At 64.0% G+C, this 57352-nt stretch carries 56 protein-coding genes and 1 tRNA gene (1 of these 57 cut by a window edge); 40 read left to right on the top strand and 17 right to left on the bottom strand.

Annotation, left to right across the window (positions count from 1 at the left end; translation table 11 throughout):
• The 27 genes from J2S96_RS09400 to J2S96_RS09270 form a co-directional block, all read left to right on the top strand.
• Nucleotides 1-439: the end of an amidohydrolase gene (locus J2S96_RS09400; protein ID WP_306862196.1), read on the top strand. It extends 761 nt beyond the left edge of the window; 439 of the gene's 1200 nt are visible here — the last part of the coding sequence; its start codon lies beyond the left edge, outside the window; the stop codon is at nt 437-439.
• A 451-nt stretch (nt 440-890) separates the two neighbouring features.
• Nucleotides 891-1325, top strand: coding sequence for a MarR family winged helix-turn-helix transcriptional regulator (locus J2S96_RS09395; RefSeq protein ID WP_306862194.1), 435 nt, complete (start codon nt 891-893; stop codon nt 1323-1325).
• Between the two features lie 32 nt (nt 1326-1357).
• Nucleotides 1358-1789, top strand: coding sequence for an organic hydroperoxide resistance protein (locus J2S96_RS09390; protein ID WP_306862193.1), 432 nt, complete (start codon nt 1358-1360; stop codon nt 1787-1789).
• Nucleotides 1786-2805: an NADP-dependent oxidoreductase gene (locus J2S96_RS09385; protein ID WP_306862192.1), complete on the top strand. Its 1020-nt coding sequence runs from the start codon at nt 1786-1788 to the stop codon at nt 2803-2805. Before J2S96_RS09390 ends, J2S96_RS09385 begins: the two co-directional genes overlap by 4 nt.
• A gap of 279 nt (nt 2806-3084) precedes the next feature.
• Nucleotides 3085-4191, top strand: a complete 1107-nt coding sequence (locus J2S96_RS09380; RefSeq protein WP_306862190.1) for a BMP family lipoprotein — start codon at nt 3085-3087, stop codon at nt 4189-4191.
• 164 nt (nt 4192-4355) lie between these two features.
• Nucleotides 4356-5906: an ABC transporter ATP-binding protein gene (locus J2S96_RS09375; RefSeq protein WP_306862187.1), complete on the top strand. Its 1551-nt coding sequence runs from the start codon at nt 4356-4358 to the stop codon at nt 5904-5906.
• Nucleotides 5899-7272: an ABC transporter permease gene (locus J2S96_RS09370; RefSeq protein ID WP_370873060.1), complete on the top strand. Its 1374-nt coding sequence runs from the start codon at nt 5899-5901 to the stop codon at nt 7270-7272. The genes J2S96_RS09375 and J2S96_RS09370 overlap by 8 nt, the downstream gene beginning before the upstream one ends.
• Nucleotides 7269-8780, top strand: coding sequence for an ABC transporter permease (locus tag J2S96_RS09365; protein ID WP_306862185.1), 1512 nt, complete (start codon nt 7269-7271; stop codon nt 8778-8780). Before J2S96_RS09370 ends, J2S96_RS09365 begins: the two co-directional genes overlap by 4 nt.
• Nucleotides 8781-8782: 2 nt before the next feature.
• Nucleotides 8783-9193 carry a cytidine deaminase gene (locus J2S96_RS09360; RefSeq protein WP_306862183.1) on the top strand — a complete coding sequence of 137 codons (411 nt, stop codon included), beginning with the start codon at nt 8783-8785 and terminating at the stop codon, nt 9191-9193.
• Nucleotides 9190-10500: a thymidine phosphorylase gene (locus J2S96_RS09355; RefSeq protein WP_306862180.1), complete on the top strand. Its 1311-nt coding sequence runs from the start codon at nt 9190-9192 to the stop codon at nt 10498-10500. The genes J2S96_RS09360 and J2S96_RS09355 overlap by 4 nt, the downstream gene beginning before the upstream one ends.
• Nucleotides 10501-10566: 66 nt before the next feature.
• Nucleotides 10567-11226: a DedA family protein gene (locus tag J2S96_RS09350; RefSeq protein WP_306862178.1), complete on the top strand. Its 660-nt coding sequence runs from the start codon at nt 10567-10569 to the stop codon at nt 11224-11226.
• Between the two features lie 227 nt (nt 11227-11453).
• Nucleotides 11454-12143, top strand: coding sequence for a DedA family protein (locus J2S96_RS09345; RefSeq protein WP_306862302.1), 690 nt, complete (start codon nt 11454-11456; stop codon nt 12141-12143).
• A 28-nt stretch (nt 12144-12171) separates the two neighbouring features.
• Nucleotides 12172-13326: an adenosine deaminase gene (locus J2S96_RS09340; RefSeq protein WP_306862175.1), complete on the top strand. Its 1155-nt coding sequence runs from the start codon at nt 12172-12174 to the stop codon at nt 13324-13326.
• A gap of 88 nt (nt 13327-13414) precedes the next feature.
• On the top strand, nt 13415-14053 hold the full coding sequence (locus J2S96_RS09335; RefSeq protein WP_306862172.1) for a MazG nucleotide pyrophosphohydrolase domain-containing protein: 639 nt from the start codon (nt 13415-13417) through the stop codon (nt 14051-14053).
• Nucleotides 14054-14146: 93 nt separating this feature from the next.
• Nucleotides 14147-15427 (top strand): phosphopyruvate hydratase, encoded by a 1281-nt coding sequence (eno, locus tag J2S96_RS09330; protein ID WP_306862169.1) that lies wholly within the window; start codon nt 14147-14149, stop codon nt 15425-15427.
• A 156-nt stretch (nt 15428-15583) separates the two neighbouring features.
• Nucleotides 15584-16321 (top strand): FtsB family cell division protein, encoded by a 738-nt coding sequence (locus J2S96_RS09325; RefSeq protein WP_306862166.1) that lies wholly within the window; start codon nt 15584-15586, stop codon nt 16319-16321.
• A gap of 56 nt (nt 16322-16377) precedes the next feature.
• Nucleotides 16378-17094 (top strand): DUF501 domain-containing protein, encoded by a 717-nt coding sequence (locus J2S96_RS09320; protein ID WP_306862163.1) that lies wholly within the window; start codon nt 16378-16380, stop codon nt 17092-17094.
• Nucleotides 17091-18038, top strand: a complete 948-nt coding sequence (locus J2S96_RS09315) for a Ppx/GppA phosphatase family protein (RefSeq protein ID WP_306862160.1) — start codon at nt 17091-17093, stop codon at nt 18036-18038. The genes J2S96_RS09320 and J2S96_RS09315 overlap by 4 nt, the downstream gene beginning before the upstream one ends.
• A 34-nt stretch (nt 18039-18072) precedes the next feature.
• On the top strand, nt 18073-19452 hold the full coding sequence (locus J2S96_RS09310) for a S8 family serine peptidase (protein ID WP_306862157.1): 1380 nt from the start codon (nt 18073-18075) through the stop codon (nt 19450-19452).
• A 72-nt stretch (nt 19453-19524) separates the two neighbouring features.
• Nucleotides 19525-20961 (top strand): NAD(P)/FAD-dependent oxidoreductase, encoded by a 1437-nt coding sequence (locus J2S96_RS09305; RefSeq protein WP_306862154.1) that lies wholly within the window; start codon nt 19525-19527, stop codon nt 20959-20961.
• A 162-nt stretch (nt 20962-21123) separates the two neighbouring features.
• Nucleotides 21124-21197, top strand: a tRNA-Leu gene (locus J2S96_RS09300).
• Nucleotides 21198-21439: 242 nt separating this feature from the next.
• Nucleotides 21440-22672, top strand: coding sequence for a branched-chain amino acid ABC transporter substrate-binding protein (locus tag J2S96_RS09295; RefSeq protein ID WP_306862152.1), 1233 nt, complete (start codon nt 21440-21442; stop codon nt 22670-22672).
• A 79-nt stretch (nt 22673-22751) separates the two neighbouring features.
• On the top strand, nt 22752-23771 hold the full coding sequence (locus J2S96_RS09290; RefSeq protein WP_306862150.1) for a branched-chain amino acid ABC transporter permease: 1020 nt from the start codon (nt 22752-22754) through the stop codon (nt 23769-23771).
• Nucleotides 23768-24967 carry a branched-chain amino acid ABC transporter permease gene (locus tag J2S96_RS09285; protein WP_306862149.1) on the top strand — a complete coding sequence of 400 codons (1200 nt, stop codon included), beginning with the start codon at nt 23768-23770 and terminating at the stop codon, nt 24965-24967. Before J2S96_RS09290 ends, J2S96_RS09285 begins: the two co-directional genes overlap by 4 nt.
• On the top strand, nt 24964-25851 hold the full coding sequence (locus J2S96_RS09280; RefSeq protein WP_306862146.1) for an ABC transporter ATP-binding protein: 888 nt from the start codon (nt 24964-24966) through the stop codon (nt 25849-25851). Before J2S96_RS09285 ends, J2S96_RS09280 begins: the two co-directional genes overlap by 4 nt.
• On the top strand, nt 25838-26551 hold the full coding sequence (locus tag J2S96_RS09275) for an ABC transporter ATP-binding protein (protein ID WP_306862143.1): 714 nt from the start codon (nt 25838-25840) through the stop codon (nt 26549-26551). The genes J2S96_RS09280 and J2S96_RS09275 overlap by 14 nt, the downstream gene beginning before the upstream one ends.
• 132 nt (nt 26552-26683) lie before the next feature.
• On the top strand, nt 26684-27571 hold the full coding sequence (locus J2S96_RS09270) for a Bax inhibitor-1/YccA family protein (RefSeq protein WP_306862141.1): 888 nt from the start codon (nt 26684-26686) through the stop codon (nt 27569-27571).
• Between the two features lie 17 nt (nt 27572-27588).
• Here the strand turns inward: J2S96_RS09270 and J2S96_RS09265 are convergent, their stop codons facing one another.
• Genes J2S96_RS09265 through galT form a run of 3 tightly spaced genes read right to left on the bottom strand, consistent with a single transcriptional unit; the run spans nt 27589 to nt 31178 of the window.
• Complete coding sequence (locus tag J2S96_RS09265; protein ID WP_306862139.1) at nt 27589-28827, bottom strand: acetyl-CoA C-acetyltransferase; 1239 nt, start codon at nt 28825-28827, stop codon at nt 27589-27591.
• Between the two features lie 51 nt (nt 28828-28878).
• Nucleotides 28879-30048, bottom strand: a complete 1170-nt coding sequence (gene galK, locus J2S96_RS09260) for a galactokinase (RefSeq protein ID WP_306862138.1) — start codon at nt 30046-30048, stop codon at nt 28879-28881.
• Nucleotides 30045-31178 (bottom strand): galactose-1-phosphate uridylyltransferase, encoded by a 1134-nt coding sequence (galT, locus tag J2S96_RS09255; RefSeq protein ID WP_306862135.1) that lies wholly within the window; start codon nt 31176-31178, stop codon nt 30045-30047. The genes galK and galT overlap by 4 nt, the downstream gene beginning before the upstream one ends.
• A 104-nt stretch (nt 31179-31282) precedes the next feature.
• Here galT and J2S96_RS09250 point away from each other — a divergent pair, with 104 nt between their 5' ends.
• From J2S96_RS09250 to ilvA, 3 genes are read left to right on the top strand one after another with little or no spacing between them, the layout of a single operon-like run.
• The gene (locus J2S96_RS09250) at nt 31283-32233 is read left to right on the top strand and encodes an aldose 1-epimerase family protein (protein ID WP_306862132.1); all 951 of its coding nucleotides are present in this window, start codon (nt 31283-31285) and stop codon (nt 32231-32233) included.
• Between the two features lie 40 nt (nt 32234-32273).
• Nucleotides 32274-33599 (top strand): AI-2E family transporter, encoded by a 1326-nt coding sequence (locus J2S96_RS09245; RefSeq protein ID WP_306862129.1) that lies wholly within the window; start codon nt 32274-32276, stop codon nt 33597-33599.
• 3 nt (nt 33600-33602) lie between these two features.
• Nucleotides 33603-34841, top strand: a complete 1239-nt coding sequence (gene ilvA, locus J2S96_RS09240) for a threonine ammonia-lyase (protein WP_306862127.1) — start codon at nt 33603-33605, stop codon at nt 34839-34841.
• Nucleotides 34842-34919: 78 nt separating this feature from the next.
• Here ilvA and greA read toward each other — a convergent pair whose 3' ends face one another.
• Nucleotides 34920-35414, bottom strand: a complete 495-nt coding sequence (gene greA, locus J2S96_RS09235; RefSeq protein WP_306862125.1) for a transcription elongation factor GreA — start codon at nt 35412-35414, stop codon at nt 34920-34922.
• Between the two features lie 153 nt (nt 35415-35567).
• Nucleotides 35568-36026, bottom strand: coding sequence for a DUF4307 domain-containing protein (locus tag J2S96_RS09230; protein WP_306862122.1), 459 nt, complete (start codon nt 36024-36026; stop codon nt 35568-35570).
• Nucleotides 36027-36153: 127 nt separating this feature from the next.
• On the opposite strand from J2S96_RS09230, the gene mca reads away from it, so the two are divergent.
• From mca to J2S96_RS09215, 3 genes are all read left to right on the top strand, one after another.
• Nucleotides 36154-37059, top strand: coding sequence for a mycothiol conjugate amidase Mca (gene mca / locus J2S96_RS09225; protein ID WP_306862119.1), 906 nt, complete (start codon nt 36154-36156; stop codon nt 37057-37059).
• A 71-nt stretch (nt 37060-37130) separates the two neighbouring features.
• Nucleotides 37131-37478, top strand: a complete 348-nt coding sequence (locus tag J2S96_RS09220) for a hypothetical protein (protein ID WP_306862117.1) — start codon at nt 37131-37133, stop codon at nt 37476-37478.
• Nucleotides 37456-39705, top strand: a complete 2250-nt coding sequence (locus J2S96_RS09215) for a thioredoxin domain-containing protein (protein ID WP_306862114.1) — start codon at nt 37456-37458, stop codon at nt 39703-39705. The genes J2S96_RS09220 and J2S96_RS09215 overlap by 23 nt, the downstream gene beginning before the upstream one ends.
• On the opposite strand, the gene trhA is transcribed toward J2S96_RS09215, so the two are convergent.
• Complete coding sequence (gene trhA, locus J2S96_RS09210) at nt 39702-40343, bottom strand: PAQR family membrane homeostasis protein TrhA (protein WP_306862112.1); 642 nt, start codon at nt 40341-40343, stop codon at nt 39702-39704. The genes J2S96_RS09215 and trhA overlap by 4 nt on opposite strands.
• 244 nt (nt 40344-40587) lie before the next feature.
• Between trhA and J2S96_RS09205 the strand changes: the two genes are divergently transcribed.
• On the top strand, nt 40588-41349 hold the full coding sequence (locus J2S96_RS09205; RefSeq protein ID WP_306862300.1) for an isoprenyl transferase: 762 nt from the start codon (nt 40588-40590) through the stop codon (nt 41347-41349).
• A 368-nt stretch (nt 41350-41717) separates the two neighbouring features.
• Nucleotides 41718-42992 carry a PhoH family protein gene (locus tag J2S96_RS09200; RefSeq protein ID WP_370873056.1) on the top strand — a complete coding sequence of 425 codons (1275 nt, stop codon included), beginning with the start codon at nt 41718-41720 and terminating at the stop codon, nt 42990-42992.
• Nucleotides 42993-43422: 430 nt separating this feature from the next.
• Here J2S96_RS09200 and J2S96_RS09195 read toward each other — a convergent pair whose 3' ends face one another.
• Together J2S96_RS09195 and J2S96_RS09190 are read right to left on the bottom strand one after the other, a co-directional pair.
• Nucleotides 43423-44067 carry a GNAT family N-acetyltransferase gene (locus J2S96_RS09195; protein WP_306862107.1) on the bottom strand — a complete coding sequence of 215 codons (645 nt, stop codon included), beginning with the start codon at nt 44065-44067 and terminating at the stop codon, nt 43423-43425.
• Nucleotides 44068-44224: 157 nt separating this feature from the next.
• On the bottom strand, nt 44225-44995 hold the full coding sequence (locus J2S96_RS09190) for a hypothetical protein (RefSeq protein ID WP_306862103.1): 771 nt from the start codon (nt 44993-44995) through the stop codon (nt 44225-44227).
• A gap of 59 nt (nt 44996-45054) precedes the next feature.
• Here J2S96_RS09190 and J2S96_RS09185 point away from each other — a divergent pair, with 59 nt between their 5' ends.
• Together J2S96_RS09185 and J2S96_RS09180 are read left to right on the top strand one after the other, a co-directional pair.
• Entirely contained in the window at nt 45055-45636 is a 582-nt protein-coding gene (locus tag J2S96_RS09185; protein WP_306862101.1) for a prepilin peptidase, read from the top strand.
• A gap of 163 nt (nt 45637-45799) precedes the next feature.
• Nucleotides 45800-46273 (top strand): NUDIX hydrolase, encoded by a 474-nt coding sequence (locus J2S96_RS09180; RefSeq protein WP_306862098.1) that lies wholly within the window; start codon nt 45800-45802, stop codon nt 46271-46273.
• On the opposite strand, the gene J2S96_RS09175 is transcribed toward J2S96_RS09180, so the two are convergent.
• The 4 genes from J2S96_RS09175 to J2S96_RS09160 all read right to left on the bottom strand — a co-directional run bounded on the left by J2S96_RS09175 (nt 46261) and on the right by J2S96_RS09160 (nt 49477).
• Complete coding sequence (locus J2S96_RS09175; RefSeq protein ID WP_306862095.1) at nt 46261-46461, bottom strand: hypothetical protein; 201 nt, start codon at nt 46459-46461, stop codon at nt 46261-46263. The genes J2S96_RS09180 and J2S96_RS09175 overlap by 13 nt on opposite strands.
• Before the next feature lie 129 nt (nt 46462-46590).
• On the bottom strand, nt 46591-48027 hold the full coding sequence (locus J2S96_RS09170; protein WP_306862089.1) for a class II fumarate hydratase: 1437 nt from the start codon (nt 48025-48027) through the stop codon (nt 46591-46593).
• A gap of 97 nt (nt 48028-48124) precedes the next feature.
• On the bottom strand, nt 48125-48739 hold the full coding sequence (locus J2S96_RS09165) for a carbonic anhydrase (RefSeq protein WP_306862086.1): 615 nt from the start codon (nt 48737-48739) through the stop codon (nt 48125-48127).
• Between the two features lie 9 nt (nt 48740-48748).
• Nucleotides 48749-49477, bottom strand: a complete 729-nt coding sequence (locus J2S96_RS09160) for a DUF4245 domain-containing protein (RefSeq protein WP_306862083.1) — start codon at nt 49475-49477, stop codon at nt 48749-48751.
• Between the two features lie 189 nt (nt 49478-49666).
• Between J2S96_RS09160 and glpX the strand changes: the two genes are divergently transcribed.
• Entirely contained in the window at nt 49667-50701 is a 1035-nt protein-coding gene (glpX, locus tag J2S96_RS09155; RefSeq protein WP_306862081.1) for a class II fructose-bisphosphatase, read from the top strand.
• 141 nt (nt 50702-50842) lie between these two features.
• Complete coding sequence (locus J2S96_RS09150) at nt 50843-51796, top strand: endonuclease domain-containing protein (RefSeq protein WP_306862079.1); 954 nt, start codon at nt 50843-50845, stop codon at nt 51794-51796.
• Between the two features lie 32 nt (nt 51797-51828).
• On the opposite strand, the gene J2S96_RS09145 is transcribed toward J2S96_RS09150, so the two are convergent.
• From J2S96_RS09145 to J2S96_RS09130, 4 genes are read right to left on the bottom strand one after another with little or no spacing between them, the layout of a single operon-like run.
• Nucleotides 51829-52764: a lipid II:glycine glycyltransferase FemX gene (locus tag J2S96_RS09145; protein ID WP_306862077.1), complete on the bottom strand. Its 936-nt coding sequence runs from the start codon at nt 52762-52764 to the stop codon at nt 51829-51831.
• Nucleotides 52765-52767: 3 nt separating this feature from the next.
• On the bottom strand, nt 52768-54018 hold the full coding sequence (gene manA / locus J2S96_RS09140) for a mannose-6-phosphate isomerase, class I (RefSeq protein ID WP_306862074.1): 1251 nt from the start codon (nt 54016-54018) through the stop codon (nt 52768-52770).
• A gap of 57 nt (nt 54019-54075) precedes the next feature.
• Nucleotides 54076-54669, bottom strand: a complete 594-nt coding sequence (purE, locus tag J2S96_RS09135) for a 5-(carboxyamino)imidazole ribonucleotide mutase (protein ID WP_306862072.1) — start codon at nt 54667-54669, stop codon at nt 54076-54078.
• Nucleotides 54666-55853, bottom strand: coding sequence for a 5-(carboxyamino)imidazole ribonucleotide synthase (locus tag J2S96_RS09130; protein WP_306862069.1), 1188 nt, complete (start codon nt 55851-55853; stop codon nt 54666-54668). Before J2S96_RS09130 ends, purE begins: the two co-directional genes overlap by 4 nt.
• Before the next feature lie 172 nt (nt 55854-56025).
• Between J2S96_RS09130 and J2S96_RS09125 the strand changes: the two genes are divergently transcribed.
• A complete protein-coding gene (locus J2S96_RS09125; protein ID WP_306862066.1) occupies nt 56026-56598 on the top strand; it encodes a GtrA family protein in 573 nt (190 codons plus the stop codon).
• Here the strand turns inward: J2S96_RS09125 and J2S96_RS09120 are convergent.
• A complete protein-coding gene (locus J2S96_RS09120; RefSeq protein ID WP_306862063.1) occupies nt 56585-57283 on the bottom strand; it encodes a TIGR03089 family protein in 699 nt (232 codons plus the stop codon). The genes J2S96_RS09125 and J2S96_RS09120 overlap by 14 nt on opposite strands.
• Nucleotides 57284-57352 lie beyond the last annotated feature (69 nt).

Here is a 57352-nt window from a genome sequence, read left to right as displayed (position 1 = left end):
CAACGCGATCCCCGCCAGTGGTTACATGGCCGGCACCATGCGTTGCCTGGACCGTGACGCCTGGCACAGCGCAGGGGAGTTGCTCGACGACGTCGTGCAGCAGGTTGCCGCGCCGTACGGGGTGGACGTACACCTCGAGCACACCCGCGGCGTCCCTCCCGTCGTCAACTCGGAACACGAGACCGCCCTCATCGAGGCCGCGGCCCGTGCGGAACTTGGCGAGCACGCCGTCGTCCTGACGCCCCAGTCCATGGGCGGCGAGGACTTTGCCTGGTTCCTGGCCGACTTGCCGGGTGCCATGATGCGGCTCGGAACCCACACGCCCGGGGGCGAGGAATACGATCTCCACCGGGGTGACTTCGTGGTGGACGAGCGTGCCCTCGGCTTCGCGATCCAGGTCCTGGCCGCTGCCGCGTTGCGAACCATCCGGGATCTCTAAGCCCCCGTCGCTTCGCGGACGCCCGGTCACTTCCGGGGGTTGAATCGCGGACGCCCGGTCACATATGCGGGTCGCTTGGCGGACGCCCGGTCACTTCCGGGGGTTGAATCGCGGACGCCCGGTCACATATGTGGGTCGCTTGGCGGACGCTCGCTCACTTCCGGGGGTTGAATCGCGGACGCCCGGTCACGTCTGTGGGTTGCTTGGCGGACGCTCGCTCACTTCCGGGGGTTGAATCGCGGACGCCCGGTCACATCATCTGCAGGGGGATCCCCTTGATTGGGGTTGTTTGTGAGTGGGCGTTCGGGTTGGGCCGGTGGGATGTGAGTGGGCGTTCGGGTTGGGCCGGTGGGATGTGACCGAGCGTTGCCTCCGGTGGGCTTGTTTGTGAGCGAGCGTTGCGGGCTTATTTGAGTTGTGCACAATCTAATTGTGAGCTATCGTTATCAACGTGAATGAAGCTCCCCGCCTTGACCGCCAGGTCTGTTTCGCCCTCTACTCCGCCTCGAAGGCTGCCACGGCGGTCTACAGGCCCGTGCTGGAAGAGCTTGGGCTGACGTATCCGCAGTACCTCGTGATGCTGGTTCTTTGGGAAAACGAGCCTCGAAGCGTCCGCGAACTGGGCGCGGAGCTGGGTCTTGACTCGGGCACGCTCTCACCGCTCCTCAAGAGGCTTGAAGCCATGGGCCTCGTGGAGCGCCGGCGTTCGGCCGAGGACGAGCGTCGGGTCGAGGTCCACCTGAGCGATGCCGGGCGGGTCCTGAGTGCACGGGCCGGGGCCGTGCCGCAGCGCCTCGCCGACGCCGCGGGCTTGAGCGCAACCGAGCTCGCGCAGCTTCACGACACTCTGGGCCGGCTTACCGCCGCCCTCCATTCAGCCATCTGATCGTCCATCCCATCGAAGGAAAAGGAACCACAGTGAAGACTTTGTACACAGCCGAGGCGCTTGCCTCCGGTGAAGGGCGCGAAGGCAACGCGCGTACCAATGACGGCAAGCTGGACGTGGCACTCGCCAGCCCGGTGGAGCTGGGCGGTAACGGCCAGGGCACCAACCCCGAGCAGCTTTTCGCCGCCGGATACGCGGCATGCTTCCACTCCGCGCTCAGGCTGGTGGGACGCAAGGCCCGGGTGGATGTCACTGATTCCGCGGTCGCCGCCAAGATCCACTTCGGTGCCTTGGAAGGCAGCGAGGGATATGGACTCGCCGCCGAACTCGAGATCGCCTTGCCTGCCCTCGACCGGGAAACCGCCGAGCAGCTCGTGGCCAAGGCCCACCAGATCTGCCCCTACTCCAACGCGACCCGCGGGAACATCGCCGTCGACATCAAGCTTGTGGAGGTGGCCGCATGAGCGCCGCACTTCCCAGCAGCACCCGGGAAATCCAGCTGGCATCCCGCCCGCAGGGGCGCCCTGTCCAGGAGAACTTCCGGCTGGCCGAGAGCGATCTGCCGGAACTTCAGGACGGCCAGGTCCTCGTCCGCAACGAGTTCATGTCGGTCGATCCCTACATGCGCGGCCGCATGAATGACGTGAAGTCCTATTCGGCGCCCTTCCGCCTCGACGCAGCGCTCGACGGCGGCGCGGTAGGTGAGGTTATCGCGTCCCGTGCCGAGTCGCTCAAGGTGGGTGACGTCGTCGTGCACCAGCTCGGCTGGCGCGAATATTCCGTGGTGGACGCGGCAAGCGCGACGCCGGTTCCGGGCGGCCTGGCGCCGACGTCGGCATTCCTCGGAGCCCTTGGCATGACGGGCCTGACGGCGTATGCCGGGCTGCTCAAGGTGGCCGAGTTCAAAGCGGGCGACGTCGTCTTCGTTTCCGGTGCCGCAGGCGCGGTAGGTTCGATTGTCGGCCAGGTCGCCAAGGCCATGGGCGCCTCCAAGGTAATCGGCAGTGCCGGTTCCCCGGAGAAGGTGGCCCGCTTGCTGGAACTCGGCTTCGACGCGGCCTTTGACTACCACGACGGTCCGGTGGCGAAGCAACTTCGCGAAGCTGCGGGGGAGCGTGGCATCGATGTCTACTTTGACAACGTGGGCGGCGAACACCTCGAAGCTGCCCTCGCGGCCCTCACGGTGGGTGGCCGCGTGGCAATGTGCGGTGCCATTTCGCAGTACAACTCCACCGAGCCCACGCCGGCACCCCGCAATCTGGCTGTGGCCATCGGGAAGCAACTGACCATCCGCGGTTTCCTCGTAGGCGGCCAGCGCCAGCACGCCGCCGAGTTCGCCGAGAGGATGGCCGGATGGCTGGCGGACGGAACAGTCCGCTATGACGAGACGATCGTTGAGGGGCTCGAAAACGCGCCGCAGGCCTTTATCGACCTGCTGGACGGAGCCAACACCGGCAAGATGCTGGTCCGGCTGCGCTAAGTAGCTGCTGCACTGAGTACTGGCTGCAACGGCAGGCATACTAGGACGGTTGGCTGGGAAATCCGGCTACCGCTTGGTAACAAAAGCTCAACAATCCTCGGGTTGTTGGGCTTTTGTGTTACTCGGGTGTGTTCCATCCCACTAAAGTTGAGCCGTCAGTGCGCCCCAGGCGCAGTGCTGCGAAGCATCAGTGAAAACAGAATTTCAAACTCGAGTTTTCGAAACGGACACTCATTGACCGACTGTCGTAGCATCAATAACTTTCTTCCTGGAGGAAAATTGAAGCAATCACTGCGTGCCACCCTAAAGCGCGGTTCATTTGCAGGCGTCGCAACTGCGGGCGCCGCTGCACTTTTGCTGGCAGGCTGCGGTAGCGCACCGTCTGCGTCAAGCTCGGGCAGCGCCACCAAGTCCGACTACACCGCATGCATGGTGTCCGACTCGGGCGGCTTCGATGACAAGTCGTTCAACCAGTCAGGTTACGAAGGCCTCCAGGCGGCAGCCAAGGACCTGAACATCCAGGAGAAGCACGTCCAGTCCAAGGCTGACACGGACTACGACCCCAACCTTCGTTCCATGGTCCAGCAAGGCTGCAAGCTGACGGTTACGGTCGGCTTCCTCCTGGGCGACGCCACGAAGAACATCGCAACGGCGAACCCGAACAGCCACTTCGCCATCATCGACTACTCGGACCCCACCTTCCCGAAGAACGTCAAGCCGATTGTCTATGACACGGCCCAGGCATCCTTCCTGGCCGGGTACCTCGCAGCCGGCACGTCCAAGACGGGCAAGGTTGCCACCTTCGGTGGCCTCAACATCCCCACGGTGAGCATCTTCATGGATGGATTCGCCGACGGCGTGAAGTACTACAACCAGAAGAAGGGCAAGTCCGTCCAGCTGCTCGGCTGGGACAAGGACAAGCAGGACGGAACCTTCGTCGGTGACTTCAAGCAGGTCGACAAGGGCAAGGTCCTCACCCAGGGGTTCCTGGACCAAGGGGCGGACGTCATCCTGCCGGTCGCTGGTCCGGTGGGAGCGGGTGCCGGAAGTGCCATCCTTGACGCCAAGGCGAAGGGCACGGACGCAAAGTTGATCTGGGTCGACTCGGACGGCTACTTGACCGCACCCGCCTACAAGTCGGTCATCCTGACCTCGGTCCAGAAGACCATGGCAACGGCCGTCGAAACCGTCATCAAGTCTGACAAGGACGGCAAGTTCGACCCCAGCCCCTACGTTGGCACGCTGGACAACGGCGGCGTTGCACTCGCCCCGTTCCACGATCTTGACTCCGCTGTTCCCGCTGACATGAAGAGCGATCTTGACCAGCTGAAGAAGGACATCATCTCCGGCGCAGTCAAGGTCGAATCGAAGTCCAGCCCCAAGTAGAAATTCCGGGCAAAACCGCATCGCGCTGCCCTTCAGCCGAGTTTTGGCAGAAGGGCAGCGCGTTCTGCGTTGCCTTCAATTTGCTCTTCGACACTCTTTGGCCGAGCACTATGCTGGGAGCACGGTGATGACGAGGAGCCATCCTTTATAGATGGGTTGGAGTTTTGAAACTCGAACTGAAAGGGATCACGAAGCGCTTCGGATCCCTCGTAGCCAATGACCACATCGATCTCGTGGTTGAACCCGGCCAAGTCCACTGCCTCTTGGGCGAAAACGGCGCCGGCAAATCCACCCTGATGAATGTCCTTTATGGGCTCTATGACCCCAGCGACGGCGAAATCCTGGTCGACGGCAAGCCCGTCGTTTTCAAGGGTCCCGGCGATGCCATGGCGGCAGGAATCGGAATGGTCCACCAGCACTTCATGCTGATTCCGGTATTCACCGTGGCCGAAAATGTCGCCCTGGGAAACGAATCCACCAAGGCGGCGGGCTTCCTGAACCTGGATGAAACCCGCCGCAGGATTTCCGAGATTTCCGAGCAGTACGGATTCCATGTCGACCCCGACGCGCTCGTGGAAGACCTGCCCGTGGGCGTGCAGCAACGCGTCGAGATCATCAAGGCCCTGGTGCGCGACGCCGAAGTCCTGATCCTCGATGAACCGACTGCCGTTCTCACTCCGCAGGAAACGGATGAGCTCCTGGACATCATCCGCCAGCTCAAGGCCGCCGGTAAATCAATCGTCTTCATCTCGCACAAGCTGCGCGAGGTCAAGGAAATTTCGGACATCATCACCGTGATCCGGCGGGGGAAAGTGGTCGGCTCCGCTGATCCTTCGGCTTCCCCGACGGAACTCGCGTCGGCGATGGTGGGCCGGGCGGTCAGCCTGACCCTGGAAAAGAAGCCCGCCCAACCGGGTGACGCCACCTTCAAGGTCCGGGACCTGACCGTTGTCGACCACAATGGCCAGCACGTCGTGGACGGCCTGAGTTTCGACATCGCCAAGGGTGAAGTGCTTGCCATCGCCGGTGTCCAGGGCAACGGCCAGACCGAGCTCACGGAAGCCATCCTCGGCGTCCAGCCCCACGTCACCGGATCCATCGTCCTCGACGACGTCGAACTGCTCGGCAAGAGCGTCAAGCAGGTACTTTCCGCCGGCGTCGGGTTCGTCCCTGAGGACCGCAAGATCGACGGTCTGGTAGGTACGTTCTCCATTTCCGAGAACATGATCCTGGACCTATACGACAAGGAGCCGTTTGCCAAAGGCATCGGCATGAAGCCGGCCTTGATCGCTTCCCACGCGGAGAAGAAGGTCGAAGAGTTCGATGTGCGGACGCCGTCGATCGACGTCGCCGTCGGTACGCTCTCCGGAGGAAACCAGCAAAAGGTGGTCCTGGCCAGGGAGCTGTCCAGGCCATTGAGGCTCTTCATCGCCTCCCAGCCCACCCGGGGCCTCGACGTAGGTTCCATCGAATTCGTGCACAAAAGAGTCATTGCCGAACGGGACAACGGAACTCCCGTGATGATTGTGTCCACGGAGCTCGATGAGGTGCTCGAGCTCGCTGACAGGATCGCCGTTCTCTACCGGGGAAAGCTGGTGGGAATTGTTCCCGCCGGTACCTCCCGCGACGTATTGGGCTTGATGATGGCAGGCGTTCCGGAACATGAGGCAGAACTGACTGCGCACAAGACCCTCGAGGGAGGAACCCATGTCTGAGTCCAACACCCCTCGGCAAGCAAACGAGGTCGAATCCGAGCGCCCGGAGACATTGGACGACGAGGTCGTCCTGGATGTCGCACTGGACACGGCAGACGGTGCAATGGCTCCGTCAGTCATTCCGGCTACGAGCCAAGGCGGACAAATTCCCCACGCGGCCAGTGGTTCGGTTTTCCGGCAGATCGTGACCGGAAACGCCATGGTCTCGGTGTTGTCCGTGCTCCTCGCGATTGTTCTCGGTGGAATCCTGATGGCCGTGACCAACCCCAAAGTGGCAGAAACGGCGGGCTATTTCTTCGCACAGCCGGGGGACATGCTCACCGAGGTCTTCAGGCCCTACGTGGCACTCGTCCAGGGATCGATATTCAACTGGGCGGCAGCCGACACCGCGGGCCAGCTGTACCCGATCACTGAAACCCTCACCGTGTCAACGCCCCTGATCCTGGCAGGACTCGGCGTAGCCCTGGCCTTCCGTGCGGGACTGTTCAACATCGGTGCGCAGGGCCAAATCATCTTTGGCGCTTTGTTCGGCGCCTATGTGGGATTCACCTGGCACTTGCCATTCCTGGTGCACCTGCTGGTTGTCGTGATCGCCGGATTGGTCGGCGGCGCGGTGTGGGGCGGCGTCGTAGGCCTCCTCAAGGCCCGGACAGGTGCGCATGAGGTCATCGTGACCATCATGCTGAACTACATTGCCAACTTCCTCCTTCTGTTCCTCCTGACAACTCCGGCTTTCCAACGCAAGGGTTCGACCAACCCGATCTCACCCTTCCTGGACCAGTCGGCACTGTTCCCGGAGTTGCTCGGTCCCCAGTTCAGGCTCCACGCGGGGTTCCTCCTGGCCGTCCTGGCGACCGTCCTCGTCTGGTGGCTCCTGAAACGCTCCACGCTCGGCTTTGAATTCCGTGCCGTGGGCGCGAACCAGAGCGCGGCACGCACCGCTGGAATCAATGTGCCCCGGGCCGTGATCCTGGTGATGGCGATTGCGGGCGCGCTTGCAGGCCTGGCCGGCATCGCACAAGTATCCGGAACGGAGAAATACCTCTCCGGAGGCGTCGCGGCCTCCATCGGATTCGACGCCATCACGGTCGCATTGCTCGGCCGCTCCACGCCGTGGGGAACCTTCTTCGCCGGGCTTCTGTTCGGCGCGTTCCGTGCGGGAGGCGTTGCGATGCAGGCTCAAACCCAGACCCCCATCGACATCGTTTTGGTCATTCAGTCCTTGATCGTCCTGTTCATTGCGGCACCGCCACTGGTCCGCGCGATCTTCGGACTGAACCCGCGGAAAAAGACGAAGGCCACTGGCGGCCCCGGCTCCGGAACCATGCCCTCCGGAAAAATCGAGAGCGGAGCTGCAACAGCATGAGCACCACAACAACTCAGTCCGGCAGTGGCACACCCGCCGGCAACGCCCCTTCACGCCCCGGGAAAACGGGTGCCACAGAGCTGGTGAGCTGGAAAGCGGGAATAGGGCTGTCCTTGCTCGCAATCCTGGGAACTGTGCTGTTCGGATTCATGTCCAACTCGAAGTCGGCGGGTTTCGGCATCGCCGAAGCAGCCAATGAAGCCGCTTCCAGTGTTGCTGCTTTGGTCACGTTCGTCCTGGCCCTGCTGCTTTCCGTGTGGTTTGTCTACCTGTGGTTCACCCGCCGTCGTTCCGGCCTCGCATCGGGTTCAGGCACAGTGCCAGGGTGGTTGCCCGCATCCACCGTCGCCGCCGTGGTGGTCCTCGGCCTTGCCGCGCTGGGAGTGGCGAAGGTTTCCAAGATCACGCTTCCTTCCGCGGCCGTCGGCTGGATCGCTTCGGTGATCCTCCTGGGCCTGGCCGGCTACACGGTGTACCGCACGCAGGCGAAGAAGACCACACCCCGCTGGGTAGGCGGCACCTTTGCCGCTGTGTTCCTTATCGGGTTCATGGTCTGGATCGTGGCGGGCGGAAATGGGGATGAGCCGTCAATCTCGCTCGCCGGACTCATCGCAGGATCCGTAACTTTGGCCGTGCCGCTGGTCTTCGGATCCCTTTCCGGCGTCCTGTGCGAACGCGTCGGCGTGGTCAACATCGCCATCGAAGGTCAGCTCCTGCTGGGAGCGTTTTCCGCGGCCGTGGTTGCCACGGTGACGCACAATGTCTACGCCGGCCTGGTCGCTGCGGCCGTCGCCGGAGCCCTGGTCTCCTTGGTCCTGGCCGTGGTCAGCATCAAGTACCTCGTCAACCAGATCATCGTCGGCGTCGTGCTCAACGTCCTCATCAGTGGACTGACGAGCTTCCTCTTTTCCACGTTGCTGACGGCCGACCCGGATGGGCTCAACAAGCCGGGGCGCCTGCCCCCGGTGGACATTCCCTTCCTGTCGGATATCCCCATCATCGGCCCCATCCTGTTCCACCAGTCCCTCGTGGGCTATCTGATGTACATCGCCGTGATCGTGGTTTACCTCGGCCTGTTCCACACGAAGTGGGGACTGCGCGTGAGGGCCGTCGGCGAGCACCCGCAGGCGGCTGACACCGTGGGCATCAACGTCAACCGGACCCGTTTCTGGAACGTGCTCATGGGCGGTGCGATCGCGGGGATCGGCGGATCGTTCTTCACGCTGGTATCCGTGGATGCGTTCAGCAAGGACATGTCCGGAGGCCGCGGGTATATCGCCTTGGCGGCGTTGATCTTCGGGCGCTGGAATCCGATCGGCGCCTTCCTGGCCGCCTTGCTGTTCGGCTTCGCGGACAACCTCCAGAGCGTCATCACCATCATCGGGTCGCCGGTGCCGAGCCAGTTCATGGCCATGCTGCCTTACGCCCTGACGGTCTTCGCCGTCGCCGGATTGGTGGGTAGGTCCCGGCCGCCGGCGGCAAGCGGCATACCTTACGTCAAGGGTTGACCGTGGGGGTCACGGATACCGAAGTGGACTGGGCGGCCCTGGAGGCCGCCGCGATCGCCGCGATGGCGAAGGCCTACGCTCCGTATTCGAAGTTCCCGGTGGGGGCCGCTGCCCTCACCGAGGACGGGCGGATCGTCAGCGGCTGCAATGTCGAGAACGCGAGCTATGGACTCACGTTGTGCGCCGAGTGCGCCCTCGTAGGAGAGCTCCATATGGGTGGCGGCGGCAGATTGCGGGCGTTCTATTGCGTCGACGCTAAGGGCAATGTCCTCATGCCGTGTGGCCGTTGCAGGCAATTGCTTTATGAATTCCGGGCACCCGGCATGCAACTCATGACAACGCAAGGCATCAAGACCATGGACCAAGTGCTCCCAGACGCCTTCGGTCCCGACAACCTGGAGGAGAACCGGTGACACAGACTGAAGCGTACGACGCCGTCCAGATCATCAGCATCAAGCGGGACAAGGGCACCTTGAGCCCGGAACAGATTGCGTGGACGATCGATGCCTACACCCGCGGCGTCATTGCCGATGAGCAGATGGCGGCACTGAACATGGCCATCTTGCTCAACGGGATGGACCGAGCCGAGATCTCGCACTGGACCGAGGCGATGATCGCCTCGGGCGAGCGGATGGACTTCTCCAGCCTCCGGCGTCCCGACGGCGGCGTGAAAGCCACCACCGACAAACATTCCACCGGGGGCGTAGGCGATAAAATTACCCTTCCGCTGGCGCCGCTGGTGGCGGTCTTCGGAGTGGCGGTTCCCCAGCTTTCCGGCAGGGGACTGGGGCACACGGGCGGTACTCTCGACAAGCTCGAGGCAATTCCCGGGTGGCGGGCGAACTTGAGCAATGAGGAAATCCTTGCCCAGCTCCAAGACGTGGGTGCTGTCATCTGCGCCGCCGGCGCGGGTTTGGCTCCGGCGGACAAGAAGCTCTATGCCCTGCGCGACGTGACGGGCACGGTCGAAGCGATTCCCCTGATCGCCTCGTCCATCATGAGCAAAAAGATCGCCGAAGGCACGGGCTCGCTGGTGCTTGACGTGAAGGTGGGCTCCGGGGCGTTCATGAAGGACGAAGCCCGTGCCCGTGAACTGGCCGAAACCATGGTGGCCCTGGGCAAGGATGCGGGCGTCAATACGGTGGCTCTCCTGACCAACATGAGCACGCCCTTGGGCCTGACCGCGGGAAACGCCATCGAGGTGGAGGAATCGGTGGAGGTGCTGGCGGGCGGCGGTCCGGAAGACGTCGTCGAGTTGACCGTCAGGCTCGCCGAGGAAATGCTCGCTTGCGCAGGAGTGCACGACGCCGACCCCGCCGCCGCACTCAAGGACGGCCGCGCAATGGACGTCTGGAACCGCATGATCGAAGCACAGGGCGGCGACCCGCGCGCCGCCCTTCCCGTGGCCAAGGAATCCGAGGTGATCCCGGCTCCGGCCGACGGCGTCCTGATGGAGCTCGACGCTTTTTCCGTGGGCGTGGCTGCCTGGCGCCTCGGCGCCGGACGGGCACGGAAGGAAGACGCCGTGCAGGCCGGAGCAGGAGTACGGATGCATGCCAAGCCGGGTGCCCTGGTCCGGGCGGGGGAGCCACTCATGACCCTTCTGAGCGACACCCCCGAGAAGTTCGAAAGGGCAAAGGAAGCCTTGGAAGGGGCCGTGCTCATCGCGCCGGAAGGCTCACGGCCGGCTCAACAACTCATCATCGACCGGATCTCCTAGCTTGCCGTTCTCCCGGGCACGGGGGTGCCCGGGAGAGAATCCCACCGGCCATTCGTTAGGAAGACCGTGCAGGCCGTCAACGAATTCATCCTCGCCGCAGCCGGGCAGCCTTGGGTCTTGCTTCTGGTGTTTGCCTGCTGCGTGATTGATGGTTTCTTCCCGCCGATTCCCAGCGAATCGGTGGTGGTAGGACTCGCGGCCATCTCAGCGACCGCGGGGACTCCTCACGCGTGGCTCCTGTTCCTGGTGGGCGCGCTCGGAGCCTTCACGGGCGACAACATCGCCTACATGATCGGCCGCAGGATAGGTGTTCGCCGCTGGCGGTGGATGCGTTCGCACCGGATGCAGGCTGCCTTCGCTTGGGCCGGGCGGGAACTACGACGGCGGGCAGCGTCGTTGATCATGGTGGCCCGGTTCATCCCGATAGGCCGCGTGGCGGTCAACCTCACGGCGGGTGCGACCCGTTTCCCGCAGGGTGTGTTTGTGGCGCTGACCGCCATGTCTGCCATTCTGTGGGCCGGTTACTCGGTGGCCATCGGATTGTTCTTCGGCCAATGGTTCGAGCACAACCACCTGCTGGGAGCGATCATCGCTATCGTCGCGGCCGTCATCCTGGGAATCATCGTGGACCGGATCATCAGTAAGGTCCGCGGGACCACACCCGCCACCGCTGCCATCCAAGAGGAGGAGGAATCCGGGGAGCCTGAAGAGGAAGCCGTCCTGTAGCAGGGTGGCGCTGCCTTCCTCCCTCGGAATGACCCGATCGGATCCGGAAGATCCCCCCACGGGAAGACGCCCCGGGTGTGACTTGCGGGTTAGCCTTAACTTATGTACATCCCGTAGCCGGGCGTAGCGGACGATGCCCCGGCCGTGGGACACTGGTTAGCGATCTGTGTCACGCAACCGCGTGACTTTCCTTGAGGAGCAATGCCTGCGTGGAATTCATGAACCACATGCTCGAGCATGCTGCCGGGCAGCCGTGGATCTACCCGGTGCTCCTGGTTTTCTTTTTCATCGATGGCTTTGCCACGATCCTTCCCAGTGAGACCGCAATCGTAGGTCTCTCGGCCCTGGCGATGCACCGGGGCGAGCCCAACTTGTGGCTCCTCGGCGTTACTGCGCTGGTCGGGGCCATGGCCGGCGACAACATGGCCTACATGCTGGGCCGCAAGATCGGCTTGGATCGCTGGAAGTGGATGCGGAAGCCGAAAGTCCAGAAAATGTTCGCCTGGGCCCACTACGAGCTGGACAGGCGCGGCGCGGTGCTGATCTTCACCGCACGGTATATCCCTTGGGGCCGCGTGGCGGTGAACTACGTCGCCGGACAGACTGGCTTCCGCCACAGGACCTTCTTCTTCCTGGATGCCTTCGCCTGCTTCACCTGGGTGGGCTATTCCATCGGCGTCGGATCGCTGGCCGGCCACTGGGTCCATAACAACCCGCTCCTTGGCGTGGGGATTGCCGTGGCGTTCGCCGTGGTACTCGGCGTCATTGTGGACCACTCCCTGCGTTGGTGGCACAAACACCTTGAAAAGAAGGACGCAGAAAAGAAGCACGCAGCTTCCACCGAAGCAGCCGCAGCAGACGCGGGCACCGCAGTTAACGCAACGGCCGGCGTCGACCGCACAAACCCTGCTGGCTAAGCTTCTTCCGTCCCCCTAGAGTTGAGACGTGACTGACCCCATTGTTGATGCCGCCCCTGCCCTTGACTTCGACCTGAAGAGCCTGCCGAAGGTTTCCCTTCACGACCATCTGGACGGGGGACTGCGCCCGGCCACGATCATCGAGCTGGCGGAGGCCGTCGGCCACGCCTTGCCTTCCACGGATCCCGTAGCGCTCGGCCAGTGGTTCCGTGAGTCCGCAGACTCCGGCTCTTTGGTCCGATACCTCGAAACCTTTGACCACACGATTGCTGTCATGCAAACCAAGGAAGGCCTGGCGCGGGTCGCCAAGGAGTTCGTTGAGGACCTGGCTGAGGACGGCGTCGTGTACGGCGAGATCCGTTGGGCACCCGAGCAGCACCTGCGGAACGGCCTGACCCTCGACGAGGTCGTGGACGCGGTCCAGGAAGGGCTCGACGCCGGCGTCGACGCCGTTGAGGAGTCCGGACGCCAGATCCAGGTGGGCCAGCTCATCACGGCAATGCGCCATGCGGACCGCGGCCAGGAAATCGCCGAGCTCGCAGTGCGCCACCGCTACAACGGAGCTGTCGGCTTCGACATCGCCGGAGCCGAGGACGGCTTCCTGCCTTCCCGTTTCAAGGACGCCTTCACCTACCTGGCGGAGCACAATTTCCCGGCTACCGTGCACGCCGGCGAAGCGGCAGGCCTCGAAAGCATCCAGTCCGCCCTTGTGGACGGCCGCGCCCTACGCTTGGGCCACGGCGTCCGTATCGCGGAAGACATCACCGTTGAGTTCGAAGATGCCGAGGGCGAAGAAGCGGACGACGCCGCCGAGGACACCATTGGCATGGTCACGTTGGGTGAGGTGGCAGGCTGGGTCCGTGATCGCGGAATCGCGCTGGAAATCTGCCCGTCGTCCAACCTGCAGACCGGTGCCATCGCGAACTTCGGCGAAGGCATCGAGAACCACCCGCTGGACATGCTCTACCAGTTGGGCTTCAACGTCACCATCAACACGGACAACCGGCTCATGAGCGGCGTGACGCTCACCGACGAGTTCGAGCTCCTCGTGGAGACCTTCGACTACGATCTCGACGATCTCCTTGAACTCACCCTCAACGCCGCCGAGTCGTCGTTCTTGCCGCTGGACGAAAAAGAAGCGCTGGTGGAGTACATCAACGACGCCTACGCCAACCTTGCCTGAGCAAACTCCTGAGAGGGTCCCGGCCCGGGCTTGCCAAGTGGGGGAGCTGCTGCAAACAATCGCCTCCCTGCGCGAGCACTGTCCGTGGATGGGGGCTCTGACGCACGAATCCCTCGTCGAGTACCTGATCGAGGAAGCCTACGAAGTGGTCGACTCGATCGAAGCCGGCGCGTCCGGTACCGATACTGCCGACGAACTCCGCGGCGAGCTGGGCGACGTGCTGCTGCAAGTGGTGCTGCACGCCCGGCTCGCCGAGGAACGTGGACAGTTCACTTTCGACGACGTCGCCCGCACCATCACGGAGAAAATGGTGCGGCGCAACCCCCATGTCTTCAGGCCGGACGGATCCTTGCAGGCTTCCTTCCCGGCCACCGTGGAGGAGATCGTCGAAAAATGGGATGCCGTGAAGAAGGCGGAAAAGCCAGAACGCACCGATCCCTTCGAAGGAATACCACCCCACCTTCCTGCCCTCGCCTTGGCGCAAAAGTCGCTTGACCGTGCCGAGCGCGCGAAACGCTCGGGCGCCCCGGAACGCAGCGGCCCGCCTGTTGCCGCTGTGGCGGTTCCCGACTCCGAAACTGCGCTTGGAGACTTGCTGCTTGCCGTCGTCGCGGGCTCGCGGGAGAAAGGCTTCGACGCCGAAAGGGCCTTGCGCGGCGCGGTCCGCCGCTACCAGGGCCGCGGCGACGAAGGAACAAAAAGTGATGGCTCCGACGCCGTTCCGTAACGTTGGCCGGTCTCGACTAGGCTAGTGCCGACGAGGACGTCGAGAATTTCCCTCAAGATTCCCAGTAAATCGCTTCACCATAAGGAGCAGTCCATGGCGCTTATCGATGCCATCCACGCCCGCGAGATCCTTGATTCCCGTGGAAACCCGACAGTAGAAGTTGAAGTCCTGCTTTCCGATGGCCAGATCGGCCGCGCGGCAGTTCCCTCCGGTGCTTCCACCGGCGAGCACGAAGCAGTTGAACTGCGCGACGGCGACAAGGGCCGCTACCTCGGCAAGGGCGTCCAGAAGGCCGTTGACGCGGTCATCGACGAAATCGCCCCGGCCCTGATCGGCTTCGACGCAACGGACCAGCGCAGCATCGACCAGGCCATGATCGACCTCGACGGCACCGCGAACAAGGGCAAGCTCGGCGCTAACGCCATCCTCGGCGTTTCCCTCGCCGTGGCCAACGCTGCAGCCGCTTCCGCGGACCTGCCCCTGTACAAGTACCTCGGCGGCCCGAACGCCCACGTCCTGCCCGTCCCGCTGATGAACATCCTCAACGGTGGCTCGCACGCGGACTCCGACGTCGACATCCAGGAATTCATGATCGCCCCGATCGGCGCCGAGACCTTCTCCGAAGGCCTGCGCTGGGGCGTTGAGGTCTACCACAACCTCAAGTCGGTCCTGCACGCCAAGGGCCTCTCCACCGGCCTCGGCGACGAAGGCGGCTTCGCGCCGAACCTGCCGTCCAACCGCGCCGCACTGGACCTGATCCAGGAAGCCATCAAGAACGCCGGCTACACCCCGGGCAAGGACATCGCCCTCGCGCTGGATGTCGCTTCATCCGAGTTCTACAAGGACGGCGCCTACCAGTTCGAGGGCAAGGCACTCTCCGCGAGCGAGATGAGCGCCTACTACGCCGAACTCGTTGCCGACTACCCGCTGGTCTCCATCGAAGACCCGTTGGACGAGAACGACTGGGAAGGTTGGAAGACCCTCACCGACACGATCGGCGACAAGGTCCAGCTTGTTGGTGACGACCTCTTCGTGACCAACCCCGAGCGCCTGCAGCAGGGCATCGACGCCGCCACGGCCAACTCCCTGCTGGTCAAGGTCAACCAGATCGGTTCGCTGACCGAAACCCTGGACGCCGTCTCGCTGGCCCAGCGTTCCGGCTACACCACCATCACCTCGCACCGCTCCGGCGAAACCGAGGACACCACCATTGCTGACATCTCCGTTGCCACCAACGCGGGCCAGATCAAGACAGGTGCCCCGGCCCGCTCCGAGCGCGTCGCCAAGTACAACCAGCTGCTGCGCATCGAAGAGGAACTCGACGACGCCGCACGCTACGCCGGCCGCAGCGCTTTCCCGCGTTTCAAGGGCTAGTACCCGCTGAAACAGCTGACCGGTGGCTATGGTGGAAAGACCATAGCCACCGGTTCTGTTTAACGAAATGTGCGAGCACTTCGGCAACCGCATGCTCCGTGAGGCACATAACGCGCAGCAACCCGCCAGGCAAGCACCAGGCATTACAGGAGTGTCATGGCAACCCGCCGCCCCAAGGTCCCCCGGGCAGATGCCCTGGGCCGGTCGCCCCAAAAGAACCCCGACGGCGGCCACGTTATTCGCGCCGACTTCGGCGAGTCCCGCAAGGCAACCGCTGCCCAGCAAGAGTCCCCGGTTCACGCCGGGTCCAGGACGTCGTCCGATGCCAGGGCCGCAGGCAGTACCCAAAACCAGGGTCAGCCCGGTCCAAAGGCTGGTTCCGCCGCGAAACCGGGACGTTCGCTTCCGGGCGGACCAGGCAACGCCCCGGTCATCGGCAAGGCATCCAACAAAACGTCCGGCGCAGGCTCCACCCACGTGGACAAGGATCACGGCGCGCGCCCCGTGCCGGCGAAGGCGTTCTCCGGGCGCATGCTTGCCCTCGCCGTGGTGATGATCGCGATCACCATCATGCTCGCACCCACGGTCAAGATCTGGTTGGAGAAAAAGGCGGAAATCTCCGGTCTGGAAGCCGATATCGCGAGCAAGCAGGCCGAGCAGGCGAGCCTCCAGAAACAGATCACGCGGTGGCAGGACCCCAACTACGTGAAACAACAAGCCCGGGACCGCATTAACATGGTTATGCCGGGTGAAGCAGGCTACTGGGTGTTTGGCGGAGATGTTCCCGCCGGCACGCCGGGTGGGAGCACCAGTTCAGGAGCTTCCGGAAGCCCGTCCAATCTGCCATGGGTGGATGGCCTGTGGGAATCCATCAGGCGCTCGGCAACAGACTAGACGCGGTGCCCGCCGCCGTCGCGCCTTGATTGGCGCGGCCAAACAGGGCAGGAAGGATGGCAGCGCCAGTGGAAGACAACTCGGCACCTGCATCGCAGGAGTCCCGCACGCCATCAGCACACGATCTTGAAATCCTCAGCCGCCAGCTTGGACGGCCGGTGCGCGACGTCGTCGAAATCCCGGCGCGCTGCGTATGCGGCAACCCGCTGGTCGCCGCGACTGCCCCGCGCCTGAGTAACGGCACGCCTTTTCCCACGACGTTCTACTTGACGCACCCCGTCATCACCGCTGCCGTGTCGCGGTTGGAAGCCGGGGGCCTCATGAATGAGATGAACGAACGGCTCACCGCGGAGGAGCCTTTGGCTGCGGCTTACAGGAACGCCCACGAAGCCTATCTCCGAGCGCGTGACGAGATTGCCGGTCGTGCCGGTACCGGGGACGTCCCCGAGATCGCAGGCGTCTCTGCCGGCGGCATGCCTACCCGCGTGAAGTGCCTGCACGTGTTGGTCGGCCATTCCCTGGCGGCCGGACCGGGCGTCAATCCGCTCGGCGACGAGGCCATCGAAGCGATCAGCGAATGGTGGACCGCGGACCGCTGCTATTGCGACGGCGCGTGGGACAGCGCGGGGGAAGCCCCGTCCAGGGACCTCAGCCGCCACGGACCGCAGGGCCTGCCGGACATCGTGGGCCGTCCCGCCCCGGTGCGTAAGTCCAAGTCCTCCCACGCGACAGAAGCATCGGCGGAATCAGCCGCAGGGGAGCACGGCGCATGAGCCGCGTAGCCGCCATCGATTGTGGCACCAACTCGATCCGACTCCTGATCGCCGATGCCAACGGGACGGATACGGCGTCTCCGTTGCGTGACGTTGTCCGCGAGATGCGGGTGGTCCGCCTCGGCCAGGGTGTAGACGCGACAGGCGAACTCGCGCTCGAGGCACTCGAACGCACCTTTGCCGCCACCGGCGACTACGCGGATTTGATCCGGCACCACGGTGCCGGTCGCATTCGTTTCGTCGCGACTTCCGCCAGCCGCGACGCCCGCAACCGGGACGTTTTCGTTGACGGTATCCGCGACTTGCTCGGCGTCGAACCCGAGGTCATTTCCGGCGATGAAGAGGCCGCCCTGTCCTTCGCCGGCGCAAGCAGCGTGCTTCCTTCACGAGGCAAGGACCCGGTGCTGGTGGTGGACCTCGGTGGCGGAAGCACGGAGTTTGTCCTCGGCGACTCCGACGGCGTCATCGCTGCCAAGTCCGTCGACATCGGCTGCGTCCGGCTCACTGAGCGGCACCTCCACAGCGACCCCCCGACGCCGGAAGAGGTCGCCGCCGCTGAAGCCGACGTCGACGCGGCCGTCGACCTCGCAGCCCGCACGGTCCCCCTGGACCGGGCCACCGCCGTCGTTGGGGTCGCGGGAACCATCACGACCATCACTGCGCATGCTTTGGGCCTTGACGAGTACGATCCCGCACTGATCCACGGCGCAACCCTGGACGTGGAGACCATTACCGATGCCGCGACCAGCCTGTTGCAAATGACCCGCGAAGAGCGGGCACGGTTGCCCTACATGCATCCGGGCCGGGTGGACGTCATCGGTGCCGGAGCGCTTGTGTGGCGCCGTATCCTGCAGCGGCTGGCGGAGCTCGGAGACGGCACCATCACCGTTGCCACTGCCAGCGAACACGACATCCTCGACGGCATTGCGCTGAGCATCCGCTAGGGGATGGGTATTCGATAGGGATGGGTATTCGTTGATGACGTTGCCACACGGTTGGCGCCGCCGCACAGCATCGGCCGCGCTGGCCGCCATGCTGGCTTGTGGAAGCCTTGCAGGGGCCCTGCTCACTGCGCCCTCAGCATCCGCCGACTCTTGGCGGGACAAGGAATACTGGCTCAACGAGTACGGCATCACCGCCGCCTGGCAGGTATCCAAGGGCGCAGGGGTGAAGGTGGCCATCATCGACAGCGGGGTAGACGGACAACACCCCGATCTCAAGGGCGCGGTGGTGGGTGGAACCGACGTTTCCGGTGCAGGCGATCCCGGCGGACAGAAAAGCATCGGGGCCAAACCAGAGCACGGGACCCTCGTCGCGACCCTCCTGGCAGGGCGTGGACATGCTTCGGCCAGTCCTTCGTCCGTTCCTTCTCCTCCGTCGCCCGATTCCAGTGTTGGCCCGGACGGAATCGTCGGCGTTGCCCCCGAAGCCCAGATCCTGTCCGCTTCCGCTTGGCTCGGTTCGCCGAATCCCGCGGGCAAGACGGACCAGGAACAAATTCCCGATGCGGTCCGGTGGGCAGTGGACAACGGCGCCAAGGTCATCAATATTTCACTCGGCAGCACCTCTCCTGATTGGCCCCAAAGCTGGGACGCGGCGTTCCTCTATGCCGAACAAAAGGACGTGGTGATCGTGGCCGCGGCGGGCAACCGGATCGGCGGAAATATCCAGGTGGGTGCGCCCGCCACGATTCCAGGTGTGTTGACCGTGGCAGGACTCGACCGGAACCGCACCGCCAGCGTCGATGCTTCGTCCCAGGGAATCAGCATCGGCGTCTCGGCACCCGCGGAAGGGCTGGTGGGTGGCCTGCCAGGGGGGAGCTACCAAGACTGGGCAGGCACGTCCGGCTCCGCGCCGATTGTCTCGGGCGTCGCGGCGCTGATCCGCTCGAAATGGCCGGATATGAGCGCCCCGCAGGTCATTAACCGGATTGTGTCCACGGCCGAGGATGCAGGGGCTCCTGGCAAGGACCCCATCTATGGCTACGGCATCCTCAACGCCGAGGCGGCCCTGAAAGCCGATGTGCCCGAGGTGACGAGCAATCCGGTCGGATCCATTGCCGAATGGATCCGGGTGCATCGGCGCGGAGACCTTAGCCACCCAACACCGCAGCCGACGTCAAAACCGAGCACCCCCGCCCCTACCTTGGCGGATCCCACAGTTCCTGTGGCGAAGGCGCCTTCGCAGCCCGACACGGCGGTTCCGGCCGCCGTCGTCATCGGCTTCGGTGGGCTTTTCGTGGCGATCGTTGCGGGCGCCTCCGTCCAATTGAGGCGCGCCTACCGGGGCTCCCCGGAACCTCCCGACGAGCCCGCTACCGGCGAGGTGAACGCCGTGGATCCGAACCACCCCGAATAGCATCCGGGAGTGGCCCTTAATTTCGGAAAAGTAGTTAGTGAAGATTTTCACAAGGTGCTGTACCCTATTCTTATGGCAACCACCCCTGAGCTCATTGATCGTCCCCGTGTTCTCGTTGTCGGCGGCGGATACGTCGGCCTGTACGTAGCACTCAAGCTGCAGAAGAAGATCGCGAACGCCGGCGGAATCGTCACCGTCGTCGATCCGCTTCCCTACATGACCTACCAGCCCTTCCTCCCGGAGGTGGCCGGCGGCAACATCGAGGCACGCCACGCCGTCGTCTCGCACCGCCAGCACCTCAAGCAGACGGAACTCATCCAGGGCCGCGTCACCAGCATCGACCACCAGAACCGCACCGCCGTTGTTGCTCCGGCCGACGGTGGGGAGCCTTTCGAGATCCCGTACTTTGACGTCGTGGTTGCCGCCGGTGCCATTACCCGCACCTTCCCCATCAAGGGCCTCGCGGACGAAGGCATTGGCCTGAAGACCATCGAAGAAGCGGTGGCCCTGCGAAACAAGGTCCTCGAGCGCATCGAGGTCGCCTCCACCATGACGGACGCCGCGGAGCGCGCCAAGGCCCTGACCTTCGTGGTTGTGGGTGGCGGTTTCGCCGGTATCGAGTGCATCACCGAGATGGAAGACCTCGCCCGCGCCGCCGTGAAGAACAACCCGCGCATCCGCCAGGAAGAAGTCCGCTTCGTTCTTGTCGAAGCGATGGGCCGCATCATGCCCGAGGTCACCGCAGCCCAGGCAGAGTGGGTTGTCGGACACCTGCGCAGCCGCGGCATCGAGGTCCTGCTCAACACCTCCCTCGACAACGCAGAGGGTAGCCTCAAGCTCATCAACCTGCCGGACAAGACCCCTGCCCAGGAGTTCGAAGCCGACACCCTCGTGTGGACTGCAGGCGTGCAGGCCAACCCGATGATCCGCTCCACCGACTTCCCGCTCGAGCCCCGCGGACGTGTCCGTGTCCTTCCGGACCTGCGCATTGCGGGCGACGAAGGCATCATCGACAACGCCTGGGCTGCCGGCGATGTCGCGGCTGTTCCGGACCTCACGGGCAGCGGCCTGCCGGACGGCACCTGCGTTCCGAACGCCCAGCACGCCCTGCGCCAGGCCAAGCGCCTCGCCAAGAACCTGTGGGCCTCCCGCTGGGACAAGCCGATGGCCGACTACAAGCACAAGAACCTCGGTGCGGTTGCCGGCTTCGGCGAATGGAAGGGCGTTGCCAATATCAACCTCCTGGGCCGCATCGGCCTCAAGGGCGGACTCGCTTGGTTGGCCCACCGCGGCTACCACGGCTTGGCCATCCCCACCGGTGAGCGCAAGGTCCGCGTGATCCTCAACTGGATCCTGGGCATGACCATGGGCCGCGACACCACCCAGCTCCTGGACCTCGACAACCCGCGTGGAGCCTTCGTGGCCGCAGCCACCCCGGCTCCCAAGCCGGCCGCCGCGCCCGCGCCAGCCGCTGAAGCCAAGGCTCCCGTCACGGCTGACGCCAAGTAGCGACACACCGAGCAGTTCCGCCGACGGCGGCTGCCTCCCGAGCGGGGGCGGCCGCCGTCGGCGTTTAACTCCAGCCTCCCGTCTGCGACGGTTCATGGCGCGCCGCTCGAAGGGCTCCAGTGGACGAAGCAGGGGAGTGCGCTGGGTTACCATTATCCGGGCGCCCCAGTAGCCCAATTGGCAGAGGCAGCGGACTTAAAATCCGCGTGTTGTGGGTTCGAGTCCCACCTGGGGCACGCGCGCGGCATACGAGCCGTGCCGCCCCATTGTTTGCGCCAAGTTGTGACGTGACAAGAATTTAACCCCGCGTTCATGCCGATAGCTCGCAGAGCAGGGCGGCGATCGACCGTTATTAGATCCTGACCTGCATATATGTGTTGTAGGACACATATTTGGTAGTACTCTCATGGAACATGTTCGAAGTGAAAGTGACTTCGGGCTGATGACCACGAATCAGACGCACCGCGGAGGCTATTTTATGTACAGGAAGAAAGTCATTTCGGCGATCGCAGCAGCGGCCACCCTTGGCATGCTGGTGGCGGGCTGTGCGAATCAGACCGGTCCCAGCAGCACCGACACCTCGGGGGCGGCAGGCGGCAGGATCAATATCCCTGCGATTTCCAAAGTCGACGTTCCTGCCGGGGCTGTATTGCCTGCAGGCGATGGCAAGGGTAAATGCGCGTCCACCACCACCCTCGCCTATGCCGGTGCCGAGACAGGACCCAACGCCCAGCTGGGTATCAACATCTTCAACGGCATTCAGCTGGCCATCAACCAGCACAACGCCGCAAACCCCGGCTGCCAGGTCCAGTTCAAGAAGTTCGACACTGAGGGTGATCCGAACAAGGCAACAGGCCCGGTGACGCAGATTGTTTCGGAACCGGACATCGTCGGAGTGGTGGGCTTGCCGTTCTCCGGAGAGTCAAAGGCCACCGGCAACATCTTCGAGCAGAAGGGCTTGGTGCACATCACGCCTTCCGCAACCAACCCGGGCCTGACAAAGAACGGCTGGACCACATTCTTCCGTGCCCTCGGCAATGACGCCGTCCAGGGTCCGGCCGCAGCTAAGTTCCTCACGGACAAGCTGCAGGCAAAGAAGGTCTACCTCGTCCAGGACGACTCTGACTACGGCATCGGTTTGGGAACCTCGACCTCCCAGGCCCTCGGCTCCGCCATGGTGGGCTCCGACAAGGTTGTCACAGGCCAGAAGGACTTCTCGGCTGTGATTTCCAAGATCATGAACGCCAAGGCAGACACCGTCTACTACGCCGGCTACTACGCCGAAGGTGCTCCCTTCGACCAGCAGCTGGTTGGAAAGGGATTCACCGGATCCTTCGTTGGCCCCGATGGAGTGAAGGATGACCAGTTCATCAAGCAGGCGGGCGATGCGTCGTCCAACGCATACTTCACCTGCCCCTGCATCCCCGGCGAGCTGATCCCGAGCTTCGAGTCCGAGTACAAGAAGCTCGCCAACGCTGAGCCTGGAACCTACTCCATTGAGGGTTACGACGCAGCCACCGTCCTGCTCTCGGGTATCGACAAGGGCAAGCAGTCCCGTGCGGACCTTCTTTCCTGGGTCAAGTCCTACGACGCAGATGGCCTGTCGAAGCACTACAAGTGGGACTCAACCGGCGAACTGGCAACTCCTGATGTTTACGGCTACAAAGTTGAGAACGGCAAGATCGTTCCCATCGGCGTCATCGGAAAATAACACCGAGCCCAGATGAATGCTGGGGGTTAGCATCCATGCCGACCCCCAGCATTTCTTTTGATTACATCAGGAAAGTGCCATGATCAGTGAAGTAATTCCCACCCTGCTCCACTCGGTTCCCGTCGACGACACGTGGATCACCTTCGACGTAAATTCGTTTACCCAAAATTTCTGGAGTTCCACGTTTGACGGGTTGACCTTCGGTGCAATTTACGCGTTGGTAGCCCTCGGCTATACCCTCGTCTACGGCGTTCTCAACCTCATCAACTTTGCCCACTCCGAAGTGTTCATCACCGGGTGTTACGGGGTGTTCTTTACCCTTAGCGCGCTGAATTTCGGACCTTCCGCTCCGAGGCTGGCTTTCTGGGCCATCGTGGGAAACCTTGTCCTCGCCCTAATCGTCGCCATTATCGCCTCAGCCTTGATGGCGGTGATCGTTGAACGGGTGGCCTATAAGCCTTTGCGGCAGCGCAAGGCGCCCCGCCTGGCATTCTTGATTACCGCCATCGGTGTTTCCTTCGCGATTCAGTACACCATCTACTGGTGGCGCGGACCGAGCCCGGAGGCCGCCCTGACGATGTTCCGGCCGCTCCCGATTTTCGATGTCTTCGGAACTATCATCGATTCGCAGCAAGTGGTTATCGTCGTCGCGGCGATTATCCTCATGATCGCCACCGATCAGTTCATCAGGCGGTCCAAGACCGGTCGCGGCATCCGTGCCGTGGCACAGGACCCGGACACCGCAACCTTGATGGGGGTCAACAAGGAGCGGATCATTGTGACCACCTTCATCATTGGCGGAATCCTCGCCGGAGCGGCCGCATTGTTCTACGTGATGAAAATCCCGTCCGGCGTGCAATATAACGGCGGATTCATCCTTGGCGTCAAAGCCTTCGCGGCCGCTGTCCTCGGCGGCATCGGCAACGTGCGCGGCGCGTTGCTGGGCGGCTTGCTGATCGGCTTGATCGGCAACTACGGCCAGGTGCTCCTGGGCAGTTCCCAGTGGACCGACGTGGTCGCGTTCGTGGTCCTTGTGTTGGTATTGATCGTGCGACCCGAAGGTGTCTTGGGTAGCTCGCTAGGAAAGAGTAAGGCATGAGCACAACAGACGGCCCCACACTAATTCCCGATGATTCCTCGGCACAGGAAATTGCGGACCGCGAAGCCAAAATGCGTCGCCGCAAAGGCTGGTTCCCGGGACTCAGCGACAAATGGAATGCGCTCCCGCGCCAAACCCAATGGCTGTTCCTCATCATCGTTGTGGTCATTGCCTATTTGCTTCCCATCCTCAACCCGCCGTTGATCACCACGGAACCAGGGAACAACTGGCAAATCGCGCTCGCCCAAATGTCTGTCTACGCCCTGATAGCTGTGGGCTTGAACGTGGTGGTCGGCTATGCGGGCCTCCTTGACCTGGGCTACGTGGCATTCTTCGCACTGGGCTCCTACACCGCGGCAATGTTTACCAGCCCTGATTCGCCGTATGTGCACATTCCCTATTTGTGGACGCTGCCACTTGCGATGGCAGTGGCCATGTTCTTCGGCGTGGTCTTGGGTGTGCCTACGCTTCGGCTTCGCGGCGACTACTTGGCCATCGTCACCCTTGGCTTCGGCGAGATCGTGCGCATTTTGGCCACGATCATTCCGGCGATGAAAGGCCAAGTCGGCTTCCAGAACGTCGGCCACCCTCCAGGAACGGATTCAGCCGGCCAGACAATTTTCCAGAACTCGAACGGAACGCCGTGGTACTGGCTGACCCTGACCATCATCATCGTGGTCCTTCTGGCCGCTGGAAACCTTGAGCGCAGCCGAGTTGGCCGCGCATGGATTGCCATTCGCGAGGATGAAGATGCCGCGGAAATCATGGGCGTTCCGACGTTCAAGTACAAGGTGTGGGCTTTTGCCATCGGTGCTTCCGTGGGCGGGCTCTCCGGTGCCTTGTTTGCCGGGCAGGTGGGCTTTGTGAACAACCAGAAGTTTGACATCGCCACGTCCATCCTGTTCGTCGCCGCTGTGGTCATGGGCGGCACGGGGAACAAAGTCGGTGCGATTCTGGGCGGCGCTTTGGTGGCATATATTCCCCTCCGTTTCACGGCGATTGCCGAGTTCAAATATTTGATCTTTGGCGCGGCTCTCGTGATCATCATGATCTTCCGCCCCGGCGGCCTTCTGCCCGCACGCCAGAGCCTCCTCGCGTACGGGCGCCTGGCGTACAACAAACTGAGGGGCACTAATGGAGACATTCCTGCTTCGGGCAAAGTCGTCCTGCAATCGGGAAAGGGGGCTGACAAATGAGTGAAGCGATCGAACCGGATATTGATGTGGACGCACTCAAAGAGCAGGGTGTGGACCTTGAAGTCGCCGAGAAGGTGGCCCCTGAGCGCGACATTGTCACCAAGGTGGGCGAAGCGTTGGTCCAGGTCCAGGACCTGACGGTGAAGTTCGGTGGCCTGACGGCTCTGGACAATGTCTCGTTCGATATCAACCGGGGCGAAATCCTCGGCTTGATCGGCCCTAACGGTGCGGGTAAAACCACGTGCTTCAATGCCATGACAGGCGTATACAAGCCGACGTCGGGAAAGGTCATGCTGGAAGGCCAGTTGCTCAACGGACTGCCGCAGCACCGGATCACCAGGCGGGGGCTGGCGAGGACCTTCCAGAACATCCGCCTTTTTGGTGAGATGACAGCTTTGGAAAACGTGGTGGTCGGTCTCGATGCACGCCACCGCACGAGTGTCGGCGGGGCGCTCCTGCGCCTGCCCACCCATGTCCGGGAAGAGAAAACGGCTATTGAACGCGGCATGGCGTTGCTTGAGTTCGTGGGCATCGCCGATCACGCCCACTTCTTGTCACGGCACTTGCCGTATGGTTACCAGCGGCGCTTGGAAATCGCGCGCGCACTGGCGACCGATCCAAAAGTCCTGTGCTTGGATGAGCCCGCAGCCGGCTTCAACCCGGCGGAAAAAGAAGAACTCATGGCCCTGATCCGGACCATTAGGGACGACGGTTACACAGTCTTGCTCATTGAGCACGACATGAAGTTGGTCATGGGGGTGACCGACCGGATCGTGGTCCTGGAGTTCGGGAAAAAGATCGCGGACGCGGTGCCGAAGATTATCCGCGATGACCCGAAAGTTATTTCCGCCTATCTCGGGGAGCCTGAAGATGACCTTGCTTGAGCTGAAGAACATATCCGTCCACTATGGTCGGATCCAAGCCATTTCCGACATGTCATTCAGCGTGGAGGAAGGCGAAATCGTCTCGCTCATCGGGGCAAATGGTGCAGGTAAGACCACCACCATGAGGACGATCTCCGGGTTGCTGTCTCCCTCGGCCGGTTCCATCACGTTCGCCGGCGAGGACATCACGAGGATGAAAGCACACATCCGCGTGGTCCACGGCATTTCGCAGGCGCCCGAGGGTCGGGGAATTTTCCCCGGCATGACGGTCGAGGAGAACCTTGACATGGGTTCCTACGGCCGTAAGGACCGGACCAAGGTGTCGGACGATTTGGAGCGGGTCTTCGACCTGTTTCCACGGTTGAAGGAACGTATCAAGCAGCTTGGCGGCACCATGAGCGGCGGTGAACAACAGATGCTCGCGATTGGCCGGGCGCTGATGTCCAACCCCAAGCTGTTGCTCCTGGACGAACCTTCCATGGGGCTAGCTCCCCAGTTCATCCGCCAGATCTTCAAGATCGTCACCGAGATCAACAACCAAGGCACCACGGTGCTTCTGGTGGAGCAAAACGCCAACCAGGCCCTGGCCCGCGCACACCGTGCTTTTGTCCTTGAAACCGGGGCAATCACGCACAGGGGCACCGGTAAGGAACTGCTCGCCAACCCGGCGGTCAAGGAAGCGTACCTCGGCGTCGGATAGCCGCGCGTTCCGGCACCCTCCCAACAGGCAGGGTGCCGGCATCGGCGGCGGTGGAACTTTCGGTGCGGACCAAGCGTGGGAATTGGTAGCGTGAACTATCACTTCGCACCCACACCAAGAAGGACACCCACCATGGCACTCGGCGGCAACCCGATCTTCAACGGAAAGAATTTCCGCGGAGCCACACAGGCTCCGCCTGTTCCCAGCTACTCCCACGGCCAGCCCCAGTATGGCCAGCCCCAGTACGGCCAGCCCGGCTGGGCTTCGCAGCCGCCGTTGACCAGCGATCAGCTGCAGCAGATGTACAACCGGCCCGCGGCCGGTCCGGCCGAGACCGGCCGTATGACGTTCGACGACGTCATCGTCAAGACGGCGGCTTGCCTTGCGGTGCTTTTGCTTGGCGCGGCCGTCACGTTGTTCGTTGCTCCCGGCACCGCAAATCTCCTCATGATTGTCGGCGCGTTGGGCGGCTTCGTGTTGGGCATGGTCAACTCCTTCAAGAAGCAACCGTCCCCGGCACTGATCCTGGCGTACGCCGGCCTTGAGGGCTTGTTCCTCGGAGGCTTGACCCGCTTCCTGGACGGCATGTTCCCGGGCGTTGGCCTGCAGGCAGTCATCGGCACCCTTGCCGTCTTCGGCGTGACGCTGGCTCTCTTCAAGAGCGGCAAGGTGCGCGCCACCCCCAAGGCAGTTCGCTTCTTTATGATCGCCATGCTCGGCTATCTGGTCTTCGCAGTGATCAACATGGTCCTGGTGTGGACGGGAGCGGTCCAGTCGCCGTTCGGCCTGAGCAGCAGCGTGCACATCTTCGGCATCCCCTTGGGCGTCTTCATCGGCATCCTGGCCATTGGCCTGGCCGCGTTCTCACTCGTCATGGACTTCACCAGCATCGAACAGGGTGTCCGGCAGGGCGCTCCGGAGAAATACTCCTGGACTGCCGCTTTCGGCCTGACAGTCACGCTCGTATGGCTCTACGTGGAGATCATCCGCCTGCTGGCGATCCTTCGCGGCGACGACTGACCTTCCTTTCCACGGGCTCACGAGAGCCGCTCGAAGACCACCGCCATGCCCTGCCCGCCACCGACGCACAGGGTCGCCAATCCCAAGGTGCCATCCCTTTCGCGGAGGCCATTGAGCAAGGTCGTGGTCATTCGGGCGCCCGTCATGCCAAAAGGATGGCCAAGGGCGATGGCACCGCCATGAACGTTGAGCTTCTCCGGATCGATGCCGAGTTCGCGGGCGCTCGCCACCACCTGAACGGCGAACGCTTCGTTGAGTTCCACCAGGTCGATGTCGGCCATGCTCAGTCCCGCCAAGGCCAAGGCCCGGCGCGATGATTCCACCGGCCCCATGCCCATGAGTTCGGGGGAGAGGGCGCTGGCGGCCGTGGAGACGATGCGTGCCAGCGGCTTGAGGCCAAGCTCCCGGGCCCTGAGATCGCTCATGACCACCACGGCGGCGGCGCCATCGTTGAGCGGGCACGCGTTGCCGGCCGTCACTGTCCCTCTCTTGCGGAAGACCGGCTCCAAGGCGCTGACGGCTTCAAGGGTGACGCCGGCCCGGGGTGAGTCGTCGCGCTCCACGACGGTGCCGTCCTTGCGGGTGTACGGCGTGATTTCCCGGGCGTAGAAGCCCGAGGCAATGGCCGCCTCAGCCCGGTTCTGGCTCTGGACTGCCCACAGATCCTGCTCTTCCCGGCTGATTCCGTAGCTTGTGGCGACGTTCTCGGCAGTCTGTCCCATCGCGATGTAGACGTCCGGCATCCGTCCGCCCATCCGGGGATCCGTCCATGGTGTGTTGGACGCGGCCCGGGCGGACGTGCGGGCCCGCGCCGCGTCAAACAGCGGGTTATGCAGGCTGGTGTCAGTTTCCCCGGCCCCGACCCAGTTTTGGTAACGGGACACGGACTCGACCCCCGCCGAGACGAAGGCATGGCCTTCCCCGGAGCGGATGGCGTGGAAGGCCATCCGCAGGGTCTGCAGGCTCGAGGCGCAAAAGCGGTTGATCGTAGCCGCGGGGACGGTGTCCAGGCCGGCCAGGACGGTCACCACGCGGGCCATGTTCGAACCGGCTTCCCCGCTGGGCTCGGCGCAGCCGAGGTAGAGGTCATCCAGCCCGCCACCGTCCGGTGCCCCCGGATCGAAAGCCGGAATCTTTGCCAGCGCGGCAGTCACCATGGCGACCGCGAGGTCATCAGGACGTTCGTCCTTGAGTGATCCCTTGAAGGCCCGACCGATGGGACTTCTGGCGGTGGAAACGATGACGGCCTCAGTCATGCCCCCAGCATACGCCGGGGCCCGTTCGCCAAAGGAAGCGATTGCGGGACGTCAGGCGAGGCGTGTGGCGCCGGCCGCCGGGGTCACGGTGAAGATGTCCGGCGTCGTGAAACCGGCCGCCACGAACGCGCGCACGACGGCGTCGCGCACCTCTTGCTCATGGCGCACCGGGGTGAGGGCAATAGCCGAGCCGCCGAAACCGCCGCCTGTCATCCTGGCCCCGATGGCCCCGTGGGCACGGGCGGTTTCCACCGCGAGATCCAGTTCCGGGCACGAGATCTCGAAGTCATCGCGCATGGACGCATGGCTCGCATCCAGGAGCCTGCCGATGTGGGCGGGTCCGTCCGTGGTGAGTCGTTCCACGGTCTGCAACACGCGGTCGTTCTCCGTGACAATGTGCCGCACCCGCCTGAAGGTCGTGCTGTCCAGGAGGCCGCTGGCTTCCTCCAGATCGCCGACGCCAACGTCGCGAAGGGCCGGGACACCCAGGACCTGGGCTCCGAGTTCGCAGGAAGCCCGCCGGGACGCATAGCCGCCGTCCGCGTGCGAATGGGAGACCTTGGTGTCGATGACCAGCAGCACGAGTCCGGCTTCCTCGGCGTCGAAGGGGACCAGTTGTACGCTTTGATCGCGGCAGTCCAGGAAGACGGCATGGCCCCTCGAGCCGCGAAGCGACGCCGACTGGTCCATGATTCCGGTGGGGGCGCCCACGAAGTCGTTTTCGGCCCGCTGTGTTGCGAGCACCATGTCCTCGGCACCGAGCCCTGCGCCCGTCAGCTCGTTGAGGGCAGAGATGACTGCGCATTCGATGGCGTGCGAGGAGGACAGTCCCGCGCCCAGGGGGACATCCGAATCCATGAGCAGGTCGAAGCCGGGAACGTGGATACCGCGCTGTTGCAAGGCCCAGGCCACGCCGAGCGGATACTTCGTCCAGCCCTTGGCTGACCCGGGCGCCAGCTCGTCCAGGTCCGTTTCGACCATGCCCTGCTCGCCGAAAGTGGAGAGCAGCCGGACGCGTGAATCAGCTCGGATCCGTAGTGCAACCTTCGCGGTCTTGTCGATCGCGAACGGCAGCACGAATCCCTCGTTGTAATCGGTGTGCTCGCCGATCAGGTTTACGCGTCCCGGTGCCTGCCACACGCCGTCGGGGGCTGAACCGAAAGTCGGCTCGAACAACCTGGACAGGGTTGTCAGGGCCGGGGCGTCGGGAGTGGAGGTCATGCAGGGGCCCCTTCCGGAATGGCTCGCCGCGAATCGCTGGCGACGGCGCGCAGCCGTTTTGCCACGGATTCGGGAGTGGTGTCGTTGATGAAGGCTCCCATGGCGGCCTCGGAACCGGCAAGGTATTTGAGCTTGTCGGCGGCACGGCGCGGGGAAGTGAGTTGGAGGTGCAGGTGGCCGGATGGTCTTAAGAGAGGATCCAGGGGTGCCTGGTGCCATGCGGAAATGTACGGCGTGGGAGTTGGATAGAGGGCGTCCATGCGCTTGAGCAACTCAAGGTAGACGTGGGCCAGTTCGTCGCGTTCTTCGCCGCCCAAGGCGGCGAGGTCCGGCACTTGCCGATGCGGGACGAGATGTATTTCCAGGGGCCAGCGGGCCGCGAACGGCACGTAGGCACTGAAGTGCTCGCCTTCGAGCACCATGCGGCTGCCATCCTGCCGTTCCGCTTTGAGGATCGAGGACGTCAACGATTCCCGGCCTTTGGAATCGTCGAAGTACCGGCTGGCCACGGCGCCGAGGCTTGCCGCCCGGGGCGTGACGTAGGGGTAGGCATAGATCTGTCCGTGCGGGTGGTGGAGGGTTACCCCGATGTCCGCCCCCCGGTTTTCGAACGGGAACACCTGCTGGATTCCCGGGAGCGCGCTGAGCGCCTCGGTCCTGTGCGCCCAGGCCTCAATGACGGTGCGCGCCCTGGTTTCGCCTAGCCCGGCAAAGGATCCGGTGTGGCTGGGGGTGAAGGAGACAACTTCGCAGCGGCCGTAGGCGGGACCCGACGTTCCCCAAGCAGGGGTGCCGGGGATGGTCCCGACCGCCGGTCCCAGTGAGGGGAAGCGATTCTCGAAAACCACCACGTCGTAGTCCGGCGCGGGAATTTCCGAGGGGTTCGCGGGCGTGGTGGGGCAGATGGGACATTGGTCAGCAGGCGGCAGATGGGTGCGGCTTTGGCGGTGGGCGGCGACCGCGACCCATTCGCCGCTCAGCGCGTCGTAGCGCAGCTCGCCTGGATTTGCGCGCGGCGGCAGCTCGCGGTGATCCGTCAGCGAGCCGGGGTCGCGCTCCGGTGAGCCGGCGTCATCGAAATAGATCAGCTCCCGGCCATCGGCGAGACGCGTGCTGGTAAGGCGAGTCATGGACTTATGGTGTCACAGAGTGCTCAAAAAGGCAAAATAACTAACAAAATTGAACATTGCGCCGGAAAGGGCGGACAAGAAGCGGCATGCAGTACGGTGGTGCCATGCCTCCCACAACACCGTCTTCCGCGCCGGGCGAAGAGACCGTATCCCGGCGCTTTGCCAGCGGCCGCCAATTCGAGATCCGCCGCGGCGACGCGCTCGCCGTCGTCACCGAGCTCGCTGCAGGCTTGCGGTTGTTCAGCCGCGACGGCGTCCAGCTCACCGAGAGTTACGGCGACGCACAAATTCCGCCCGGCGCTACGGGAATTACCCTGGCCCCGTGGGCCAACCGGATCGAGGATGGCCTCTGGTACCTCGACGGCAAGAAGCAACAGCTGGACATCACTGAGGTGTCCCGGAACAACGCGAGCCACGGGCTCCTGCGCAACTCGTCGTACTCCCTCCTGGCGGAGGATGAGTACTCCGTGACCCTCGAAGCCGTGATCTTCCCGCAGCATGGCTACCCCTTCCTGGCCCGGCACCGGGTCCGCTACGAGATCGACTCCGCGCTCGCTTTGCGGGTCTCCCAGAGTTTCCTCAATGATTCGGACGCTCCCGCGCCCTTCGTCCTCGGGGCGCATCCGTATTTGCGCGTGGGCGACGTTCCGCCGGAAGAGATGGTCCTGACCGTCCACGCCGGCACGCGGCTTGTGGCCGACGAGCGGAAGATCCCGCGGAGCTCGGTGGCCGTCGACGGCGATTTCGATCTCGGCGGCGGCCGGAGCGTGGGCGGCCTGGATATCGACGTGTCGTTCACCGAACTGGAGTTCGACGGCGGCGTGGCCCGCCACACGCTGTCGGCCCCGGATGGCCGGAGCGTCTCCGTGGAACAGGATGAAAACTGCGCCTTCGTCCATGTCTTTGTCACGGATACCCTTCCGGGCCGCTCGAAAGCCGTTGCGCTCGAGCCCATGACCGGTCCGGCGAACGCCTTCAACTCGGGGGAGGGCCTCCGATGGCTTGAGCCAGGGGAGACCTTCACCATGCAGTGGGGGATTGTGGGCGCGCTGTAACTTGTTTCGCATCCGGTGCTCGCTGCGGAATTATTGGGGAATGACGCCAGCACAGGACGCCACGCGAATAAGTGATCCCGTTTCGGCCGTGCCCAAACCGGTGCCGGAACACCACATTGCGCAGGACATCCCGTACGGAGTCCGGATCGCGGCCGCTTGGGCCTGGCGGGTGGGCCTCATCATGGTGGTTGGGGGAGCCCTCATTTGGCTGTTGGGGAGGGTGAGCTTCCTGATCATTCCGCTCATGGTCGCTTCCCTTCTTGCCGGCCTGCTCTACCCGGTCACGCGGTGGTTCGGGAAGCTCAAGATGCCGCGGGGAGTGGCCGTCGCGGTGACGGTGGTGGGGTTCCTCGGGGTCGTCGGGGGAGCCCTCGTGCTGGTGGGACGGCAGCTTGCCGTGGGATTCGGCGAATTGTGGCAGGAAGCGCTTGCGGGCGTGCAGCAAATCCAGGCGTGGCTCGCTGACGGGCCGCTGCATCTGACGGCGGACCAGATCGACACGTACATCCAGAGCGCCACCTCGGCCCTGCAGACCAACAGCAGCAGCATCCTCAGCGGTGCGCTGTCGTTCGGTAGTACTGCCGGGCATTTTGCCGCGGGCATGGTCCTGTCCCTCTTTATCCTGATCTTCTTCCTTCTGGAGGGATCCAGGATCTGGCGGTTCATCGTCGGGCTGCTGCCCCGGAACGCACGCGCAGCAGCTTACGGCGCAGGCCGGCGCGGCTGGTCGTCCATGGTCAGCTACGTGCGCATCCAGATGTTCGTGGCGTTCGTGGACGCCGTGGGGATCGGCGTCGGTGCGGCGATTATCCAGGTCCCCCTCGCCCTGCCCCTGGGCGTCCTGGTATTCATCGGTTCATTTATCCCGGTGGTTGGCGCCCTCGTGACGGGAGCCATAGCCGTGCTCTTGGCCTTGGTGGCCAATGGTCCCGTCAATGCGCTCGTCATGTTTGCCATCGTGCTGTTCGTGCAGCAGCTCGAAAGCCATATCCTCCAGCCGCTCATCATGGGCAAGGCCGTATCGCTGCACCCCGTCGCCGTGATCCTGTCGGTCGCAGCCGGTTCCTACCTGGCCGGAATTCCGGGAGCGCTCTTTGCCGTGCCGCTCCTCGCCGTAGCAAATACGGCGGTTCGCTACATTGCCGCCCGGACGTGGGAACATGATGAAGGACTGATGACGGCGTACGCCGGCGCAGGGATCGCACCAACGGATTCCGACGAGGAACCCACCGTCAAGGAAATCCACCGTCCCGGCGCCAACGCTGGCGCACGGTCCAACAGCGGCGAAGGTGCCGCAGGTCAGCACGCGGCTGCGGAACGGACATTCCCCGAGGATGCCGCACAGCACACCAACAAAGGAGATTAACCCGTGAATACCCTCGATACCCTGCCCGTCACGCTGGACGATGTCCTTAAGGCGCAGGAGCTGCTCGAGGGCATTATTACCAAGACCCCCATCGAGTCCTCACGGGCCCTGGGAGCGATGGTAGGCGGAGAGGTCTACTTCAAATGCGAGAACCTCCAGCGGGCCGGGTCATTCAAGGTCCGCGGCGCCTACGTGCGCATGGCACGGTTGTCTCCCGAGGAGAAGAAGCGCGGCGTCGTAGCCGCTTCGGCAGGCAACCACGCGCAAGGCGTCGCCGTGGCGGCGAAAAGCCTGGGAATCAAGGCCCGCATCTACATGCCGCTCGGCGTGGCGCTTCCGAAGCTTGCCGCGACCCGCAGCCACGGCGCCGAAGTCGTCCTGCACGGACACAACGTCGATGAGGCCCTGGCGGAGGCGCAGCGCTACGCGAACGAAACAGGGGCCGTCTTCGTCCACCCGTTCGACAACGTCGACGTCGTATCCGGCCAGGGCACTGTCGGGCTCGAAATCCTGGACCAGGTCCCCAACGTCGACACCGTACTGATGGGCGTCGGCGGCGGTGGCCTGCTCGCAGGAGTCGCCGTGGCGATCAAAGCGCGGGCCCGTGAGCTGGGGCGAGAGATCCGGATCATCGGTGTGCAGGCCGAGAACGCCGCCGCCTACCCGCCGTCGCTCGCAGCCGATGCGTTGGTGCCTCTCAAGAAGGTTTCAACCATGGCGGACGGCATCGCCGTCGGCCGCCCCGGCCAGCTGCCGTTCAGCATCATCCGCGAGCTCGTGGACGACGTCGTGACCGTGAGTGAAGACTCCTTGGCACGGGCGCTCATCTTCCTGCTGGAGCGCGCCAAAATGGTGGTTGAGCCCGCGGGCGCTGTCGGCGTCGCAGCCCTCATGGACGGCAAGATCGAAAACCCCGGAACCACGGCCGTCATCCTGTCCGGCGGCAACATCGATCCCATGCTGATGCTCAAGGTGATCCAGCGCGGCCTCTCGGCGGCTGGACGCTACATGACCGTGCGCATGATGCTGGACGACCGGCCCGGTTCCTTGGCCACGATCGCCCGAATCATCGCCGAAAACGATGCCAATGTGACCGGCCTGGACCACACCCGGGTGGGCGGCGCGATCAGCATGGGCGATGTTTCCATCACCGTCAACCTCGAAACCAAAGGCCACGAGCACAGTGAGCAGGTCCTGGCAGCCCTCCGGGCAGAGGGCTTCCACCCGATCGTCGTGCACTGACGCCGCAGCCGGCCGGAAAACGCAAAACGCCGGCCCTCCCCGCGAGGGGTGGGCCGGCGTCGTTGCTTCGCGCGTCTATTAGCCGGAGAACGGCTTGGCGGAAACGATTTCCACCGCAATTTCCTTGCCGTTGGGGGCGACGTAGCTGATCTTGTCGCCTTCCTTGTGGCCCATGATCGCGACGCCGAGCGGGGATTTCTCGCTGAAGACGTCGAGATCGGAATCACCGGCGATTTCGCGGGATCCGAGCAGGAAGGTCTCTTCGTCGCCTGCGATGCGGGCGACGACGACCATGCCGGGCTCGACGATTCCGTCATCGGCCGGAGCTTCGCCAACCTGGGCATCGCGCAGGAGCACGGTCAGCTGGCGGATGCGGGCTTCGATCTTGCCCTGCTCCTCCTTGGCGGCGTGGTAACCGCCGTTTTCCTTGAGGTCGCCTTCTTGGCGGGCGGCTTCGATCTTCTGCACGATATCCGCGCGGCCAGGGCCGGAAAGGTGGTCCAGCTCTGCCTTCAAGCGGTCATATGCGTCCTGGGTAAGCCAAGCTGCAGGCGCGCTGTTGGTGGTCGACACGGACTTCTCCTTATGGATCTGACAAGCAAAGACCCCGCCGGTGCAGGCCACTCGTGGAACTCAGCAACCAACTCAGCGGGGTAAAGGTATTGATCCAGTGTAGTCAATCCTGTGGACAAACCCAAGCTCACTGAGTCGCGCGTCACACCTTTGCTATTTGTTGCTGTCGACAATCCAGCAGTTGTCCACGACGGCGGAGACTGCCGCGGACTCGGTGCGCAGTATGGTCCTCTGGGCGGTTGTCCGGCCGCCGTCTGCTCCGTCCTTGGGGTCGTTCGGGCCGATCTGGACGACTTTCCAACCGACCACTCCGAACCCGGAGTCCATGGCCTTGACGGCACATTTTGCGGTGGCATCCGGGTTCTTGGTTACTTGGAAATCAACCGCGAGCTGGGTGGCGTCGGTGGCGCTGTAGCCGATGTCCTTGAAGGACACCGACGACTGCGAGGAAGATGTGGTGACCCAGAACAAGAGAGCAACGACGACGAGGAGGACGGCGATGAGGACGTTCCGCTTGGTCTTCCCCCCGAAGGCGCGCTTTTGGCTGCCGTAGCGATTGGCTAGGCTGGTAGTTGCCGGCAGCGCCGTGGCCGAGGGGTCTTCCGAAGTCACCCACCTAGTTTAGTGGGCTTCTGGCAGGTCCTCGCACACAGCGGAGCCGCCCACGTGGGAACTGCATGGTCAGTGCACCCACCACCCAGCCCAGAACAGCATGACCCGGAAAGAGGAACCGTACCGGATGAGCACATCCAGCAGCCCCGACACGCAGCTTCGGCTGCTCGCCGTCCACGCGCATCCGGACGACGAATCAAGCAAGGGCGCGGCCACCATGGCGATGTATGCGGCTTCCGGCGTGGAGGTGATGGTGGCCACGTGCACTGACGGCTCCCGCGGAGACATCCAGAATCCGGCCATGGAGTCGGCGCCGCACCCTAAGCGGGACATGGCGGGCGCCCGCCGCTTGGAAATGGCTCAAGCTGCAGCGATCCTGGGAGTCAAACAGCGCTGGCTGGGTTTCGTGGATTCGGGGTTGCCCGAGGGTGATCCGCTGCCACCCCTGCCCAGCGGGTGCTTTGCGCTTCAGCCCCTTGAGCGGGCGGCGGCACCGCTCGTCCGCTTGGTCCGCGACTTCAAACCGCACGTGATGGTCAGTTACGACGAGAACGGCGGCTACCCGCACCCGGACCACATCATGGCGCACAAGGTCGCCGTCGAAGCTTTCCATGCTGCCGGTGACCCGGAGCGCTATCCCGGAATCGGCGAACGCTGGGCGCCCAGCAAGCTGTACTACGACCGCGCCTTCAGCCCCGACCGCTTCCGTGCCCTGCATTTCGCGCTTGAAGAGGCGGGACTGCAATCGCCTTACGCCGAGCGCCTGGCTTCCTGGCTGGAAGCCGATGCGGAAGGCCATACTCCGCCGAGGCCGATGCACCAGACCACAACGCAGGTGGACTGCGGTGACTACTTTGAGGCCCGCGACGACGCACTCCGGGCGCATCGGACGCAGGTCGATCCGCTTGGCTTCTTCTTCGCGGTATCCCCGGAGATGCAGCGCAGGGCCTGGCCGTGGGAGGACTACACGCTGGTCCACTCCCGGATCCCGGCCGAACTGCCGGAAAAGGACCTGTTCGCAGGGCTAAGATAGGATCGCCAAGCGATTTCTATCAAGCGTAGAAGTCGCCACCCGGCTGGAACTCCCATAGAAGGTTTGAACCCGTGCACCACTTTCTCATCGCCCTGGCCACGACCCCGTCGCCTACCCCGACCCCGTCGCTGCGCCCAGGCTTGTCGGAAGACCAGGTGACACCCGGGACCTGGGGTTTCGTCCTGACTGCCTTCATCGTGTTGCTCACGACCTTCCTGATCGTGGACATGGTCCGCAGGATCCGTCGGGTCCGCTACCGCGCCCAGGTTGAAGAGGCCTCGGCGGCCGAGGCCGGCAACACCGAGGCCGGCACCGCCGAGGCAGGCGCCACTCCCGGCACTGCCGTGGCCGGTGGCGTCGTCCCGGGCAAACCGATCGTTGAAGACTCCGACGGCGATGCCGGCTCCGGAGCCCGCTGACCCGGGAACCACCCGGGAATGGCCGGGGGCGTCCAACGCCCTTGGCTCGGAACCGTCTGCCTATCTGCGCCAGCACGCACACAATCCGGTGCACTGGCACCCGTTCGGCGACGAGGCTTTTGCTTTCGCAGCCGCCCGCGATGTTCCGGTCTTTCTTTCCATCGGTTACGCCGCCTGCCATTGGTGCCACGTCATGGCCCACGAGTCCTTCGAAGACCAGGACACCGCCGACTACCTGAACGCCCGGTTCGTGGCCATCAAGGTGGACAGGGAAGAACGTCCGGACGTGGACTCGATCTACATGGCAGCCACCCAGGCCATCAGCGGCGAGGGCGGCTGGCCGATGTCCGTCTTCCTGACCCCCGAGGGCTTGGCTTTCCATGCAGGCACCTATTTCCCGCCGACGCCCCAGCCTGGAAGGCCGTCCTTCCGCCAGGTGCTTGAAGCGGTCCACGAGGCCTGGCTGGAACGCCGGGACGCCGTCGAGCAGAACGCCAGGCGGCTCGCGGTGGGCATGGCCGATGCCCAGCTCGCCACGGCCGTGTTCCTCGACAGGACACCCGAAAGCCTGGATAGAGGCCTCCTGTCGGAAGCAGTGCGAGTACTCGCCCGTTCGGAAGACCCCGACGGTGGCGGGTTCGGCCGCGCTCCCAAATTCCCGCCGTCGGCGGTTCTTGAGTTCCTGATACGGCACGCCGCCGTGCCGTCGGAAACCTCGGACGCGGCCCGTGACATGGCGGGCCGAACTCTTGCCGCCATGGCCCGTTCCGCGCTGTGCGACCAGCTCGACGGCGGTTTCGCCCGCTATTCCGTGACCGCGGACTGGTCCGTTCCGCATTTCGAGAAGATGCTCTACGACAATGCCCAACTCCTCCGCGTCTATGTCCACTGGATGCGCCTCCAAGGCGACGAGGTCCTGCCGGCCGGCGAAGCCGCAAGTGTGGCGTCCCGAATGGCCGACTGGATGCTCGACTCGCTGCGCGTGGGCGATCCCGCAACCCCTGGCGGACTCGCTTCCTCCCTTGACGCCGACACCGTGGTGGACGGAGCCCATTACGAAGGGGCGTCCTACTTGTGGACCCCCGCGAGCCTTGAAGCCGCGCTTGGGCCCGGGGATGGCGCGGCCGTGGGCCGGCTGATGAACGTGGGGCCATCCGGAAGGGTCTCGGAGCTTGGATCTCCGCTCCATCCAGGGCGCCGGCTCTCCGGGGAGGAGTCGCGGTTGTGGGAGCGAGTGAGGCCGGTGTTGCGGCGCGCGCGTTCGGCGCGTCCCCAGCCGGCCCGGGACGACAAGGTCGTGGCAGGCTGGAACGGCCTCGCCATCGCGGCGCTTGCCGAAGCCGGCGCGATCCTGGACAGGCCGGAACTGGTGACCGCCGCGGAAAGCGTGGCCGAGTACCTGGTGCGCGTGCATTGGGTTCCCGCGTCGGGCCCCGGTGCCTCCGTTCCCGGCGCCCCGACGCAGGCGGCGGGAGTGCTGGTCAGGGCCTCGCACGAAGGTGTTGCCCGAGGAATCAGTGGCCTGTTGGAAGACTATGCTTTTTGCGCGGAAGGCTTCCTGGCCCTCTACGCGGTGACTGGCCGGCGCCGCTGGTACCGTTTCGCGGAGGAGCTGGTCGCCGGAGCCTGCGCGCGTTTCGTGGTGGACGGCAGGTTGTCGGACTCCGTGGGTGAGTCGGCCCAAGTGTTCAACGCACAGGGCCAGCACGTGGGCCTGGACCCCTTCGATAATGCTGCGCCCAGCGGGGCGGCGGCCTTTGCCGGAGTATTGCTGAGCTATGCTGCCTACTCCGGTTCGCACGAGCACAGGGCCATGGCAAGCAACATCCTCTCGCTCCTGCCGCCGATGGCCGCACGGGCTCCACGGGTCGCGGGATGGCTGCTTGCGACCGCACAGGCGGCCGTGGCCGGTCCTATCGAGGCCGCAGTGTCCGGCCCCCGGGGCCCGAAGCAGCGGGAACTCCATCGCGCCCTGTTGGCCTCGCCGAGCCCGGGGATGGTGGTGGCGGTCCAGATCGATGAGGCCGGCGAAACAGCGGACGACGACGGCGCGCTGCCCGGGGCCCGCGCCGCGGAACCGGAAGTACCACTGCTTGAGGCCCGCACCGCTGCCGCGGACGGCTCACCACAGGTGTATCTGTGCCGGGGGATGGTGTGTGACCTGCCGCTTGGCTCTGTCGGGGAACTCGCGAAACGCCTTGACGCGATGACGGAGGCCGCCGGCTAGCTCAGCACGGCAATCATGATTGCGATGAAGTGTGCGGCGAAGGCCAGCACCGTGAGGGCGTGGAAGAGTTCGTGGAAGCCGAAGTTCAACGGACTGAAGCTGGGCTTCTTGATCCCATAGAAAACCGCGCCGGCGATGTAAAGGGCCCCGCCCACGCAAATCAGGATCGCGGCGGGAACGTTCGCCGCGAAGAACTCCGGCAAGTAGAACAAGGCCCCGCAGCCCAGCGCGACGTAGACAGGCACATAGAGCCAACGCGGAGCGCCGGTCCAGAGAACCCGGAACAGGACTCCGATCAGTGCACCGGACCAGATCACCCACAGCAGGAGTACGGCCTTGGGGCGCTCGAGCAGGGACCAGGCGAGGGGTGTGTAGCTGCCCGCGATCACCAACATGATGTTGGTGTGGTCCAGGCGCTTGAGGACCATCTTGGTCTTCGCCGCCCAATTGCCGCGGTGATAGACCGCGGACACGCCAAAGAGCAGTGCACCCGTGAAAGCGTAGATTGCGGAGGTGATCTTTCGATCCATCGTTGGCGCCAACGTCACCAGGACGATCCCCGCCGCGACGGCGAAAGGCGTGGCCACAGCGTGTATCCAGCCGCGCCACCGTGGCTTGGTTGTGAGCAGCACGGACATCGTTAAAGGGTAACCCCCGCCGGGGTATGTTACTGCGAAGTAATGCATTTTGGTCTCGAACCTCGAAGCCGCGGTGTGCCGACCGCCCGGCTTGGGAAGGTAGCCTTGGTGATGCACCTACGGCAGCAGTCCGCAGGTACGGACGGTTGTTTTGCTGAAGGCGGATTACCCGCCCGGCCGGCGGCCGCCGTCGTTCTCAAGGGTTTTTCAGTTGCCGTTCAAAGGAAGTCAGGTGAGTGTCCGGATGGAGTGGCCCGGCTTCCTCTATGGCTTCTACGAACGCAAACTGCTCCGCTCCCTCGAGCAGGAAAAGATTCCCCGGCACATCGGCGTCATGGTGGATGGCAATCGCCGTTGGGCGCGGCAATTCAACGCTCCCACCAGCGAAGGCCATCAAGCAGGGGCGGACAAGATCCATGAATTCCTCGGCTGGTGCCAGGAGCTTGGAGTCAAAGTCGTCACGCTGTACATGCTCTCGACCGATAACATGAACCGCTCCGGCGAAGAGCTCGAACTGCTCATGGGAATCATCGCGAATACCCTCGACCGCTTGGATGACGACGCCAATATCTCGGTCCACGCCATGGGCGCGCCCGAGCTGCTACCGGACTATCTCGCCGAGAGGCTCACCAAGCTCACGGCGCGCACCCCGATCCGCGAGCGGCTGCACGTCAATGTCGCCGTCGGCTACGGAGGACGGCGGGAAATCGTCGACGCCGTGCGGGAGCTGCTGCACGACGCCGTCGCGCACGGCCGCGACATCACCGAGCTGGCCGATGAACTTTCGGTGGAGGACATCTCGCGGTTCCTCTACACGCGCGGCCAGCCGGACCCCGACCTGGTGATCCGCACATCAGGTGAACAGCGCTTGTCCGGCTTCCTCATGTGGCAAAGCGCCTATAGCGAGTTCTACTTTTGCGAGGCACTGTGGCCGGCGTTCCGCAAGGTTGATTTCCTTCGGGCCTTGCGGGACTACGCCGGCCGCCAGCGCCGTTACGGTACCTGACACGGTGACTCTTCGGTGCGCTCCCGTTTCCGGGATGTTCACGCTTTGTCTACACGAATCGCCGTTTGGGCTAACCGGAAATGTAATCGCATGGGAATACGTTAATCCCATCAGTAGGCAACCCGCCTGCTGATCGGGGAGGCCAGTAGATGGAAACATCGCACCAGTTACGTGGGGGGCCGCGCCCGGCCTTCCGGCCGAGCCGCCTCACGAATAAGCCGGGTTCGCCCGGGGCTGGAGTCGATGTGGCTATTTCTGAGCAACTGCCCGTAGTCGTTTCCGACGGGGAAAGTTCAGCTACCTCTCGCACCAAGCGGGCCAACGGTGGGCGGACTGCAAAGTCCGGGACTCCGACTGGCCGAAGCTATGTGATTGACACTTCCGTACTGCTTTCCGACCCGCACGCCTTATTGCGCTTCGCGGAGCACGAAGTCATTGTCCCGATCGTGGTGATCACTGAATTGGAAGCCAAACGCCACGATCCCGAGTTGGGCTACTTCGCCCGCAAGGCACTCAGGCTCCTGGATGACTTGCGCATCGAGCATGGTGGGTTGAATCAACCCATCCCGATCGGAACCGACGGCGGCACACTGCGGGTCGAAATGAACCATGTGTCCACCGAAGTGCTGCCGGCAGGATTCCGCGGCGCGGACAACGACAGCCGCATCCTGGCAGTCGCCAAGAACCTCGCCAACGAAGGCCACAACGTCACGGTCGTCTCCAAAGACCTTCCCATGCGCGTCAAAGCCTCCGCAATGGGACTGTTCGCCGACGAATACCGCAATGAACTCGTCAAAGACTCCGGCTGGACCGGGATGGCGGAGATCGAAGCCAGCGAGGACGAAATCTCCACCCTGTACGGACACGAACCCGTGTTTATCCCGGCAGCGGCCGAGCTGCCCGTCAACACCGGCCTGGTGCTGCTCTCAAACCGGGGCTCCGCCCTGGGCCGCGTGGGCGCGGACAAGCAAGTGCGGCTGGTCAAGGGCGACCGTGACGTCTTCGGACTGCACGGCCGCTCAGCTGAGCAACGCCTTGCGATCGATTTGCTCATGGATCCGAGCGTCGGAATCGTCTCGATCGGTGGACGGGCCGGCACCGGAAAGTCGGCACTGGCCTTGTGTGCCGGACTCGAAGCCGTCCTGGAGCGCCGGGAGCACCGCAAGGTGATCGTCTTCCGGCCCCTGTACGCGGTGGGTGGACAGGAACTCGGCTACCTGCCCGGTTCCGAGGCGGAGAAGATGAACCCCTGGGCGCAGGCGGTCTTCGACACCCTCGGTGCACTCGTGAGCCAGGAAGTCGTGGAAGAGGTCATGGACCGGGGCATGCTCGAAGTCATGCCGCTGACCCACATCCGCGGACGTTCGCTCCATGACGCCTTCGTGATCGTGGACGAGGCCCAGTCGCTCGAGAAGAACGTGCTCCTCACCGTCATGAGCCGTATGGGCCAGAACTCCAAGATCGTCCTGACCCACGACGTCGCCCAGCGGGACAACCTCCGCGTCGGCCGGCACGACGGTGTTGCCGCCGTCGTCGAGACCCTCAAGGGGCACCCGCTCTTCGGTCACATCACCCTGACCCGCTCCGAACGCTCGCCGATCGCGGCACTCGTGACGGAGCTTCTGGAGGGGGCTGAGATCTAAGCGCACCAGGCGCCGCCTGTGCGGGAGGCCGTGGCCCGGTTCGCCGGGCCCCGGCCTCAGCTGTCCTCCGGTCCGCTCCCGACGCCCGGTCACCTATGTCGGGTTTTTCCCCGACGCCCGGTCACCTATGTCGGGTTTTTCCCCGACGCCCGGTCACCTATGTCGGGTTTTTCCCCGACGCCAGGTCCGCCGGGCCACGGCCCTTCGCCGTCGCTTAGACACGGCGCATAAGGACCCGCTCCGGTCGCTGAGCGACCTTCGGTGTCCGATGCGCCGCGATGCGCTCCTTCGCGAAGAACCGCGTCCAGGCTCGTGCGCCTCTCACCAACGCCCGGTCACCTATATCGGGTTTTTCCCCGACGCCCGGTCACCTATGTCGGGTTTTTCCTCGACGCCCGGTCACCTGTGTCGGGTTCCGGCGGACGCGCGGTCACAAACCCAGGAACTTCGCTGTGGCTTCGTGGCCTTCCACTTTCAGCGTCCAATCCGGTCGGATGAAAGAAGCGGAGGTGAGTCGAACGCGTTGGACTTCCACGACGTCGACGGCCCATCGGTCGCGGTAACTGCCGTTGAACTCATAGCCGAGGCTGGTGGAAACGCCCAGGGATTGCTCGTTCCACATGGCGGCCTCGGAGGTTGCTGTTTCTGCGTTTAGGTAGTCGAAGGCGTAGCTCAGGGCGGCCGCGCGCATTTCCTTGCCGAGCCCTTTGCCTTGCGCGCTCTTTTTGAGCCAGGAACCGGTCGAGACAGTCCTCAACGATGCGAAGTTCTTTGCCTCCACGTCCTGGCAGCCAATGAACTCGTTTTTGTGCCAGATGCCGAACAGGAACGTCCATGATTCCGGGGTCATTCCTGCCCGGCAGCGCCAATACCATCGGGCCATGTTGGCACCCAACTCATCTTCGGGCAGTTCCGTCCAGGGGTTGCTGAAGGGGGATTTCCCAGGCTCGTGAATGCCGCTGAGGGCTGCCCTGACCGCTGCGGGGATGTCAGCGTCCTGGATGGGGCGCAACTCCAAGCGGGGTGTGGTCAGGCTGAGGCCGAAGGGGGGCCAGATACTGCTCAGATCGTTCATTCGGGAAGCCTAGCGGACACACCGGGATAGCTCGTCATGCGTCAACCACGGTGGTTCGTTGTTATGCGTCCCTCAGCGACGGTCGCCCATATATGTGAGCGAGCGTTGGTCGGGTGGGGTATAGGTGAGCGAGCGTCCAAGGGGAGGGGAATGGCTCTCACGCGCGGGGGCCGATGTCCCAGCTGATGTGCTTCCGGACGTCGGTGAGGTTCATCGATTCGGCGAGGAACAGATCGTCCAGCATGTATTCGTCCACCCCCAGGATCCGCATCCAGTGCCCTTGGCCGGCCGTATCGCCGTCGAGCGATTGGCTGAAAACGCACACGCCCGTTCCCGAGTCCACCCGCAAGAGCGTGCGTCCCGGGAAACAGAGCGGTGTTGCCGCATCAGCCGGCACGTAACTGTGTCCCGGCGTCGCGATGGCTTCCAAAGCCGGACGCCCCTCGTGATCCACTTCCCGGATGGCGCCGAGCGACACCCGGTTGGACTCGGGAAACTCCATAGGCACGGGTGCGTTCCCGGCGAGCTCCACAGGATCGAGGGCGGCCGCGAGCCGACCGTTCCCGAAGGACGGTTCACCATAGGCCGCCTCGGGACGCCGGCGGACCAAGCCTCGGGAGTCGTAAACGGGAGTCACCAGATGGGCAGGCAACAGCCACGACTTTCGCTTGGAACCGAGGTAAAGCCCGTCACGGGAGTCGTTGATCCCCGTGGTGCTGTGCAGCAACGCGCCATCCACGGTTTCGAGCCGAAGCGCCCCCGGCCGACGCAGCCAGGCTCGCACTGTGGATCCCGTGCTGCCGGGCCGGTCCAGGTATTCGAACCTCAGGCTGGTCCACTTCCACGGGGAGGAGCGGCAGAGGTTCCGGAAGGTTGAGGGCATGTCGGGGTCTGGATTGCCTTGGATTTCTGCACTGTAGCGCCCCATATCCACAGTCTAAGGGTGCGTGACCGGCGCGGGTTTGAGAAAACCGATAGCATCCGAGAGTGATCCGACGACTCGGCGAATTGTGGGGGACCAGTTTCCCGGCCTTCTGGCTCCTGCTGGCAGCCTGTGTTTACTTTGCGATCATGGCGGCCCGCCTCACGGTCATCGACGTCCGTCACCACCTCTTGCCCAACCGGATCGTTTTCCCGTCCTACGCCATTGCCGGTGTGTTATTGCTCGGCGCGGCGATAGCAGTCACCGTGGCCGGCGGTACGTCAACGACCGTCGCCGGCGGAGCGGCAGGGTCCGTTCCCGACGGCGTTGCCTCCTTCCTCGGAGTGCCTGCCTTGGGAATCGTGGCCGGGGGAGCCGTGCTGTGGGTGTTTTACTTCATTCTGCGATTGGTTTATCCGCCCGGGATGGGCTTCGGAGACGTCAAATTGGCCGGTGTCCTCGGCCTTTACCTTGGCTATCTGGGTTGGGCGCATGTGTTCGCCGGGACGTTTGCGGCGTTCCTCTTCGGCGGGCTGTGGAGCATGGGGGTCCTGGCTGCCCGGCGGGGAACCCTGAAATCAGCCATACCGTTCGGGCCGTTCATGCTCGCCGGTGCGGCTGCGGCGATGTTTGCCCTGCCCGGGTGATGGGAGCCGTGAGCAAGGGAGCGCGGGAGGTGATCGGTCGAGCGGCCTGCCCGCTGTCATTCGGGCATCGCCGGTGGGATACTCGGCCTACTGGCGGATCCGATCCGGAAGCGGGGGAGTGCCCTTGTTGGTGATGACTGTCTCAACGAAAGGGGGCTAGGAAGTGGCGGTCCCTGAATTCATCCTCCAAATCCGCGAGAAGATCGGCAACGACCCGCTGTGGCTTCCCGGCGTGCGAGGCGTGGTCCTGGACGATCAGGACCGGGTCCTGTTGTGCCAAAGGGCCGATAACGGCCGATGGACCCTGATTACCGGAATGCTGGAACCAGGGGAGCACCCGGCCCCCGGCTTGATCAGGGAGATTTTCGAGGAGACTGCGGTGGTCGCGGAAACCGAGCGCATCCTGGCGGTGGGCGTGATCGGCCCGGTGACCTATCCCAACGGTGACGTGTGCGACTTCCTGGATATCGCCTTCAAGTGCCGTTATGTCTCGGGGGAGGCCCGCGTTAACGACGACGAATCAATAGCCGTCGGCTGGTTTGCCCTGGACGAGTTGCCTGAGATCAGCGCCGGGCACCGCGAGACCATCCGGCTTGCTCTGGAGCCGGGCTCCGCCGTCGTGTATCAGCGCGATTGACGGGCCGCGAGGATCGCGCGGGCGCCGAAGAGGCAAGCGCAAACACCGCAGGCAATGGCGCCCACGATGGTCCACCATTCGCCCGTGGCGGAGCCTATGGAGACGGCCAGGAGGCCGAAAAGCACGGCCCCTAGTCCCCATCGAACGGCCGGGCTGATGTTCGCGGATTCTTCGGGCTCTGAACTCATGGTTTCCAGCCTAGGCCAGATGGACGCCCAGACGGACATGCCCGGCCTTGGTCCCGGACGGTGGGCATATTCCTCATATGTCCACTGGTCCGAGCCAAGGCCGGGCATGTCCCGTGCGCAGGCGGGAAACTAGGCCTTGTGGGCCGGGCGGGTCATGGTGGTGACGTCCAGGGCCTTGTCGAGCTGCTCTTCGGTCAGTTCGCCGCGTTCAAGGTAACCGAGGGAGATCACGGCCTCGCGGATCGTCAAACCCTCTGCAACGGCCTTCTTGGCGATCTTTGCCGCTGCTTCATAACCGATGAACTTGTTCAGCGGGGTCACGATGGACGGGGAAGCCTCGGCCAGGAAGCGGGCACGCTCGACGTTAGCGGTGATGCCATCGATCATCTTGTCGGCCATGACGCGGCTCGTGTTGGCCAGGAGGCGGATCGATTCGAGCAGGTTGGCAGCCATCACGGGGATGCCGACGTTGAGTTCGAAAGCGCCGTTGGTGCCGGACCAGGCGATGGCAGTGTCGTTGCCGATGACCTGGGCGCAGACCATGATCGATGCTTCGCAGATGACCGGGTTGACCTTCCCGGGCATGATGGACGAGCCGGGCTGGAGGTCCGGGATGGAGATTTCGCCCAGTCCCGTGTTGGGGCCGGAGCCCATCCAGCGGAGGTCGTTGTTGATCTTCATGAAGGAGATTGCGATGTTGCGCAGCTGGCTGGAGCCCTCGATGAGGCCGTCGCGGTTGGCTTGCGCTTCAAAGTGGTCGCGCGCCTCGGTCAACGGAAGGCCGGTGTCGGCTGCGAGGAGCTCGATGACGCGCTCCGGGAAGCCTTCCGGGGTGTTGATGCCGGTGCCGACGGCGGTGCCGCCCAAGGGGACCTCGGCAACGCGGGGGAGGGCCGCGTTGATGCGCTCGACGCCGTAACGGACCTGCGCGGCGTAGCCGCCGAACTCCTGTCCCAAGGTCACCGGAGTGGCGTCCATGAGGTGGGTTCGGCCCGACTTGACGACGTCCTTGAACTCGACGGCCTTGCGGTCCAAAGAAGCCGCCAGGTATTCGAGGGCCGGGATGAGGTCGTTGATCAGGGCGGACGTCGCGGCGACGTGGACGGACGTCGGGAAGACGTCGTTGGAGGACTGGGACGCATTGACGTGGTCGTTCGGGTGGACAACTTTGTCGCTCCCGGCAGCAGCGAGGGCACGGGTGGCAAGCTCCGCGATGACCTCGTTGGTGTTCATGTTGGACGACGTTCCGGACCCGGTCTGGAAGACGTCGATGGGGAAATCGCCGTCGTACTTTCCGGCGGCAACCTCATCGGCAGCGTTGGCAATCGCCTCGGCGAGCTCGCCGTCGAGCACTCCCAGTTCAGCATTCGCCAAGGCTGCGGCCTTCTTGACGCGGGCCAGGGCCTCGATGTGTGCGCGCTCAAGCGTCTTGCCGGAGATCGGGAAGTTCTCCACGGCGCGCTGCGTCTGGGCGCGGTACAGGGCGTTCACGGGAACGCGAACTTCGCCCATCGTGTCATGTTCAATACGGAACTCGGCCGTGTTGGATTCTTGAGTGGAAGTCATGGGGCTAGCTTATGGCGAGCAGCCGCTTGACCGAAAACCGGTGGAGCAAAGCTACGGCCGCTGCGTACCGCCCCGACGGGGCGGCACCGCATCCGGCCTAGAGCTTGCCGATCCCGGAAACAAGGTCCGCACGGCCCTCATCCAGTTTGTAGGAAAGCCCCACGACGGCGACCCGCCCGTCGTCGATCGCGTCGGAAATCACACGGGAACTGTCGGCCAAACGGCTGGCTGTCTGCTTGACGTGCTCCACCACCATGTCGTTGACGTCCGTCTCTTCATTTCGCATTGCGGTGAGGACGGAAGGCGTGATGCGCTCCACGAGGGAACGGATGAAACCCGCCGGCATGTCACCGGTCTCGACGGCACCCTTGGTCGCGGTCACCGCGCCGCAGCTGTCGTGGCCCAGGATCACGATGAGCGGTACATGCAGTTGGGAGATGCTGTATTCGAGCGAACCGAGGACGGCGTCGTCGATCACTTGCCCGGCCGTGCGGACCACGAAGACATCGCCGAGGCCGAGGTCGAAGATGATCTCCGCAGCCAGGCGGGAATCCGAGCAGCCGAAGATCACGGCAAATGGATGCTGGTCCTCGACCAGGGAGTGACGGCGGGAAGCGTCCTGGTTGGGGTGCAAGGATGCCCCGGCGACAAAGCGTTCGTTTCCTTCGCGCAACCGGCGCCAGGCGAGTGCAGGAGTCAGATAGGTAGTCACGGCGCTACTCTACGGCTTTGGGCTAGCCGGCTGCGAACCTGTGTCGCCGGGCAAGGTGTTCGCATCCGGCGAAGCGGCCGGAGCTGCGTCCATGGCTTTCACGACGTCTGCGGCCAAAGTGGAGAACTCGTCCAGGCCTGCGCTGCCGTTCAGGATGATCGTGGTGCCGCGGTAGTTCAGGACCATGCTGCGGTTGCCCTTGGCCGTGTCATGGAGCTCCCAGTCGTGGCCGCCGGCGCTGCGGGTGCCTGTAACGGGAGCGTTGCCCGTCTGCTGGAAAATCCAGGTTGGATTGGCCTTGCGGGTCTGGATGAGTCCGATGAAGGCCTGCTTGGGGGTGACGTAGCCTACCTCCCACGTGGGTACGCCATCGCCGGTCCCGGATGTCCAGCGAGCGTAGTTTGGACTAAATGTTTCGCCGGTATTAGGCGCCACAGGTGTGAAACCCGCCACATCTTTTGCATTGGCCGCGGATGCGGCGACGTCGATGTTGGGCCGGTAACCGTTGCTCTTTGGTGCCGGATTCATGAGCACGATCGGCAGGAACGCCACCACGCAAAGGAGCAACGCGATAAGCATCCCGATTACCGATGCGTTGGCCCGTTTGGCTGCTTTTGCCGCGATAACGGGCTTGACTGCGGGCTGGCCAGCGTCAACGGTGCCGGCCGTGTCGGCGCTTCCGGCGCCTGTTTCAGCCGACGGGGCAGCTGCAATTGCTTTGTCTTGCGTTTCACTCACGCTTCAATAGTCTCCTATCCAAGCGGCTAATACACATTGCCCCGTCTGCGCAAGGGGCACTCGGGGAGCCGGTCATCCCATGACCGCGCCGCCTCGCCGCGACTATGATCTCTTCTAGAGGAATCATTCAGGCCGCCAAGCGCAGCCGTTCCTGGTCCCACGAATCGCGTCATCGAAGAAGAGGTTCACGTGTCTCCAGCGCCAATTTCCCAGAAGTATTCCACGATTTCGTCGGCGCTCGCCGTCGGGACCGATGAGCCGGACCGCAACCTGGCCCTCGAACTTGTCCGGGTTACCGAAGCCGCCGCCATTGCCGGTGGCCACTGGGTGGGGTTCGGCGACAAGAACAAAGCAGACGGCGCCGCAGTTGACGCCATGCGCTCCTTCCTCCACACCGTCCATTTCAACGGCGTCGTTGTCATTGGCGAGGGTGAAAAGGACGAAGCCCCCATGCTCTTCAACGGCGAGCACGTCGGTGACGGCACCGGACCCGAGTGCGACGTCGCCGTCGACCCCATCGATGGAACCCGACTGACGGCCCTGGGCATCAACAACGCCCTCGCCGTGCTGGCAGTGGCCGAGCGCGGCACCATGTTCGACCCTTCCGCTGTGTTCTACATGGAGAAGCTCGTCACGGGTCCCGAAGCCGCCGACATGGTGGACCTGCGCCTGCCCGTGAAGCAAAACCTGCACCTGATCGCCAAGGCGAAGGGCGTCAAGGTCAACCAGCTCAACGTCATGATCCTGGACCGCGACCGCCACCGCCCGCTGGTGGAGGAAATCCGCGAAGCCGGTGCCCGCACCAAGTTCATCATGGACGGCGACGTGGCCGGCGCTATTGCCGCGGCACGTTCCGGCACCGGCGTCGACGCCCTCATGGGCATCGGCGGCACCCCGGAAGGCATCGTTGCCGCGTGCGCCATCAAGTCCCTCGGCGGTGTCATCCAGGGCCGTCTGTGGCCTACCAGCGACGACGAGAAGCAGAAGGCCATCGACGCCGGACACGACCTCGAGCGCGTGCTGTCCACCAACGACCTCGTCACGAGTGACAACTGCTACTTCGCAGCCACCGGCATCACCGACGGCGACCTCCTCAAGGGTGTTCGCTACTCCAAGGACAAGGTCCTGACCCAGTCCATCGTGATGCGCTCCAAGTCCGGCACCATCCGCTTCGTCGATGCCGAGCACCACGCCAACAAGTGGGAAACCTACGCCCGCAAGTAAGGGCCCAACGTCCTGCGCGAACTGGCAGCAAATGCCCTCTAAATTGAATTCCGGAGGCATTTGCTGCCAGTTCGCGTTAAATCGGGGAATCCGACCTGTGGATAACCCAATTTAGGGCTCGACGGCGGGCAACAATTGAGCATGTCCCGCACTCCGATGCCCGCGCAGCTTCCAAACGGTTCGTTTCCGGCGTCGGCCGCGGAGACCCTCGGACTGAGCCAGAAGCAACTGCGCCGCGAGGGTATTGTGACCTTGTCACGGGGACTGCGCCTGCCGCTACACTGCACAGGGACAGTGGCAGAGCACTTGCGGGGTTACATCGAGCTCGATCCAGAGTGCCTCCTGAGCCATGGTTCCGCGGCGCGGATCTATGGCATCAGCTTGTCCAAAGCACTTGATGCGGACTGGCGGATTCACCTGGCCCGCCCGGGTGAGAGATGGAAACCGCGGAGGCGGAATGTTGTTGGGCACCAACTGACGTTCAAACCGGGTGAGGTGATAGTGCTCGACGGCGTCCGGCTCACCTCGCCCGCGCGGACGTGGCTGGACTTGGCCCAACTGATGAGTATCGACGACATTGTCGCGGCGGGCGACTCGATCGTGGTCGAGCACGGCGAATACCATCCCCGGCCGCGCAAGGCGTTGGCGACCGTCGACGATTTGAAGGCGATGGTCGCAGCCCATCCGGGAATGCGCGGCGTGCGGAAGGCCCGGCTGGCCCTGGACCTGGTTAGAGTCGGCGCGGATTCGCCGCGGGAAACGCAAATGCGCCTTATATTGCTGCATGCAGGTTTGCCTGAACCCACGTTGAACCACGTCATCTTCAATGAGTGGGGTGCCCCCGCTGTATGGCCCGATGCCGCGTACCCCAGGCAGCAGGTCTCCCTCCAGTACGACGGCGGTCATCACGGGGAGGATGAGCAATACAGGAGGGACATTAGGCGACAAACGCTGACCGAACGGCTGGGTTGGCGCGAAGTCCGGGTCCACCATGAGGATTTGCTCGGGCCCCGGCCGGGAGTGGTAGAGAAAGTGCGGCGGGCACTGTGGGTTGGCCGCGAGTTGGCAGCAGGTGCCCGCAAAATCGGATTTTGAGGGCATCTGCTGCCAGTTCGCGCGAAGGAACCCTAACGGAGCTTGTCGCGCAGCTTCCGGGCCAGTTGGTAGGCGCCGTAGCGGAGCTTGTTGACGGGAAGGTCCCACGTGCCCGGGTAGGCGATTTCACGGCCCCCGAAGGACTTCTTGAACGCAGTGAATCCGGCCCACTTGTGTTCAGGCTCGTCCTCCGGCGCCACGCCCCACAGGTCGACGTGCTTGAGTCCTTTGTCCTTGGCATCGGCCATAAGCGTCACGAGCAACGGAATGCCCACGCTGAGCTTGCGGTGCGTGTCATCGAGGGCCGCGTGGGCGTAGGTGCGCGTGTCGGCGGAGTCGTAGGCCAAAGCCGCCGCAATGGGCTCGCCTGCAAGTTCCGCGATGAACAGCGTTGCGGCACCGGCTGGCATGAGGGAGCGGGCCACCGAGCTCAGGTAATCATCGCTTTGGGGCTTGAAACCGTTGCGCGCGGCGGTCATGTGCAGGAAGTTCAGGAGCACCGAGATCTCTTCGGGATCCTGCGAAGACCGGAAGGTCACACCCTTCTTGTGGATGTTGCGGTAGAGGTTCCGGTTGGTGGGTTTCATGCCGGCAAGGACGTCTTTGAAATCCCCGTCCAGATCCACGATCCAGCTCAATTCAGGTTGCTGGTTGGACGGCGCCGGCTGCAGTCCGCGTTCCCGCAGGATGGCGCCGGCGTCGGCGGCGTCGAACCCGGCGGTGACCGGTTCCATCCGGACAAACACGGCCCGGCTTCGGCGTGCGATCGCCACGAGTGCGGCTACGGCTTCGTCGAAGGCGCCCAACGAGTCGGCCACGGGTCCATAGGGCGTGTAGATGACCTTGCCGGCGGGGTTTGTTTCCTCCACAGCGAGGAAACGCCACCCGGGACCGGATTCCTCGTGCACCGTACGGCCGAGGGAACGCTGGAAGGACGCCCATGCGGGCGTTTGCAGGAAGTATTCCACCGCTTAGCTTTCCGAACCTGTTGTGACGGCAAAGGCGACGCTGGTTCCCGTTGCACCGGTTACCGGGTGCACCATGACGGGCTCTTCGGACGCCGGGATGAACGCGCTCCCGCCGCGCTCCACCGAGAGCTCGCTCTTGGGGGAGTCGAGCACGACCGAGCCCGACACCACGACGACGACGGCGGGACCGGCCTGGGCTATCGGCACCGGTTCCGCTCCGGGCGCCAACTCGATGCGCTGGAGCTGGAATTCCCGGAACGGCGGCACATAAAGCTCCTGGCCGAGTATGGAGATCCTGGGCTCGATGCGCGGTACGCCGAGCGAAGCGAATTCGATGGTCTTCAGGAGTTCCGGGACATCGATGTGCTTGGGAGTGAGGCCGCCGCGGAGCACGTTGTCCGATGCCGCCATCACCTCGACGCCGAGGCCTTTCAGGTAGGCGTGGACGTTTCCGCCCGGCAGGTACACGGATTCGCCCGGGGACAGGAAGACAAGGTTCAAGAGCAAGGAGATCAGGACGCCGGGATCTCCCGGGAACTCACTGTTGATGTCCACCATGGTGGAAAGTTCCGCGGCATGCTGACCCATCGGAGCGCCCGATTTCAGGATGGAAACCAACTGCTCGGTGGCCGCGGAGACGGCGTCCCCGCCGGTAATCAACCGGGTGAACGCAGCTTTGAGTGCCGAGGGCTCGTCCGAGCCGGAGAGGTCGGCGATGACTCCGGCGATGACGTCAGGAACGTCGACGGCGGCAAGGTCCAAGAGTGCCGTGAGGTGCTCGAAGACACGCTGCGACTCGGCGGCCGGACGGAAACCGCAGAGGGCGTGAAACGGCGTCAAGGCGAAGATCATCTCCGGCTTGTGGTTGTCGTCGCGATAATTGCGCTCGGGTGCGTCCGCCGCCAGGCCCGCGGCATTTTCCTTCGCGAAGCCGTCCCTGGCCTGCTGCCGGCGAGGGTGTACCTGCAAGGAGAGAGGCTTGTCGGCTGCAAGGAGCTTGGCGAGGAAAGGCAAGCGGGGACCGAACTCGGCCACGCTCGCCTCACCAAGGAAGTGCACCGGATCCGAGCTGATCAGGGCGTCCAGGGCGACGGTAGACCCATCCGGACGGGCGGCCAGAGACGGCGAGTCCGGGTGCGCTCCGATCCACAACTCTGCCTCCGGCCCACCCGAGGCCGGCCTTCCCAGCAGCGTCGCGATCGCCGTCGTCGATCCCCACGCGTAGGGGCGGAGAACATTCTCAAGCTGGTACACGGCAGGGGATCCTTGTCATTGCGGGACGGTTCATTCGGGATTGCCGGGGAGTGCCTCTTAGCGGCTGCTCCGGGCAGAGACGTTCGCCGTGGAGAAGACTTCGGCGACCTTGTCGCGGAGCCTGGCGCCCTTTTCGGTGGCCGTGTTATTGAGCTCCTGGGCGAACTCGAGCAGCTCGCCACGAAGCCTGACAGCCAGTTCATCGGTTCCGGATGCCAGCATGCGGACGGCCAGGAGGCCGGCGTTGCGGGCACCGCCGATGGAAACGGTGGCTACGGGAACGCCGGCGGGCATCTGCACGATGGACAGCAGGGAATCCATGCCATCCAGGGTCTTCAACGGGACCGGGACACCGATGACGGGTAGCGGGGTGACGGAAGCGAGCATGCCAGGCAGGTGGGCCGCGCCGCCTGCTCCGGCGATGATGACCCGGATGCCGCGCTCATGGGCGGTCTGGCCGTAGCGGATCATTTCCGTGGGCATGCGGTGTGCGGAGACGACGTCGGCTTCGAAGGGAATGCCGAATTCGGCCAGGGCGTCCGCAGCGGCTTCCATGACGGGCCAGTCGGAGTCGGAGCCCATGACGAGGCCTACGATCGGTGCGGCGTTCGCCGGGCCGTTGTTTCCGGCATCCATATTCTCGGCGCTCATGCGGTCTCCTCTGAGGTGGTCTCGGCCGGCATGCGGCCGTCACGGATGATGTCGGCCACTACGGTGGCGCGGTGTCGGATGGAGTCGACGTCTGCCGTCGAAGTGCCAACGAGGTTTACGTGCCCGATCTTGCGGCCGGTCCGCACGGACTTGCCGTAGCAATGCACCTTTGCGGCCGGTTCGTAGGCGAGGGCCTTGGGGTAGGCGCTGTAGAGATCCTGGTTGTCGCCGCCCAGGAAGTTCTTCATGACCGCCACCGCACCCAGGGCGTCGGTGGCGCCGAGGGGAAGGTTCAGGACCGCGCGCAGGTGCTGCTCAAACTGGCTGGTGACGGAGCCGTCCTGGGTCCAGTGGCCGGTGTTGTGCGGCCGCATGGCTAGCTCGTTGATCAGGAACCCGACTCCGACGCCGGGCGTTTCGAAGAGTTCCGCCGCCATGACGCCCGTGACTCCGAGTTCGTTGGCGATCCGCAGCGCTGCCTCTTCGGCTGCGGCAGCGACCTCCGTCGGAATGTCCTGGGCCGGCGCAATCACTTCGTCGCAGACGCCATCCACCTGGACGGTGTGGACAACGGGCCACGCACGGGATTCGCCGTCGGGTGTCCTCGCAACGAGCGCGGAAAGCTCGCGGCTGAAGTCAACCTTCTCTTCGGCCAATAGCGGGCTCATGGCGTCGAACCAGTCCGTGGTGCTCCGGGCGTCGTCGGCGGAGTGGATGATGCGCACGCCTTTTCCGTCGTAGCCGCCGCGGGGAGTTTTCAGGACGACCGGCCAGCCGGTCTGCTCGCCGAAAGCCACCAGGTCTTCGACGCCATGGACGGCAGCCCACGCCGGGTTGGGGAGCCCCAGGCGGTCGATTGCCGCGCGCATGACGAGCTTGTCCTGTGCGTGCACCAGGGCATCGGGGCCGGGCTGGACGTTGACTCCGGCCTCGATAAGCGCCCTCAAGTGCTCGGTGGGGACGTGCTCGTGGTCGAACGTCATGACGTCCAGACCTTGCGAGAACTCAAGGAGGGCGGCGAGGTCCTTGTAGTCGCCAATGGGAGCCGTTGCCACGGCCTGGACCGCGGAAACATCCTCATTTTCGGCAAGGACCCGGAGTTCAAAGCCAAGGGCGGTTGCGGCCGGGGCCATCATTCGTGCGAGTTGGCCGCCGCCAACCACGCCAATTACAGGAAAAGTCACAAGGTTCAGCCTACCGAACCGGCGGCTGGTTCCTTGATTCTGTTCGCTGCCAGGGCCCCTGCGGCGTCAGTGCAGGGCTGTTGGCACCGGACAATTCGGCAAGCTCCAAGGAATCGGAGCTAAAATAGAGCCTCGGCCCATCGGCCCCCTAGAACAACGGCCATGGAGGGTCATGATCAACACACTTGCAGATCGTATGCGCGGGCTCGCCTCGCTCTTTTGGCGCGAAGTAGCGAAGTTCGGCGCTGTCGGCGGTGTTGGGTTCGTCATAGATAACGGCTTGACCTACTATCTCATGCACGGCCCGATGTCGGACAGCGAAGCCAAGGCCCGTTTCGTCGGCGCCACCGTGGCCACGGTGTTCTCCTGGATCGCCAACCGCTTCTGGACTTTCCGGCACCGCCGCCAGGCGAATGTGGTGCGCGAGTTCGTGATGTTCATCATCATCAACGGCATCGGCATCGGTATCTCCACTGGCTTCACCGCCATCGCCAAATACGGCATGAACATCCAGGACAAGAACGTCCTCTTCGCCGCCGGGATCGTCGGCATCCTCGTGGCCACCGTGGTGCGCTTCTTCGCTTACCGCTTCCTCGTGTTCAACAAGGAGCTCGACGAAGAAGAGGCCTTCTCGCACGACCACGAGATCATCGACGCCCACCACAAGGCCAAGGCCCAGGCAATCCACGCCGCTGGCTCGGCGGCTGGCTCCGATGAAGGCGAAGACGCGGTCAAGCGCCGCTGACGCGCTCGTTGTCCAAAAGGTGCTGGGTGACCTCAACGTCCGGGTGCACGAGGACTACTGAACCGTCCTTGTTCCACGCGCCCAGTGCGTCCGCGAGGGCCGACTCCAAACCGTCGGCCGCCCGGACCAGCAGCCGCACGCCGGCGTTATGGTCCTTGGCGAAGCCGTCCAGCAGTTCGCTGTGGGAGTGTCCGGGGCCGGTCCAGCGCAGGGCCGGCAGTGCGGCGTCCGGTTCGGTGTGCGCCATGAACACATCGCCGTGGGAGCGGACTTCGGCCGCGTAGTCCACGACGCCGGGCGGCAGCTCTCCCGGCCAGCGCATCGCGAGTGCCGCGAGCGGCACGGCGACGACGGCGTCGAAACCGGCTCGTGCTCCGACGTCCGGGGTGTCTGTGACAAGCAAATCTGCGCTGCCGCCGTCGAGCACCAGTTCCATGCCCAGCTGCCATCCGGCCAGTGCCCACACGAGGGACTTCCAATGGGCCGGCAGGTCCAGGCGAAGGCTCATGCCAGGCTCGGCGTCGAGTTCGTCCTGGAGCAGGTTGCTTGTTTTTGCCACCCAATTGTCCAGGACCCGCCCTGAGAGCTCCACACGTTCGGCGTCAGGCCCGTACCAAGTCAAGCGGGGGGATGTGGCGTTCCCGGAACGCAGGGCTGCCATCAGGTTCATCGCTGGGGTGCTCATGGCTACATCTTGCCACGGGGCGCCTGCGCCACCGGATGGGTGCGTGGATGTGTGAATTGCACCACATGG

Origin of the sequence: Arthrobacter bambusae (genome assembly GCF_030812595.1) — a bacterium.
Taxonomy (GTDB): Bacteria; Actinomycetota; Actinomycetes; order Actinomycetales; family Micrococcaceae; genus Arthrobacter; species Arthrobacter bambusae_B.
This window is presented reverse-complemented; position numbering and strand designations above follow the sequence as displayed.

Excerpts from the sequence above, each read along its gene's own strand:
- J2S96_RS09385 (WP_306862192.1), top strand. The coding sequence starts at position 1,786 with ATGAGCGCCGCACTTCCCAGCAGCACCCGGGAAATCCAGCTGGCATCC.
- J2S96_RS09370 (WP_370873060.1), top strand. The coding sequence starts at position 5,899 with ATGTCTGAGTCCAACACCCCTCGGCAAGCAAACGAGGTCGAATCCGAG.
- J2S96_RS09365 (WP_306862185.1), top strand. The coding sequence starts at position 7,269 with ATGAGCACCACAACAACTCAGTCCGGCAGTGGCACACCCGCCGGCAAC.
- J2S96_RS09345 (WP_306862302.1), top strand. The coding sequence starts at position 11,454 with ATGCTCGAGCATGCTGCCGGGCAGCCGTGGATCTACCCGGTGCTCCTG.
- J2S96_RS09335 (WP_306862172.1), top strand. The coding sequence starts at position 13,415 with ATGGGGGCTCTGACGCACGAATCCCTCGTCGAGTACCTGATCGAGGAA.
- eno (WP_306862169.1), top strand. The coding sequence starts at position 14,147 with ATGGCGCTTATCGATGCCATCCACGCCCGCGAGATCCTTGATTCCCGT.
- J2S96_RS09325 (WP_306862166.1), top strand. The coding sequence starts at position 15,584 with ATGGCAACCCGCCGCCCCAAGGTCCCCCGGGCAGATGCCCTGGGCCGG.
- J2S96_RS09320 (WP_306862163.1), top strand. The coding sequence starts at position 16,378 with ATGGCAGCGCCAGTGGAAGACAACTCGGCACCTGCATCGCAGGAGTCC.
- J2S96_RS09315 (WP_306862160.1), top strand. The coding sequence starts at position 17,091 with ATGAGCCGCGTAGCCGCCATCGATTGTGGCACCAACTCGATCCGACTC.
- J2S96_RS09310 (WP_306862157.1), top strand. The coding sequence starts at position 18,073 with ATGACGTTGCCACACGGTTGGCGCCGCCGCACAGCATCGGCCGCGCTG.
- J2S96_RS09305 (WP_306862154.1), top strand. The coding sequence starts at position 19,525 with ATGGCAACCACCCCTGAGCTCATTGATCGTCCCCGTGTTCTCGTTGTC.
- J2S96_RS09295 (WP_306862152.1), top strand. The coding sequence starts at position 21,440 with ATGTACAGGAAGAAAGTCATTTCGGCGATCGCAGCAGCGGCCACCCTT.
- J2S96_RS09290 (WP_306862150.1), top strand. The coding sequence starts at position 22,752 with ATGATCAGTGAAGTAATTCCCACCCTGCTCCACTCGGTTCCCGTCGAC.
- J2S96_RS09285 (WP_306862149.1), top strand. The coding sequence starts at position 23,768 with ATGAGCACAACAGACGGCCCCACACTAATTCCCGATGATTCCTCGGCA.
- J2S96_RS09280 (WP_306862146.1), top strand. The coding sequence starts at position 24,964 with ATGAGTGAAGCGATCGAACCGGATATTGATGTGGACGCACTCAAAGAG.
- J2S96_RS09275 (WP_306862143.1), top strand. The coding sequence starts at position 25,838 with ATGACCTTGCTTGAGCTGAAGAACATATCCGTCCACTATGGTCGGATC.
- J2S96_RS09270 (WP_306862141.1), top strand. The coding sequence starts at position 26,684 with ATGGCACTCGGCGGCAACCCGATCTTCAACGGAAAGAATTTCCGCGGA.
- J2S96_RS09265 (WP_306862139.1), bottom strand. The coding sequence starts at position 28,827 with ATGACTGAGGCCGTCATCGTTTCCACCGCCAGAAGTCCCATCGGTCGG.
- galK (WP_306862138.1), bottom strand. The coding sequence starts at position 30,048 with ATGACCTCCACTCCCGACGCCCCGGCCCTGACAACCCTGTCCAGGTTG.
- galT (WP_306862135.1), bottom strand. The coding sequence starts at position 31,178 with ATGACTCGCCTTACCAGCACGCGTCTCGCCGATGGCCGGGAGCTGATC.
- J2S96_RS09250 (WP_306862132.1), top strand. The coding sequence starts at position 31,283 with ATGCCTCCCACAACACCGTCTTCCGCGCCGGGCGAAGAGACCGTATCC.
- J2S96_RS09245 (WP_306862129.1), top strand. The coding sequence starts at position 32,274 with ATGACGCCAGCACAGGACGCCACGCGAATAAGTGATCCCGTTTCGGCC.
- mca (WP_306862119.1), top strand. The coding sequence starts at position 36,154 with ATGAGCACATCCAGCAGCCCCGACACGCAGCTTCGGCTGCTCGCCGTC.
- J2S96_RS09215 (WP_306862114.1), top strand. The coding sequence starts at position 37,456 with ATGCCGGCTCCGGAGCCCGCTGACCCGGGAACCACCCGGGAATGGCCG.
- trhA (WP_306862112.1), bottom strand. The coding sequence starts at position 40,343 with ATGTCCGTGCTGCTCACAACCAAGCCACGGTGGCGCGGCTGGATACAC.
- J2S96_RS09205 (WP_306862300.1), top strand. The coding sequence starts at position 40,588 with ATGGAGTGGCCCGGCTTCCTCTATGGCTTCTACGAACGCAAACTGCTC.
- J2S96_RS09195 (WP_306862107.1), bottom strand. The coding sequence starts at position 44,067 with ATGAACGATCTGAGCAGTATCTGGCCCCCCTTCGGCCTCAGCCTGACC.
- J2S96_RS09190 (WP_306862103.1), bottom strand. The coding sequence starts at position 44,995 with ATGGGGCGCTACAGTGCAGAAATCCAAGGCAATCCAGACCCCGACATG.
- J2S96_RS09175 (WP_306862095.1), bottom strand. The coding sequence starts at position 46,461 with ATGAGTTCAGAGCCCGAAGAATCCGCGAACATCAGCCCGGCCGTTCGA.
- J2S96_RS09170 (WP_306862089.1), bottom strand. The coding sequence starts at position 48,027 with ATGACTTCCACTCAAGAATCCAACACGGCCGAGTTCCGTATTGAACAT.
- J2S96_RS09150 (WP_306862079.1), top strand. The coding sequence starts at position 50,843 with ATGTCCCGCACTCCGATGCCCGCGCAGCTTCCAAACGGTTCGTTTCCG.
- purE (WP_306862072.1), bottom strand. The coding sequence starts at position 54,669 with ATGAGCGCCGAGAATATGGATGCCGGAAACAACGGCCCGGCGAACGCC.
- J2S96_RS09125 (WP_306862066.1), top strand. The coding sequence starts at position 56,026 with ATGATCAACACACTTGCAGATCGTATGCGCGGGCTCGCCTCGCTCTTT.
- J2S96_RS09120 (WP_306862063.1), bottom strand. The coding sequence starts at position 57,283 with ATGAGCACCCCAGCGATGAACCTGATGGCAGCCCTGCGTTCCGGGAAC.